The 48,621-nt window shown below is 36.4% G+C and carries 50 protein-coding genes, 2 tRNA genes and 1 rRNA gene; 52 read left to right on the forward strand and 1 reads right to left on the reverse strand.

Annotated elements, in window-relative coordinates; all coding sequences use genetic code 11:
- The first annotated feature begins 207 nt into the window (after positions 1-207).
- The 9 genes from KI369_RS01330 (at position 208) to rsmI (ending at position 6,711) form a co-directional block, all read left to right on the forward strand.
- The gene (locus tag KI369_RS01330) at positions 208-387 is read left to right on the forward strand and encodes a sigma factor G inhibitor Gin (RefSeq protein ID WP_000842028.1); all 180 of its coding nucleotides are present in this window, start codon (positions 208-210) and stop codon (positions 385-387) included.
- 72 nt (positions 388-459) lie between these two features.
- A complete protein-coding gene (locus KI369_RS01335; protein ID WP_212954833.1) occupies positions 460-1,881 on the forward strand; it encodes an aminotransferase class I/II-fold pyridoxal phosphate-dependent enzyme in 1,422 nt (473 codons plus the stop codon).
- Position 1,882: 1 nt separating this feature from the next.
- The gene (gene tmk / locus KI369_RS01340) at positions 1,883-2,509 is read left to right on the forward strand and encodes a dTMP kinase (protein WP_212954834.1); all 627 of its coding nucleotides are present in this window, start codon (positions 1,883-1,885) and stop codon (positions 2,507-2,509) included.
- 35 nt (positions 2,510-2,544) lie between these two features.
- Positions 2,545-3,528: a DNA polymerase III subunit delta' gene (gene holB / locus KI369_RS01345; RefSeq protein WP_212954835.1), complete on the forward strand. Its 984-nt coding sequence runs from the start codon at positions 2,545-2,547 to the stop codon at positions 3,526-3,528.
- Positions 3,529-3,533: 5 nt separating this feature from the next.
- Entirely contained in the window at positions 3,534-4,361 is an 828-nt protein-coding gene (locus KI369_RS01350; protein ID WP_000272429.1) for a PSP1 domain-containing protein, read from the forward strand.
- Positions 4,362-4,375: 14 nt separating this feature from the next.
- Positions 4,376-4,729, forward strand: coding sequence for a DNA replication initiation control protein YabA (gene yabA / locus KI369_RS01355; protein ID WP_000412057.1), 354 nt, complete (start codon positions 4,376-4,378; stop codon positions 4,727-4,729).
- A gap of 120 nt (positions 4,730-4,849) precedes the next feature.
- On the forward strand, positions 4,850-5,590 hold the full coding sequence (locus KI369_RS01360) for a tRNA1(Val) (adenine(37)-N6)-methyltransferase (RefSeq protein ID WP_061678923.1): 741 nt from the start codon (positions 4,850-4,852) through the stop codon (positions 5,588-5,590).
- Positions 5,577-5,867, forward strand: coding sequence for a GIY-YIG nuclease family protein (locus KI369_RS01365; protein ID WP_144616335.1), 291 nt, complete (start codon positions 5,577-5,579; stop codon positions 5,865-5,867). The genes KI369_RS01360 and KI369_RS01365 overlap by 14 nt, the downstream gene beginning before the upstream one ends.
- Entirely contained in the window at positions 5,836-6,711 is an 876-nt protein-coding gene (rsmI, locus tag KI369_RS01370; protein ID WP_212954836.1) for a 16S rRNA (cytidine(1402)-2'-O)-methyltransferase, read from the forward strand. The genes KI369_RS01365 and rsmI overlap by 32 nt, the downstream gene beginning before the upstream one ends.
- 20 nt (positions 6,712-6,731) lie before the next feature.
- On the opposite strand, the gene abrB is transcribed toward rsmI, so the two are convergent.
- Positions 6,732-7,016 carry a transition state genes transcriptional regulator AbrB gene (gene abrB / locus KI369_RS01375; RefSeq protein WP_000843036.1) on the reverse strand — a complete coding sequence of 95 codons (285 nt, stop codon included), beginning with the start codon at positions 7,014-7,016 and terminating at the stop codon, positions 6,732-6,734.
- A 520-nt stretch (positions 7,017-7,536) separates the two neighbouring features.
- Between abrB and metG the strand changes: the two genes are divergently transcribed.
- From metG to KI369_RS01590, 43 genes are all read left to right on the forward strand, one after another.
- Entirely contained in the window at positions 7,537-9,519 is a 1,983-nt protein-coding gene (metG, locus tag KI369_RS01380) for a methionine--tRNA ligase (protein WP_212954837.1), read from the forward strand.
- A 166-nt stretch (positions 9,520-9,685) separates the two neighbouring features.
- The gene (locus KI369_RS01385; RefSeq protein WP_212954838.1) at positions 9,686-10,453 is read left to right on the forward strand and encodes a TatD family hydrolase; all 768 of its coding nucleotides are present in this window, start codon (positions 9,686-9,688) and stop codon (positions 10,451-10,453) included.
- Between the two features lie 215 nt (positions 10,454-10,668).
- Positions 10,669-11,226, forward strand: a complete 558-nt coding sequence (rnmV, locus tag KI369_RS01390) for a ribonuclease M5 (protein WP_000692830.1) — start codon at positions 10,669-10,671, stop codon at positions 11,224-11,226.
- A complete protein-coding gene (rsmA, locus tag KI369_RS01395) occupies positions 11,223-12,101 on the forward strand; it encodes a 16S rRNA (adenine(1518)-N(6)/adenine(1519)-N(6))-dimethyltransferase RsmA (protein WP_212954839.1) in 879 nt (292 codons plus the stop codon). Before rnmV ends, rsmA begins: the two co-directional genes overlap by 4 nt.
- 110 nt (positions 12,102-12,211) lie before the next feature.
- Positions 12,212-13,075 carry a sporulation peptidase YabG gene (gene yabG / locus KI369_RS01400; protein ID WP_000242870.1) on the forward strand — a complete coding sequence of 288 codons (864 nt, stop codon included), beginning with the start codon at positions 12,212-12,214 and terminating at the stop codon, positions 13,073-13,075.
- Between the two features lie 238 nt (positions 13,076-13,313).
- Positions 13,314-13,574 carry a biofilm formation stimulator Veg gene (gene veg, locus KI369_RS01405; protein WP_000044349.1) on the forward strand — a complete coding sequence of 87 codons (261 nt, stop codon included), beginning with the start codon at positions 13,314-13,316 and terminating at the stop codon, positions 13,572-13,574.
- Between the two features lie 91 nt (positions 13,575-13,665).
- Positions 13,666-13,845: an acid-soluble spore protein SspF gene (gene sspF / locus KI369_RS01410; protein WP_001985066.1), complete on the forward strand. Its 180-nt coding sequence runs from the start codon at positions 13,666-13,668 to the stop codon at positions 13,843-13,845.
- A gap of 196 nt (positions 13,846-14,041) precedes the next feature.
- Complete coding sequence (gene ispE, locus KI369_RS01415) at positions 14,042-14,911, forward strand: 4-(cytidine 5'-diphospho)-2-C-methyl-D-erythritol kinase (RefSeq protein WP_000772099.1); 870 nt, start codon at positions 14,042-14,044, stop codon at positions 14,909-14,911.
- Between the two features lie 54 nt (positions 14,912-14,965).
- Complete coding sequence (gene purR, locus KI369_RS01420) at positions 14,966-15,814, forward strand: pur operon repressor (protein WP_061678916.1); 849 nt, start codon at positions 14,966-14,968, stop codon at positions 15,812-15,814.
- 124 nt (positions 15,815-15,938) lie between these two features.
- On the forward strand, positions 15,939-16,313 hold the full coding sequence (locus KI369_RS01425; protein WP_212954840.1) for a RidA family protein: 375 nt from the start codon (positions 15,939-15,941) through the stop codon (positions 16,311-16,313).
- 152 nt (positions 16,314-16,465) lie between these two features.
- A complete protein-coding gene (spoVG, locus tag KI369_RS01430) occupies positions 16,466-16,759 on the forward strand; it encodes a septation regulator SpoVG (protein WP_000454041.1) in 294 nt (97 codons plus the stop codon).
- Between the two features lie 325 nt (positions 16,760-17,084).
- A complete protein-coding gene (gene glmU, locus KI369_RS01435; RefSeq protein WP_061678915.1) occupies positions 17,085-18,464 on the forward strand; it encodes a bifunctional UDP-N-acetylglucosamine diphosphorylase/glucosamine-1-phosphate N-acetyltransferase GlmU in 1,380 nt (459 codons plus the stop codon).
- 18 nt (positions 18,465-18,482) lie between these two features.
- Complete coding sequence (locus KI369_RS01440; protein ID WP_000107420.1) at positions 18,483-19,436, forward strand: ribose-phosphate diphosphokinase; 954 nt, start codon at positions 18,483-18,485, stop codon at positions 19,434-19,436.
- A gap of 72 nt (positions 19,437-19,508) precedes the next feature.
- Positions 19,509-20,069, forward strand: coding sequence for an aminoacyl-tRNA hydrolase (pth, locus tag KI369_RS01445; RefSeq protein WP_306467498.1), 561 nt, complete (start codon positions 19,509-19,511; stop codon positions 20,067-20,069).
- 70 nt (positions 20,070-20,139) lie between these two features.
- On the forward strand, positions 20,140-20,364 hold the full coding sequence (locus KI369_RS01450; protein WP_000399441.1) for an anti-sigma-F factor Fin family protein: 225 nt from the start codon (positions 20,140-20,142) through the stop codon (positions 20,362-20,364).
- A gap of 105 nt (positions 20,365-20,469) precedes the next feature.
- Positions 20,470-24,000: a transcription-repair coupling factor gene (mfd, locus tag KI369_RS01455; RefSeq protein ID WP_212954842.1), complete on the forward strand. Its 3,531-nt coding sequence runs from the start codon at positions 20,470-20,472 to the stop codon at positions 23,998-24,000.
- Between the two features lie 136 nt (positions 24,001-24,136).
- The gene (gene spoVT, locus KI369_RS01460) at positions 24,137-24,673 is read left to right on the forward strand and encodes a stage V sporulation protein T (protein ID WP_000648302.1); all 537 of its coding nucleotides are present in this window, start codon (positions 24,137-24,139) and stop codon (positions 24,671-24,673) included.
- Positions 24,674-24,903: 230 nt separating this feature from the next.
- Positions 24,904-26,505 (forward strand): putative polysaccharide biosynthesis protein, encoded by a 1,602-nt coding sequence (locus tag KI369_RS01465; protein ID WP_212954843.1) that lies wholly within the window; start codon positions 24,904-24,906, stop codon positions 26,503-26,505.
- Between the two features lie 12 nt (positions 26,506-26,517).
- Entirely contained in the window at positions 26,518-27,978 is a 1,461-nt protein-coding gene (gene yabN, locus KI369_RS01470) for a bifunctional methyltransferase/pyrophosphohydrolase YabN (protein ID WP_212954844.1), read from the forward strand.
- A gap of 14 nt (positions 27,979-27,992) precedes the next feature.
- A complete protein-coding gene (locus KI369_RS01475) occupies positions 27,993-28,268 on the forward strand; it encodes an RNA-binding S4 domain-containing protein (protein WP_001234876.1) in 276 nt (91 codons plus the stop codon).
- A 58-nt stretch (positions 28,269-28,326) separates the two neighbouring features.
- Positions 28,327-28,635: a sporulation protein YabP gene (gene yabP, locus KI369_RS01480; RefSeq protein WP_001059101.1), complete on the forward strand. Its 309-nt coding sequence runs from the start codon at positions 28,327-28,329 to the stop codon at positions 28,633-28,635.
- Complete coding sequence (gene yabQ, locus KI369_RS01485; protein ID WP_076542792.1) at positions 28,632-29,285, forward strand: spore cortex biosynthesis protein YabQ; 654 nt, start codon at positions 28,632-28,634, stop codon at positions 29,283-29,285. The genes yabP and yabQ overlap by 4 nt, the downstream gene beginning before the upstream one ends.
- Positions 29,282-29,641, forward strand: a complete 360-nt coding sequence (gene divIC / locus KI369_RS01490) for a cell division protein DivIC (protein ID WP_212954845.1) — start codon at positions 29,282-29,284, stop codon at positions 29,639-29,641. The genes yabQ and divIC overlap by 4 nt, the downstream gene beginning before the upstream one ends.
- Positions 29,642-29,728: 87 nt before the next feature.
- A complete protein-coding gene (locus KI369_RS01495; RefSeq protein ID WP_016085299.1) occupies positions 29,729-30,211 on the forward strand; it encodes a S1 domain-containing RNA-binding protein in 483 nt (160 codons plus the stop codon).
- Positions 30,212-30,372: 161 nt separating this feature from the next.
- Positions 30,373-30,446 (forward strand) — tRNA-Met (locus KI369_RS01500).
- Between the two features lie 13 nt (positions 30,447-30,459).
- Positions 30,460-30,531 (forward strand) — tRNA-Glu (locus KI369_RS01505).
- A gap of 260 nt (positions 30,532-30,791) precedes the next feature.
- Complete coding sequence (gene spoIIE, locus KI369_RS01510; RefSeq protein ID WP_212954846.1) at positions 30,792-33,263, forward strand: stage II sporulation protein E; 2,472 nt, start codon at positions 30,792-30,794, stop codon at positions 33,261-33,263.
- A gap of 219 nt (positions 33,264-33,482) precedes the next feature.
- Entirely contained in the window at positions 33,483-34,913 is a 1,431-nt protein-coding gene (tilS, locus tag KI369_RS01515) for a tRNA lysidine(34) synthetase TilS (RefSeq protein ID WP_212954847.1), read from the forward strand.
- The gene (gene hpt, locus KI369_RS01520; protein ID WP_000981838.1) at positions 34,910-35,452 is read left to right on the forward strand and encodes a hypoxanthine phosphoribosyltransferase; all 543 of its coding nucleotides are present in this window, start codon (positions 34,910-34,912) and stop codon (positions 35,450-35,452) included. Before tilS ends, hpt begins: the two co-directional genes overlap by 4 nt.
- A gap of 85 nt (positions 35,453-35,537) precedes the next feature.
- Positions 35,538-37,439 (forward strand): ATP-dependent zinc metalloprotease FtsH, encoded by a 1,902-nt coding sequence (gene ftsH, locus KI369_RS01525; RefSeq protein WP_212954848.1) that lies wholly within the window; start codon positions 35,538-35,540, stop codon positions 37,437-37,439.
- A gap of 224 nt (positions 37,440-37,663) precedes the next feature.
- Entirely contained in the window at positions 37,664-38,452 is a 789-nt protein-coding gene (locus KI369_RS01530) for a type III pantothenate kinase (RefSeq protein WP_000578367.1), read from the forward strand.
- A 6-nt stretch (positions 38,453-38,458) separates the two neighbouring features.
- The gene (hslO, locus tag KI369_RS01535) at positions 38,459-39,334 is read left to right on the forward strand and encodes a redox-regulated molecular chaperone HslO (protein WP_087931145.1); all 876 of its coding nucleotides are present in this window, start codon (positions 38,459-38,461) and stop codon (positions 39,332-39,334) included.
- Between the two features lie 113 nt (positions 39,335-39,447).
- Positions 39,448-40,371 carry a cysteine synthase A gene (gene cysK / locus KI369_RS01540; RefSeq protein ID WP_212954849.1) on the forward strand — a complete coding sequence of 308 codons (924 nt, stop codon included), beginning with the start codon at positions 39,448-39,450 and terminating at the stop codon, positions 40,369-40,371.
- A 220-nt stretch (positions 40,372-40,591) separates the two neighbouring features.
- Positions 40,592-41,989, forward strand: a complete 1,398-nt coding sequence (gene pabB / locus KI369_RS01545; protein ID WP_212954850.1) for an anthranilate synthase component I — start codon at positions 40,592-40,594, stop codon at positions 41,987-41,989.
- 5 nt (positions 41,990-41,994) lie between these two features.
- Complete coding sequence (gene pabA, locus KI369_RS01550; protein ID WP_212954851.1) at positions 41,995-42,582, forward strand: aminodeoxychorismate/anthranilate synthase component II; 588 nt, start codon at positions 41,995-41,997, stop codon at positions 42,580-42,582.
- Positions 42,576-43,448, forward strand: a complete 873-nt coding sequence (pabC, locus tag KI369_RS01555) for an aminodeoxychorismate lyase (protein ID WP_212954852.1) — start codon at positions 42,576-42,578, stop codon at positions 43,446-43,448. Before pabA ends, pabC begins: the two co-directional genes overlap by 7 nt.
- A complete protein-coding gene (folP, locus tag KI369_RS01560) occupies positions 43,423-44,283 on the forward strand; it encodes a dihydropteroate synthase (RefSeq protein WP_073518188.1) in 861 nt (286 codons plus the stop codon). Before pabC ends, folP begins: the two co-directional genes overlap by 26 nt.
- Positions 44,284-44,646, forward strand: coding sequence for a dihydroneopterin aldolase (gene folB, locus KI369_RS01565; protein ID WP_000358076.1), 363 nt, complete (start codon positions 44,284-44,286; stop codon positions 44,644-44,646).
- Entirely contained in the window at positions 44,643-45,158 is a 516-nt protein-coding gene (folK, locus tag KI369_RS01570) for a 2-amino-4-hydroxy-6-hydroxymethyldihydropteridine diphosphokinase (RefSeq protein WP_212954853.1), read from the forward strand. The genes folB and folK overlap by 4 nt, the downstream gene beginning before the upstream one ends.
- Positions 45,110-45,313, forward strand: a complete 204-nt coding sequence (locus tag KI369_RS01575) for a helix-turn-helix domain-containing protein (RefSeq protein ID WP_000387027.1) — start codon at positions 45,110-45,112, stop codon at positions 45,311-45,313. Before folK ends, KI369_RS01575 begins: the two co-directional genes overlap by 49 nt.
- A 23-nt stretch (positions 45,314-45,336) precedes the next feature.
- The gene (gene dusB / locus KI369_RS01580) at positions 45,337-46,335 is read left to right on the forward strand and encodes a tRNA dihydrouridine synthase DusB (RefSeq protein WP_212954854.1); all 999 of its coding nucleotides are present in this window, start codon (positions 45,337-45,339) and stop codon (positions 46,333-46,335) included.
- A gap of 159 nt (positions 46,336-46,494) precedes the next feature.
- The gene (lysS, locus tag KI369_RS01585) at positions 46,495-47,994 is read left to right on the forward strand and encodes a lysine--tRNA ligase (RefSeq protein WP_212954855.1); all 1,500 of its coding nucleotides are present in this window, start codon (positions 46,495-46,497) and stop codon (positions 47,992-47,994) included.
- Between the two features lie 373 nt (positions 47,995-48,367).
- Positions 48,368-48,621, forward strand: a 16S ribosomal RNA gene (locus tag KI369_RS01590); the annotation flags it as partial.

The raw sequence follows: 48,621 nt of genomic DNA on the forward strand, positions 1-48,621 counted from the left end.
GTAGGACGTCGCCAAGCAAGCTAAAACACGAATCATTTGATTCGTGTTTTTTTGTGTTTTCAAACAGTACGCGAAAAGAAGTAATGATAATACAAACACGTTGCCCAAGGATGAATCATATTATATAAGAAATTGATGTATATTTTTCTGTAAATTGTTAAGGAATAGAAGTATGAAATATATCCATTTAAATAGGGAGGGAAGGATATGAAATCACAAAACGAAGTTTGTATTGTTTGTGAGACAGAAAGAAAAGAAGGAATATATGTTTATAATAATTTAATATGTTATGAATGTGAAAAGGACATGGTGAATACGGAGACAAATGATCCGAAGTATATATATTATTTAAAACAGCTTCGGAAATTAGAAGTATCATATTTTTAAATAGGCATATGCCTATTATTTTTTTTGTTCTGTATAATAGAGAAAGAATGAAATAATAAGGAAGAGATATAGATGAATCAAAATCGCATACCTTTATATGAGGCATTAATAGAGTTTAAAGAAAGAGGGCCATTGTCCTTTCATGTTCCAGGTCATAAAAATGGTTTAAACTTCCCTCAGGAGGCAGTAGAGGAGTTTAAAGATATATTATCTATCGATGTGACTGAGTTGTCAGGGTTAGATGATTTACATAGTCCGTTTGAATGTATAGATGAGGCGCAACAATTATTAGCTGATGTATATGGAGTGGAAAAAAGTTATTTTTTAATTAATGGTTCAACAGTCGGGAACTTAGCAATGATTTTGTCTTGCTGCGGGGAACATGATATTGTTCTTGTACAAAGAAATTGTCATAAATCAATTATTAATGGTTTAAAACTAGCGGGAGCAAATCCAATTTTTTTAGATCCATGGATTGATGAAGCTTATAACGTACCAGTGGGAATTCATGATGAAATTATTAAGAAAGCAATTGAAGAATATCCAAATGCGAAAGCACTCATTTTAACACATCCTAATTATTATGGTATGGGGATAGATTTAGAAGCAGGCATCGCTTATGCGCATGCACATAAAATCCCTGTTTTAGTAGATGAAGCACATGGAGCTCATTTTTGTTTAGGGGGAGCATTCCCAAAGTCAGCGTTAGCATACGGTGCAGATATTGTAGTTCATTCTGCACATAAAACATTACCCGCGATGACGATGGGATCCTATTTACATATAAATAGTCACCTGGTGAAAGAAGAAAAAATTTCTACTTATTTAAGTATGCTACAATCTAGTAGTCCGTCGTATCCAATTATGGCTTCTCTTGATATTGCACGTTTTACAATAGCGCACATAAAAGAAAAGGGCCATGATGAAATTGCCGGGTTTTTACGGGAATTTAAAGAAGAATTGTGTTCTATTCCACAAATAGCTATTTTACAATATCCATTACAAGACGAATTAAAGGTAACCGTACAGACACGTTGCCAGTTATCAGGATACGAATTACAGTCAGTATTTGAAAAGGTTGGCATATATACAGAAATGGCGGATCCATATAATGTCCTATTTATTTTGCCCTTGCAAGTAAATAAGGAATATATGAAGGCTATAGAGACGATCCGAGGGGCATTGCAATATTATGAGGTGAAAGACAAGAAGGAATCTATTCGTTATACTTATAAAGGGGAAATTTCCCCTTTACCGTATACATATAAACAACTGGAAGGATATGAAACTAAAGTAGTATCTGTAGAGGAAGCAGTTGGGATGATAGCGGCAGAAATGGTAATTCCGTATCCACCTGGAGTTCCATTGATTATGTATGGGGAAAGAATTACTTCAGAACATAAAGAGCAAATTATGTATTTAGAGAAAGCAGGCGCTCGTTTTCAAGGCAGTACGAAATATATGAAAGTGTATGATATAGAAAGTGGGTTTTAGGATGAAGGGATTATTTGTAACAATTGAAGGTCCAGAAGGTTCTGGTAAAACAACGTTAATTCAAAGTTTATTGCCATACTTTGAACAAAAAGAACAGAAGGTAATGGCGACGAGAGAACCAGGTGGTATTGCAATTTCTGAGGATATTAGAACGATTTTACATAAACAAGAATATACGATGATGGAAGCACGTACAGAGGCACTTCTGTATGCTGCTGCCCGTAGACAACATTTGGTGGAAAAAGTTATGCCAGCACTTAACGAGGATTGCCTTGTATTATGTGATCGTTTTATAGATAGCTCTTTAGCGTATCAAGGATATGCAAGAGGATTAGGTATGGATAAAGTATTTGAAATCAATCGTTTCGCAACAGAGGACTGTATGCCTAGTTTAACGATTTACTTAGACATTGAACCAGAGATTGGTTTAGCTCGAATTGAAAAAGATGCAGGACGTGAAGTGAATCGATTAGATATGGAAGATATCTCTTTCCATAAACGTGTGCGTGAAGGGTATTTACAAGTTGTAGAACGCTTCTCAGATCGTATTGTATTAGTAAATGCTGATCAACCAATGGAAAAACTTATAGAAGAAGTTGTTCAGATTATAGAAGATAAATTGTTATAATAGAAGGAAAGAATGAAATAAGTGAGGTATGCATTATGATGAAGACGTGGGAGCAGCTTTCTGCTATACAACCCATCGGTGTAAAAATGTTGATGAATAGCATTGCAAAAGAGCGTATATCCCACGCTTACTTGTTAGAGGGAGGGAAAGGGACAGGAAAGTTTGCGACGGCAATTCAAATGGCAAAGAGTTTCCTCTGTTCTCAGCGTAATGGGGTAGAGCCTTGTCATGTATGTACAAATTGTAAGCGAATTGATTCAGGTAACCACCCGAACTTACATATTGTAAAACCAGACGGATTATCTATTAAAAAGCAACAAATTCATGATTTACAAGAAGAGTTTTCAAAAACAGGATTAGAAGCAAATAAAAAAGTATATATTATTGAGCACGCAGACCGTATGACAGCAAATGCAGCAAATACACTCTTGAAATTTTTAGAGGAACCAAGTAGTGATACAACAGCTATTTTACTTACTGAACAAAGTCATCAAATTTTAAATACGATTTTATCTCGTTGTCAAGTTGTTACATTTAGACCATTACCTACGGAATCTTTAATTAGAAGATTACAGGATGAAGGTATTACGACGTCTTTATCGACACTTGCTGCACAACTCACGAATAGTTTTGATGAAGCTTTAGCTTTATGTGGTGATGAATGGTTTGCACAAGCACGAGCTTTAGTGATAAAATTATGTGAAGCGCTCGAAAAGGATAAAGCCTCTATTTTTTTTGTACAAGAAAAATGGGGAAAACACTTTGGAGAGAAAGAACAATTACAGCAAGGTTTAGATATGTTACTCCTTATTTATAAGGATTTATTATATGTTCAACTTGGAGAAGAAGATCGTCTTGTTTTTCATGAGCAGAAAGAGATGTTTGAATCTTTCTCCTATGCTCAGAAGCGCATTGTATCAGCTCTCTTTAATATATTAGAGGCAAAAAATAGAATCAACGCTAATGTAAATGCGCAGCTTGTGTTCGAACAGTTAGTGTTGCGGTTGCAGGAGGGATGACCGTTTTGTATGATGTAGTAGGTGTTCGCTTTAAGAAGGCCGGAAAGGTATATTACTTTGATCCGAATCAGTTCGATATCTCTGAAAATGAGTTCGTAATTGTAGAAACAGTAAGGGGTATTGAGTACGGAAAAGTAGTTATTACCAAAAAGCAAGTTGATGAGAACGACGTTGTATTACCGCTAAAAAAGGTTATTCGTATTGCAAATGAAAATGATCGTACCATTGTTGAAGAGAACAAACATGCTGCGAAAGAAGCATATCAAGTTTGTCAGCAAAAGGTAGTAGAGCATAATCTTGATATGAAACTTGTAGATGTAGAGTATACGTTCGATCGCAATAAGATTATTTTCTACTTTACTGCGGATGGTCGGATTGATTTCCGCGAACTGGTGAAGGACTTAGCAGCAATTTTTAGGACAAGAATTGAACTAAGACAAATTGGTGTTCGTGATGAAGCGAAGATGCTTGGTGGTATTGGTCCATGTGGTCGTATGCTTTGTTGTTCTACTTTTTTAGGTGATTTTGAACCTGTATCTATTAAGATGGCAAAGGATCAAAATTTATCATTAAATCCTGCGAAAATCTCTGGTTTATGTGGTCGTTTAATGTGTTGCTTAAAATATGAGAATGACGAATATGAGGCAGCAAAGGAACAACTTCCTGATTTAGATCAACGTATACAAACCCCGCATGGTACTGGCCGTGTTATCGGATTAAATATTTTAGAAAGATTAATTCAAGTGGAACTAGTAGACAAGGAACGGATAGTAGAATATACGTTAGATGAGTTAGTGAATAAAGGGGTCGTTTCGAGTCAAACCACAGATTAATGAGGTGGGTGCTTGTGGAGAAAAAAGATATTTTTGCATCGGTTTCTAGTATGGAAGAGCAAATTGGACATTTATACAAACAGTTGGGAGAATTAAAACAACATCTTGCAGAGTTGTTGGAAGAAAACCAACATATAAAAATGGAAAATGAAAATTTGCGACACCGCTTTGAAGAAGTGCAGATTAAAGAAAAACAAAAAACTCAAAAACGTAAAGAAGTGAAACCAAAGACAACTGATATTGGTGAAGGCTACGATAACTTGGCAAGACTATATCAAGAAGGTTTTCATATTTGTAATCTGCATTATGGAAGTGTACGTAAAGAGGGAGATTGTTTATTCTGCCTGTCATTTTTAAATAAAAAGTGAAATTACCTTTCCAATGATAATTGGAAAGGTAATTTTTTATACATGAGAGTAGAATGAAATATGTTTTTTATTAGTGGAAGATGAAATAGGGTAGGTTAAGTGTAAGAAAAGGAGTAACACATGAATTTATATGAAGATGAACGTTTAGATTACTTATTAGCGCAAGATATGAAGATCGTACAAAGCCCATCAGTATTTAATTTTTCTTTAGATGCTGTTTTACTTGCAGATTTTGCTTGGGTGCCAATTCAAAAAGGTAATTTACTTGATTTGTGTACAGGTAACGCAGTTGTGCCCCTTCTATTAAGTACAAGAACGAAAGGGAATATTACAGGTGTGGAAATTCAAGAACGTTTATATGATATGGGAATAAGAAGCGTTCAATACAATAAGTTAGAAGAAAGAATTCACTTAATACACGGGGATTTGAAAGATATGCCGGAGAAACTCGGACGTCATCAATATGATGTTGTCACATGTAATCCACCTTATTTTCAAACACCGGCAACGTCTGAGAAAAATATGAATGAACATTTAGCGATAGCTCGTCATGAAATTATGTGTACATTAGAGGATGTTGTATCTGCAAGTAGTCAGCTAGTAAAGCAAGGCGGAAAAGTAGCATTTGTACATCGTCCAGGTCGTTTACTAGATATTGTTACATTAATGCGTAAATACAAGATTGAACCAAAGCGTGTACGATTCGTTTATCCTAAGGCAGGGAAAGAAGCGAATACATTGTTAATTGAAGGAATTAAGGACGGAAACGCAGATTTGAAAATATTGCCACCTCTTTTTGTATATGAAGAAAATAATGAATATACAAAGGAGATTCGTTCAATTTTATATGGAGAAGAATAAGCATTGTTTTTATGTGGTAGAGTGCTCTGATGGCAGTTATTATGCTGGATATACAAATCATATAGAGAAGCGGATTCAGACCCATAATAGTGGAAAAGGAGCTAGGTATACGCGTGCTAGACTTCCTGTTGTTTTAAAATACGTAGAATTTCATGAAGATAAGCGTACAGCTATGCAAGCAGAGTATTATTTTAAGCAATTAAGTAGAAAACAAAAAGAAGAATATATGCAAAAAGGAGAACGCTATGTGGCAACAAAAAAGCTTTCAACAAAATGAAAAGGGAGTTTTATATTTAGTACCAACTCCTATTGGAAATTTAGAAGATATGACATTTCGTGCAATTCGAATTTTAAAAGAAGCTGATTTAATTGCTGCTGAAGATACGAGACAAACGAAAAAACTTTGTAATTATTTCGAAATCGAAACCCCTGTTATGAGTTACCATGAGCATAATAAGGAAGTAAGTGGAAAGAAAATATTAGAGAAGTTAGATGAAGGAAAGACCGTGGCACTTGTTAGTGATGCTGGTATGCCGTGTATTTCCGATCCAGGTTACGATATTGTTGTAGAGGCTGTAGCGGAACAATATCATGTTATCCCGCTTCCTGGGGCAAATGCGGCCCTTACAGCATTAATTGCGTCAGGTCTTGAAACAAAACAATTTTATTTCTATGGATTTCTACAAAGAAATAAGAAAGAAAGAAAAATGGAGTTAGAGAAGCTTCGTTATGTACAAACTACAATGATGTTTTATGAAGCGCCTCATCGTTTAGATGATACTTTAATCTCGATGCAAGAAGTGTTGGGAAATAGAGAAATTGTATTATGTCGAGAGTTAACGAAAAAATTCGAGGAATTTATTCGAGGAACAATCGAAGAAGCAATTGAGTGGACGAAACAAAATGAAGTTCGTGGCGAGTTTTGTATTTTAGTAGCTGGTTCAACGGAAGAGCCTGCCCCAGAAGAACAATGGTGGGAATCTATCTCAGTATATGATCATATTGAACATTATATAAACGAAAAAGGTATGAATTCAAAAGAGGCAATAAAAACAGTCGCTAAAGATCGAGATTTGTCGAAACGCGATGTATATCAAATCTATCATGTCGATAAAAAATAAGCTTCTCATAATTGAGAAGCTTATTTTGCTGTTTCGATATAATCTTGAAGTTCGTTTAAGATTTGCTCAGCGCCTTCTTTGCTTAAGATAATTTTACCTTCAGCTAAAGATAGGTTACCATCAGATACTTCGCCAGTTACTTGGCAAGTCATGTTTGGCTTATATTTTTTTAAGATGATTTTCTCGTCATCAACGTAGATTTCAAGAGCATCCTTTTCTGCAATACCTAAAGTACGGCGTAATTCGATTGGAATTACCACACGACCTAATTCATCAACTTTACGAACGATACCAGTAGATTTCATAATTCTTTTCCTCCTAAAGAAATAGTTTATAAGTTTCGAGTCTATTTTCTAGATTCGTCATTTTTCGACAAAATACCCTATGGACATATGATACCAATCATTTACATTTCCGTCAATTCTTTAATTCTATATTTTTTAAAAAGATTTATAGATTTCTTACTTCTTATATATAATAGAATGCGAGTAATTTCTACTATTATTTTACTTTATTTTCTGAAAAATTTATAAATTATAAGTGAGGACTGTATATTTTCTTGAAATATGAGTAATAGATGATAAAGGTATCAAGTATTAACTCGTTTTTATCCCGCATTAACAAGCGGTAAGATTTTAAATTCAAAATTCGGCTGGAGGAAAGAGGTTAAGTAAGAGCCGGATTGCGCGTAAAAGCTCGATTGGTGCAGGCTAATAATCTGCGGGAATGAACAAAACCCCTCACAGATTAAAGTTTCACTTTATATATAAGTTTTTGATATACTGTTTATAAATACATATGAGGTTATCCGGGAGGTCCAAAACAATGACAGAGGAAAACAAGTCCTTTTATATTACTACCCCAATTTATTATCCAAGTGGAAAATTACACATTGGACATGCTTATACAACAGTAGCGGGAGATGCGATGGCACGATATAAGCGTATGCAAGGATATAATGTTCATTACTTAACAGGAACTGATGAGCATGGACAGAAGATCCAAAAGAAAGCAGAAGAATTAAACGTTACACCACAAGCATATGTGGATAACATCGTTGCAGGAATTAAAGAACTTTGGGAGAAGATGGATATCTCTTATGATGATTTTATTCGTACAACGGAAGATCGTCATAAAGATGTAGTTGAAAAAATCTTCAAACAACTAGTAGATCAAGGTGATATTTATCTTGATGAATATGAAGGTTGGTATTCTGTACAAGATGAGACATTCTATACAGAGCATCAATTAGTAGATCCAATTATGGAAGGTGACAAAGTAGTTGGAGGAAAAAGTCCAGATAGTGGTCATGATGTAGAACTTGTTCGTGAAGAATCGTATTTCTTTAGAATGGGTAAATATGTCGACAGACTATTAAAATTCTATGAAGATAATCCACATTTCATTCAGCCAGAATCTCGCAAGAATGAAATGATTAATAACTTTATTAAACCAGGCTTAGAAGATTTAGCTGTTTCTCGTACTTCATTTGACTGGGGAGTTCGTGTTCCAGGTAACCCAAAACACGTTATTTACGTATGGGTTGACGCGTTATCTAACTACATTACAGCATTAGGTTATGGAACAGAAAATGAAGAGATGTATAAACAGTTCTGGCCGGCTGATGTGCACTTAGTTGGAAAAGAAATCGTTCGTTTCCATACAATTTATTGGCCAATCATTTTAATGGCATTAGATTTACCTCTTCCGAAAAAAGTCTTTGCTCATGGTTGGATTTTAATGAAGGATGGAAAGATGAGTAAGTCAAAAGGAAACGTAGTAGATCCAGTTACATTAATCGATCGTTATGGATTAGATGCATTACGTTATTACTTACTTCGTGAAGTTCCATTCGGATCTGATGGGGTATTCACACCAGAAGGATTCGTGGAGCGTATTAATTTCGACTTAGCGAATGACTTAGGTAACTTATTAAATCGTACAGTAGCTATGATTGATAAATACTTTAACGGAGAAATCCCTGCATTTAAAGCAAATGTAACGGAATTTGATGAAACGTTAGTAGCTTTCGCACAGGATACATTGAAAAAAGTAGAAGAAGCAATGGAGAATATGGAATTTTCTGTAGCTCTAAGCTCAATTTGGCAATTGGTTAGCCGTACGAATAAATATATTGATGAAACACAACCGTGGGTATTAGCAAAAGATGAGAATGATCGTGAAAAGCTAGCTTCTGTAATGGCCCATTTAGCAGAAGTACTTCGTCAAACAGGTATTATGCTTATGCCATTTTTAACAGTAGCACCAAGCAAGATGTTTGCTCAGCTTGGCCTTACTGATGAAGCACATAAGTCTTGGGAAAGTCTATCTACGGTTGGCTGCATTCCGGCTGGAACAAAAGTAGAAAAAGGAAATCCAATTTTCCCTCGTTTAGAAATGGAGGTAGAGGTAGAGTACATTAAAGAACAAATGAAAGCCTCTGCTCCTAAAGTAGAAGAGAAAAAAGAAGAAGAACCGAAGGCAGAAGAAATTACAATTGATGATTTCTTTAAAGTAGAATTACGCGTAGCTGAAGTATTATCTGCTGAGCCTGTGAAAAAAGCAGACAAGTTGTTAAAAATCCAACTAGACCTAGGCACAGAAAAGCGTCAAGTTGTTTCTGGAATTGCAAAATTCTATTCGCCAGAAGACCTAAAAGGTAAAAAGGTTATTTGTGTAACAAACTTAAAACCTGTAAAATTACGCGGTGAATTATCGCAAGGTATGATTTTAGCGGGTGAAGAGAATGGTGTATTGTCATTAGCATCAATTGATCAAAATCTACCAAATGGTACAAAAATCAAGTAATTCAGACAAGAAAAGAGATGTTTCACGTGTAACATGTGTGAAGCGTCTTTTTTCTTTTTACACTCTCAATTTTTGCATTAAAATTGTAGTATTGTTATCGTTAAGTTATGAAAGAGCTTGTTTTTGTGGAATAAACTTGATTTCAATATAAAAGGAGTTATGTATTATGCTGTTTGATACACATTCACATTTGAATGCAGAGCAATTTGAAGAAGATTTACAAGAAGTTATTGCCCGAATGAAAGAAGCAGGAGTTACTTATACAGTTGTTGTTGGTTTTGATGAGGTAACGATAAAAAAGGCGATTGAATTAGCTGAAGCCTATGATTTTATTTACGCTGCGGTTGGATGGCATCCAGTTGATGCAATCGACATGACAGGAGAACATTTAGCATGGTTAGAAGAACTTGCTTCTCATCCTAAAGTTGTTGCACTTGGAGAAATGGGCTTAGATTATCACTGGGATAAGTCCCCAAAAGAAATACAGAAAGAAGTATTCCGTAAACAAATTGCATTAGCGAAAAAGGTGAAATTGCCGATTATTATACATAACCGTGATGCAACTCAAGATATTGTTGATATTCTAGAAGAAGAGAATGCAGCTGAAGTAGGAGGTATTATGCATTGCTTTAGTGGCAGCGTAGAAGTGGCAGAGCGATGTGTTGATATGAACTTTTTAATTTCGTTAGGCGGACCAGTTACATTTAAAAACGCTAAGAAACCGAAAGAAGTTGCTGCGGAGATTCCATTAGAGAAATTGTTAATAGAGACGGATTGTCCGTATTTAACACCGCATCCATTTCGAGGGAAACGAAATGAACCAAGTTATGTAAAACTCGTAGCAGAAGAAATTGCGAACTTAAAAGGGATTTCTTATGAGGAAGTAGCAGAAGTAACAACAAAAAATGCAAAAGCTTTATTTGGTGTTGAATAAAAAGGAGTGGGAGAACCCATTCTTTTTTATTTTTGTGGAAAAATAGCAGGAGTGATAGAGAAAATAAAGGCGAATGAGGAAGCGTTACAATAAGGAGAGAGAACAAAGCTTTGGACATTCTATTTTTTAAAATGTAAGAATGGGGAAAATAATAATGGAAAAGTCGTCATTTTTTTGTTTTACTAAGTAGAGACGAAACGAGTGTGGAGGCAAGCATGAAAATTAAAGAGATTATCGTTGTAGAAGGTAAAGATGATACAGTTGCGATTAAGCGTGCTGTTGATGCGGATACAATTGAAACGAACGGTTCAGCAATCGGTGATCATGTTATTGAGCAAGTTAAATTAGCGCTGCAAAAACGAGGCGTTATTATTTTCACAGATCCGGATTATCCTGGAGAGCGTATTCGAAAAATTATTTCTGATAAGGTACCTGGATGTAAACATGCCTTTTTACCGAAGGAAGAAGCACTTGCTAAAAGGAAAAAGGGTGTCGGAATTGAACATGCTTCTAATGAATCAATTCGCCGTGCTTTAGAGAATATACATGAAGAAATGGAAGCTTACACAAGTGAAATTAGTTGGAGCGATCTAGTCGATGCAGGTTTAGTGGGCGGAGAAATGGCAAAGAGTCGCAGAGAAAGAATGGGTAAGCTATTAAAGATTGGTTATACAAACGCAAAACAGTTACATAAACGTTTACAAATGTTTCAAGTTTCAAAAGAATCATTTGCAGAAGCTTATAAGCAAGTCATACAGGAGGAAAGAAAATGAAGGATATCGCAACGCCAAATCGTACGAAAGACATTGTTGAAAAGTACGGATTTTCATTCAAAAAAAGTTTAGGGCAAAATTTTTTAATTGATACGAATGTATTAAATCGTATTGTCGATCACGCTGAAATTGGATCAGAAAGTGGTGCAATTGAAATTGGACCAGGTATCGGTGCATTAACAGAACAATTAGCGAAGCGTGCTAAAAAAGTTGTGGCTTTTGAAATTGATCAAAGATTATTACCGATCTTAGATGAGACGTTAGCTCCATATGGCAACGTTACAGTTATTAATAAAGATGTACTAAAGGCAGATGTACACGAAGTGTTTAGCGAGCAATTTGAAGAAGGGCAAGATGTAATGGTAGTAGCTAACTTACCGTACTATATTACAACGCCAATTTTATTTAAATTGCTGGAAGAGAAATTACCGGTTCGTGGATTTGTTGTTATGATGCAAAAAGAAGTTGGGGATCGTTTAGCTGCTAAACCTGGAACGAAAGAGTATGGTTCTTTATCCATTGCTATTCAGTATTATACAGAGGTAGAAACAGTTATGACTGTACCGCGTACAGTGTTTGTACCACAACCAAATGTTGATTCTGCAATTATCCGTCTCCTAAAGCGTCCGAAACCAGTTGTAGAAGTAACAGATGAGACATTCTTCTTTGAAGTAGTACGAGCAAGTTTTGCACAGCGTCGTAAAACGTTAATGAATAATTTATCGAATAATTTAAATGGTTTCCCGAAAGATAAAGAGCTTTTGGATCAAATTTTAACAGAAGTAGGAATTGATCCAAAACGAAGAGGAGAAACGCTATCTATCGAGGAGTTTGCAACATTAAGTAATGCATTAGTTCTTCATAAATTGTCATAAGAATAGAAAAGGGACAGTTCAACTTGAACTGTCCCTTTTGTCACCTTTCCTCGCCTACATTCATACTTTAAAAACAGGTAAGATGGCCTAACGAGTTTGGAGGTAGGAGAATGGTTTTACATGTTGGAGAATTAGTGGAACGATATTCTCATAATAGGGATATTCTTTTTCGTATTATAGAAATAAAAGGCGAGATAGCTATATTGTTTGGAGAGGAAATTAGACTGGTGGCGGATGCACCACTTGAAGATTTAATTAGTATAGATCAACGAGAACATAAAAAAAGAGCGAAGCGCGAGAAAGAAACGATGGAGCGTACGTATCGATTGTTTCAACAAGATTATGTATTAATGAAACAAAGGCATGAACACACTTCAACGGGTGGATATACAAGTGAGGTGAATTATTTTCAAATGCCGGGACGTGTATTGCATATAGATGGAGACCCGTTATATTTGCGCAAGTGCTTAGACTTATATAATAAAATTGGTGTTCCTGTACAAGGTATTCATTGTAAGGAAACAGAGATGCATGAAAAGGTAGTAGATTTAATAGATCATTTTCGTCCGGATATTTTAGTAATCACAGGGCACGATGCATATACAAAGTCAAAAGGGGTAAAGGGAGATTTAGCAGCATATAGACATTCAAGGCATTTTGTACAGGCTGTTCGAGAAGTGAGAAAAAAATATCCATCATTGGATCAACTCGTTATTTTCGCAGGTGCATGCCAATCACACTTTGAAGCATTAATTCGAGCAGGCGCTAATTTTGCTAGTTCACCATCTAGAATTAATATTCACGCACTAGATCCTGTATATGTGGTGGGTAAAATTAGCTTTACGTCATTTATGGAGAGAGTCAATGTATGGGATGTTGTACGTAATACGATTACCGGTGAAAAGGGACTTGGCGGGATTGAGACAAGGGGGATTTTACGAACTGGATTACCCTTTCAACACTATGAAGAATAAGCAAGGTACATATGTATCTTGCTTTTTTGTGTGGAAAGGATTTAAATCAGCTTGGATAAAAAGAGATAAGAACGCACAGACTACATAATGATACTTTTACAATATAGTATTTCTTCTATCTATTCGAACGCATAATGCTTTTATAATGATATTGTCTGTGAGTTGCGGTTAATAATTGGGATAGATATATCGTGTTTTAAGTGTTCAATCTAAATTACAGCGAGGTGTAACGAAGTATATGTCAAAACGTTTAGATGAAATTAAAAGCGAACTAGATCACCATCTTGGACAGAGACTGATGTTAAAGGCAAATAGTGGGAGAAGGAAAACAGTAGAACAATCAGGTGTACTTGCAGAAACGTACCGTTCTGTTTTTGTTGTGCAATTGGATCAGCAAGAAGATGCATTGCAACGTGTATCGTATAGCTATGCGGATGTTTTAACAGAGACAGTAGAGTTAACATTTTATGGTGAACCTCATAACGAAGTGATTTTATAATTGATGTACCGTTACATATATTCCCACAAATGAAAAGCTATATTATTTTGCATACTAATTATACCGTAGCAAAATAAGGAGGGACTCTGCATTGAGTAGACGAAGAGGTGTCATGTCAAATCAATTTAAAGAAGAGCTTGCAAAAGAGCTAGGCTTTTATGATGTTGTTCAGAAAGAAGGCTGGGGCGGAATTCGTGCGAAAGATGCTGGTAACATGGTGAAACGTGCTATAGAAATTGCAGAACAGCAATTAATGAAACAAAACCAGTAGTTGTAAGATACTTTCTATGCTACGGTAGCCGAGGAGTGATTCCTCGGCTTTTTGTACTCTAAAAGGTGCCATCATTTTACATAAGTAGTTTCATTCTGAATGCTTTTCGTTATAATTAGGGAAGTGTCATCGTCTTACTATAAATTTATGGTAAAATAAACGATAAAAGATTGAGTACATAGAGTGGGTGAATAGATTGAAGCTACTAGTGAAAGCACCAGCAAAGATTAATCTGTCGTTAGATGTACTGGGAAAAAGACAAGACGGATATCATGAAGTGAAAATGATTATGACAACAATTGATTTAGCGGATCGTTTAGAACTAATGGAATTAGCAGAAGACCGTATTGAAATTTTATCCCATAATCGGTATGTCCCAGACGACCAAAGAAATTTAGCTTATCAAGCAGCGAGATTATTAAAAGAGAAGTTTAATGTGAAAAAAGGCGTATCTATTACTATTGAAAAAACGATTCCAGTAGCAGCTGGATTAGCAGGTGGAAGTAGTGATGCAGCAGCGACATTACGTGGCCTTAATAAATTATGGAATTTAGGGCTTACGATTGACCAATTAGCAGAGCTTGGCGCAGAAATTGGGTCAGATGTATCGTTTTGCGTATATGGTGGGACAGCAATTGCTACTGGAAGAGGAGAACAAATTGAGCACATCAAAACTCCGCCTTCTTGTTGGGTTATTTTAGCAAAACCCCATATTGGTGTATCTACTGCTGATGTGTATGGAAATTTAAAGTTAAATCGAGTTACACATCCAAATGTAGATAAAATGGTTGATGTCATAAATGCCGGGGATTACAAAGGGATTTGTGATACTGTTGGTAACGTTTTAGAAGATGTAACGTTTGCGATGCATCCTGAAGTTGCACGTATTAAGGCACAGATGAAGCGATTTGGGGCGGATGCTGTATTAATGAGTGGAAGTGGCCCAACCGTATTTGGCCTTGTGCACCATGATTCGCGAATGCATCGTATATATAACGGATTAAAAGGATTTTGTGAACAAGTATACGCAGTACGTTTATTGGGAGAGCGAGAAACGCTTGAATAAAGACGTATAATACGGTATGATTTGTTTAGAATATTCGTGATTTGAGGTGAGAGTATGAAAATTAGACGAAGTACAAGATTAGTCGATATGACGTATTACTTGTTACAAAATCCTCGTCAGCTAGTTTCTCTCACTTTTTTTGCTGAAAGGTATCAATCAGCTAAGTCTTCCATTAGTGAAGATTTAGTTATTATTAAGCAAACGTTTGAACAACAAGGGGTCGGCACATTGCAAACGATACCAGGAGCAGCAGGAGGAGTGAAATATATACCATATATAAGTGCGGAAGAGGCAGATCTCATTATTGGAGAGCTTTGTAGCCTATTTGAAAATCCAGGTCGTATTTTACCCGGTGGTTACTTATATATGACAGATCTTTTAAGTAATCCTCGTCATATTAATGGCGCAGGTCGTTTGTTTGCTTCTGTTTTTGCTAGGCAACCAATTGATGCGGTTATGACGGTAGCAACGAAGGGGATTCCACTTGCTTATGCGGTGGCAAATTACTTAGATGTACCGGTAGTAATTGCAAGAAAAGATAATAAGGTAACAGAAGGCCCAACTGTTAGTATTAACTATGTATCAGGTTCTTCTAAGCGAATTCAAACAATGACGTTAGCAAAGCGTAGCCTTCCAGAAGGGTCAAATGTTTTAATTATTGATGACTTCATGAAAGCTGGCGGGACAATTCAAGGTATGATGAGTATGTTAGAAGAGTTCAAGGCTAATGTTGTTGGTATTGGTGTATTAGTAGAATCCACGGATATTGAAGAAAGACTAATTAATAATTTTGTATCATTAATTCGTCTATCAGAAGTTGATGTGAAAGAAAAAGCGATTCAAGTGGAAAAGGGGAATTATTCACTGGCGCCATTTGATGAAGGGCTTGTAGAGGCTGAGTAAAAAGGTAAAGCAGATCGCTTTATCTTTTTTTTATTCTATTTATAAATTATAAAATAGATGGACAAACAGCTTTTCCTGCACTATTTTTAAAGAGTAAAAATAAATAATAAAAGGGTGAAAAAATATGAAAGTTGTTCAAACAAACAATGCACCACAAGCAATTGGACCATATTCACAAGGGATTATTGTAAATAATATGTTTTACAGTTCAGGACAAATTCCATTAACTGCAAGTGGAGAGCTTGTAGCAGGAGACGTGATAGTACAAACAGAGCAAGTATTTCAAAATTTACAAGCGGTATTAGAAGAAGCAGGTGCTTCATTTGATTCAGTAGTAAAAACAACAGTATTCTTAAAAGATATGGATGATTTTAATGCTGTTAATGAAGTATACGGCTCTTATTTCTCTACTCATAAGCCAGCTCGTTCTTGTGTACAAGTAGCAAAATTACCGAAAGATGTTTCAGTTGAAATCGAAGTAATTGCCCTTGTTAAGTAGTTCTTTGTAAGCGATAACCTCCACTAATCTCTATATTCAATTACATTAAAAATTTTTATCTTAAAAATTTTTAAAAAATTAAAGGGAAAATAGAAATTTTGTGGAATTTATACAAATATATCGCTTATTTAGAAAAGGGTGGTGAACACAAGATGGAAGTGACTGACGTAAGATTACGCCGCGTAAACACAGAAGGCCGCATGAGAGCAATTGCCTCTATTACTCTAGACCATGAATTTGTTGTTCATGATATTCGTGTAATTGATGGTAATAATGGATTATTTGTAGCAATGCCAAGTAAACGTACTCCAGATGGAGAATTCCGTGACATTGCACATCCAATTAATTCTGGCACACGCTCTAAAATTCAAGATGCGGTTTTAACAGAGTATCATCGTTTAGGCGAGTTAGAAGAGGTTGAGTTTGAAGAAGCGGGTGCTTCGTAAAATTCGAATGAAAAGGGTTTTTTTAAGAAAGCCCTATAATTTTGCAACAAACTCCTGTAAGCATTTACAGGAGTTTGTTTTTTTTTTGTAGTTTTATACATTTAACGTGCGGAAAATTCAGAATTTATCAAAATGAAGAGGGGAACTTCTAATTTTTTCAAAATCAATTTAAATAGTATAGCTTATTTCTTAAAAAAGATACTAAAGAGTAAAACATCGTATGAGAATTATGGTAAAATTTAATAGTTAAAATGTGTTTCTTGAAATATATGATGATTTAGGATAATATCGTTAATGGATAAATAGGTTGCGATGGAGGGTCTATATGTCAAACAGATTTGCAGTGATTCTAGCTGCAGGTAAAGGCACACGTATGAAGTCTAAGCTATACAAAGTGCTTCATCCTGTATGTGGAAAACCTATGGTACAACATGTTGTCGATCAAGTATCTCAATTAGGATTGCAGAAACTTGTAACAGTCGTAGGACATGGTGCTGAAATGGTACAAGAACAGCTAGGAAACGTAAGTGAGTTTGCATTACAAGCAGAACAACTTGGTACAGCGCATGCTGTAGATCAAGCTGCAAGTGTACTTGCAAATGAAGAAGGAACAACTTTAGTTATTTGTGGTGATACGCCGCTAATAACTGCTGAAACGATGGAATCATTGCTTCAGCAACATAAAGAAGCAGGGGCAATGGCAACGGTGCTAACAGCTTACATAGAAGAGCCTGCTGGATATGGTCGTATCGTTCGTAATGAGAATGGTCATGTTGAAAAGATTGTTGAGCATAAGGATGCAAATGAGAAAGAATTAGCTATTAAAGAAATCAATACAGGTACGTATTGTTTTGATAATAAAGCTTTATTCGCTTCACTTTCTAAAGTTTCAAATGATAACGTACAAGGTGAATATTACCTGCCAGATGTTATTGAGATTTTAAAAAATGAAGGTCATATTGTATCGGCTTATCAAACAGAGCACTTCGATGAAACGTTAGGTGTTAACGACAGAGTCGCTCTATCGCAAGCGGAAATTATTATGAAAAACCGTATCAACCGAAAGAACATGGTAAATGGTGTTACGATTATTGATCCAAGTAACACGTATATTTCTGCTGATGCAATTATCGGTAGTGATACAGTTCTTCATCCAGGAACAATTATTGAGGGAAACACTGTAATTGGCTCTGATTGTGAAATTGGACCGCATACAGTAATTCGCGATAGTGAAATTGGAGATCGTACGACAATTCGTCAATCTACTGTACATGATAGTAAACTTGGTACAGAAGTATCGGTTGGTCCATTTGCACATATTCGCCCAGATTCGGTTATTGGAGATGAAGTACGCGTTGGAAACTTCGTGGAAATCAAAAAAACTGTTTTTGGTAATAGAAGTAAAGCTTCACACTTAAGTTATATCGGGGATGCACAAGTTGGAGAAGACGTGAATCTTGGTTGTGGTTCAATTACGGTGAACTATGACGGTAAGAATAAATTCAAAACTGTGATTGGTAACGGGGTATTTATTGGATGTAATTCAAACCTTGTTGCTCCTGTAACAGTTGAAGATGGTGCTTATGTGGCAGCAGGCTCTACAATTACAGAGAATGTTCCATCAAAAGCATTATCTGTAGCACGTGCACGTCAAGTTAACAAAGAAGACTATGTTGATCAATTGCTGAATAAGAAAAAATCATAATGTGGAGGGTTAATCTAGATGTCGACTCAATATCTAAATTCTAATTTGAAAGTATTCTCTTTAAACTCTAATAAGGAACTTGCTGAGCAAATTGCAAAGCACATTGGAGTAGGACTAGGAAAATGTTCTGTTGATCGTTTTAGTGATGGAGAAGTTCAAATTAACATTGAAGAAAGTATCCGTGGTTGCGATGTATTCATTATTCAATCTACAAGCTTCCCAGTAAACGAACATATCATGGAATTACTTATTATGATCGATGCATTAAAGCGTGCATCTGCAAAAACAATTAATATTGTTATTCCTTACTATGGTTATGCGCGTCAAGACCGTAAAGCGCGTTCTCGTGAACCAATTACATCGAAACTTGTAGCAAACTTGCTTGAAACAGCAGGTGCAACTCGTGTAATCACTCTAGATTTACATGCTCCACAAATTCAAGGGTTCTTTGATATCCCAATCGACCACCTAATGGGTGTACCGATTCTTTCAGATTACTTTGAAACAAAAGGTCTTAAAGATATCGTAATCGTGTCACCTGACCACGGTGGGGTAACTCGTGCTAGAAAAATGGCAGATCGCCTAAAAGCACCAATCGCTATTATTGATAAGCGTCGTCCTCGTCCGAACGTATCAGAGGTAATGAACATTATCGGTAATATTGAAGGTAAAACAGCAATTTTAATTGATGACATCATTGATACAGCTGGTACAATTACATTAGCAGCAAACGCTCTTGTTGAGAACGGTGCTTCTGAAGTATATGCTTGCTGTACACACCCAGTATTATCTGGTCCAGCAATTGAGCGTATCCAAAACTCAAATATTAAAGAGTTAGTTGTAACGAACTCTATCGTATTACCAGAAGAGAAGAAAATCGACAAAGTACATGAACTTTCAGTTGCTCCACTAATCGGAGAAGCAATTATTCGTGTATACGAAGAAGAATCTGTAAGTGTATTATTCAATTAATTGGATAGAATGAGACGTAACCAAGATTGGTTACGTCTTTTCGTATCGAAAAAAGAAAGTAGTGGTACAAGAATGAAATTGATAGTAGGACTTGGGAACCCGGGTAGAGAATATGAATTAACAAGGCATAATATTGGATTTATGGCGATTGATGAACTTGCAAGACGTTGGAATATTTCTTTGAATGAACAAAAATTTAAAGGAGTATTTGGTGCAGGATTTGTTAATGGAGAAAAAGTAATCTTATTAAAGCCACTTACATATATGAATTTATCTGGGGAAAGTATTCGTCCACTCATGGATTACTATAAAATTGATGTAGAGGACTTCGTTGTTCTGTACGATGATTTAGACATCCCTGTAGGTAAATTACGCCTTCGTATGAAAGGTAGTGCTGGTGGACATAATGGTGTGAAATCAACAATTTCACATTTAGGAACACAAGAGTTCCAACGCATCCGCATGGGAATTGATCGTCCGAAAAATGGCATGAAGGTAGTAGATTACGTATTAGGACGTTTTACATCAGAAGAAATTCCTGATGTGAATCATTCTATTGAAAAAGCAGCGGATGCATGTGAAGAATGGTTAAATAAACCTTTTCTTCAAATTATGAATACCTTCAATAGTTAAGGATATAATTGGGGATATTTTGTCTTATTTTTACCCATACTAGCAGTAATTGGACTTTTAGGAGGCTAGTATGGAAGGATATTATTATTGCAGACATTGCGGGAGTAATGTAGGCTCCGTTACTGCAGAAAAAGTGTATAGCGACGTTTTATTTCAACTAACAGAGCAAGAAGTAGTAGAGATGATTCATTTTCATGAGAATGGAAATATATACATAAAAACGATTTGTGAATCGTGTCAAGAAACGCTTGCATCTTATCCTGAGTATTATGAATATGAAAAATTTCTGCAATAAAATGTTGTCGCTTTGGCATGTCCAAAGCATTTTTCTGTTTTCTTTTTCCGAAATATTTGCATAAAATGTAGTGGCTTGCTCTTTATGTTGAGAGGGGTTTTGAAAATGATAGGTTTATTAGAGCAATTTTATAAAAATGAAGAGATCCAATCGGTTATTAATGGACTAGAAGATGGTTTAAAAGAACAACTTGTATCAGGTATGGCAACCTCTTCTCGTTCATTATTAATGGCGGCCTTATATAAAAAAACAAAAAAATCACAACTTATTGTGACGCATAATTTATATCAAGCACAAAAGGTGCATGAAGATTTAGTGGCGTTACTTGGTGAAAAAGATGTGTGGCTATACCCAGTAAATGAATTGATAGCATCAGAAATTGGTGTTGCAAGCCCAGAATTGAAGGCGCAACGTATTGAAGTATTGAATCGTTTAGCTGCAGGAGAGAATGGGATTATTGTAGCCCCAGTTGCAGGACTACGTAGGTTTTTACCAATGAAAGAGTTGTGGAAACAAAGGCAAATCGAAATCAATCTAGGGCAAGAGATTGATTTAGATACATTCTTGCATACTTTACATCATATTGGTTATGAGCGTAAGTCAATGGTAGAAGCTCCTGGAGAGTTCAGTTTGCGCGGGGGAATATTAGATATTTATCCATTAACTGAAGAGTTACCATTTCGTATTGAATTTTTCGACACAGAAGTTGATTCTATTCGATTATTCGATGTGGATGAGCAGCGCTCTCAAGATAAAAAAGAAAGTGTTAGATTTGGTCCAGCAACAGAGTTTTTATTCTCACAGGAAGAATTGAAGTCGGGAATTAAGCGTCTTGAGGAAGGCTTGACTAAGACGATGCAAAAACTTTCCGATGATAAATTGAAGACTACAGTGCTTGAGACGGTAAGTCATGAAATTGAGATGTTAAAAAACGGGCAAAGTATAGAACAGATGTTTAAATACTTATCTATTTTCTATAACGAACCTGCTAGTCTGATAGATTATTTACCAGAAGATGGTGTTGTAATTTTAGATGAGATTTCCCGTATTCAAGAAACAGCATCACATCTTGAAACGGAAGAGGCGGAATGGTATATATCACTTCTTGGTGAGGGAACAATTATTCAAGATTTATCTTTCTCACACTCATTTGAGGAATTTCTGCATCATAAAAAAAGAAGTTTTGTATATTTAACGTTATTCTTACGTCATATAGCACATACACATCCGCAAAACATTGTGAATGTGACATGTAAAACAATGCAAGATTTCCATGGGCAGATGCAGTTGTTGAAAACTGAAATTGATAGATGGAACGAAGGACATTTTACGACTGTTGTGCTCGGGACTGATGATGAACGTGTAAAAAAACTACAACATATTTTAAGTGATTATGATATTGAGGCAGATATCGTAGAGGGCACAGATATATTATTGCCTGGAAGGTTACAAATTGCTGTAGGTGATTTACATGCAGGATTTGAAATGCCGATGCAAAAGCTTGTTGTTATTACTGAAAAAGAACTTTTTCATAAGAAAGTTAAAAAATCACAACGTAAGCAAAAATTATCTAATGCCGAACGTATTAAAAGTTATTCGGAATTAAAAGTTGGAGATTATGTAGTTCATGTAAATCATGGTATAGGTAAATTCTTAGGTATCGAGACATTAGAGATTAATGGTGTTCATAAAGATTACTTGAATATTAAATATCAAGGTAATGATAAGTTATACGTTCCAATTGAACAAATTGACCAAGTGCAAAAATATGTAGGATCTGAAGGTAAGGATCCGAAAGTTTATAAATTAGGCGGAAATGACTGGAAAAAGGTCAAAACGAAAGTTGAAAAATCTGTACAAGACATTGCGGATGACCTAATTAAGCTATACGCTGAACGCGAAGCTTCAAAGGGTTATGCATATACACCAGATACGGCAGAACAACAAGAATTTGAATCTTCTTTCCCGTATCAAGAGACCGAGGATCAATTGCGTTCTATTGAAGAGATTAAGAAAGATATGGAACGTGGACGTCCGATGGATAGGCTTCTTTGTGGTGATGTAGGATATGGAAAGACGGAAGTAGCTATCCGTGCGGCATTTAAGGCGATTATGGATGAAAAACAAGTTGCAATTTTAGTGCCGACAACGATCCTTGCACAACAACACTATGAAACAATTCGGGAGCGTTTTCAAGATTATCCAATCAATATAGGATTATTAAGTAGGTTCCGTACGAGAAAACAGCAAAATGAAACAATTAAAGGCTTAAGAGATGGTACGGTAGATATTGTAATTGGAACGCATCGTATTTTATCTAAAGATGTTACTTATAAAGATTTAGGTCTTCTTATTATTGATGAAGAACAAAGATTTGGTGTAACGCATAAAGAAAAAATTAAACAATTAAAAGCAAATGTTGACGTATTAACATTAACGGCAACCCCGATTCCGCGTACACTCCATATGTCTATGCTTGGTGTACGTGACTTATCTGTTATTGAGACACCACCAGAAAATCGTTTCCCAGTCCAAACGTATGTAGTAGAGTATAATCCAGCTTTAATACGAGAAGCGATAGAACGAGAGCTTGCAAGAGGTGGGCAAATTTACTTCCTATATAATCGCGTGGAGGATATTGAAAGAAAAGCAGATGAAATTTCGATGTTAGTTCCAGACGCGCGTGTAACGTATGCGCATGGGAAAATGAACGAAAGTGAATTAGAGTCTGTTATGCTATCGTTTTTAGAAGGGCAGCATGATGTTCTTGTAAGTACAACAATTATTGAGACGGGTGTAGATATTCCGAATGTAAATACGTTAATTGTATTTGATGCAGATCGTATGGGATTATCGCAGTTGTATCAGCTTCGTGGGCGCGTTGGCCGTTCTAATCGTGTTGCATATGCATACTTTGCATACAAACGAGATAAAGTGTTATCTGAAGTGGCAGAGAAGCGTCTGCAAGCTATTAAAGAGTTCACAGAACTTGGATCAGGTTTCAAAATTGCGATGAGAGATTTATCCATTCGTGGTGCAGGTAACTTGTTAGGAGCCGAACAGCACGGATTTATTGATTCCGTCGGATTTGATCTATATTCTCAAATGTTAAAAGATGCAATTGAACAGCGTAGAGGAACAGACGGGGTTGAAAATACAGTTAATGTTGAAATTGATTTAGAAGTAGATGCATATTTACCGGATGCTTATATTTCAGATAGTAAACAAAAAATTATGATGTATAAACAATTTAGAGGTGTTTCTGCAATTGAAGATATTGAAGAATTGCAGGAAGAGATGATAGATCGATTTGGTGATTACCCGCAAGAAGTTGGTTACTTATTACAAATTGCAAATATTAAAGTATTGGCAATGAAAGAACAAATTGAGTTAATTAAGCAAAATAAATTTGAAGTAACGATTCTGTTCTCGGAACAAGCAAGTCAAAATATTGATGGCGGAAAATTATTCATGCTTGGAAATAGTTTTGGACGTATGATTGGTTTAGGAATGGAAGGGTCACAATTGAAAATCGTTATGAAAACCAATGGCTTAGAGACATCGAAGTGGTTAACAATTGCTGAAAATTTATTAAAAGGCCTACCAGATGTAAAAAAAGAAGTCATAAATGCCTAATATAAGATAAAAAAATACAATTCGGCGTGCATAGAAGAACTAATGTGTAAAATACTATGTCTAACAGTTGGTGATTTTTACATGAACAGGTAAATTCACCACTTTGATCATCAGTAGAAAGTGAGGCAGCATTAGAATGAAAGCAACTGGAATCGTACGTCGAATTGATGATTTAGGTAGGGTAGTAATCCCGAAGGAAATTCGTAGAACTTTACGTATTCGAGAAGGAGACCCACTAGAAATATTTGTTGATCGCGATGGAGAAGTAATTTTAAAGAAATACTCTCCAATTAGCGAATTAGGTGATTTTGCAAAAGAATATGCAGACGCTTTATATGATAGCTTAGGACATAATGTGCTTGTATGCGATCGAGATTCTATTATCGCGGTATCAGGCGTATCCAAAAAAGAATACTTAAACAAAAGTGTTGGCGATCTAATTGAAAAAACGATGGAAGAAAGAAAGTCTGTTATTATGACGGACGAAAGCGATATTTCCATTATTGATGGTGTAACAGAAAAGGTTCATTCTTATACAGTTGGGCCGATTGTTGCAAATGGTGATCCAATTGGAGCTGTCATTATTTTTTCAAAAGAAGCAATTATAAGCGAAATTGAGCATAAAGCGGTCAATACTGCTGCAAGTTTCTTAGCGAAACAAATGGAACAGTAAGGGTGCATAATTTTAGAAGTAGCAATTTTTCCTAATTATGATATTTCTTCTTGAGAAATCAATTATTTGGAGATATATGTATATTGAATGAAGGTAGCGCTTTGCTACCTTTTTTCGTTGAACATTTCTAGCATGGCACGAACGTATGATTACTCGTGTAGGTAAGGGAGTTTGTTCTTTTCTTTATGATATAATACGAGGGGTGAGAATAGAAAAAGGAGTTTTCTTGTATGGAATCGAAGAAGTATCAAGCCTTTTGGCGTGGGGCTATTATATTAACAATCGCAAGTTTTGTTACAAAGGTATTAAGCGCTTTTTACCGTATTCCATATCAAAATATAGCGGGTGATATTGGTTTTTATATTTACCAACAAATTTATCCCTTTTATGGATTTTGTTTAATTTTAGCTACTTATGGGTTCCCCATTATAATTTCAAAAATGGTTGCGGAACGATTAGAGCGAGGGAAACAAAAAGAAGCGGAAGAAATTATTTGTGTATCGTTTTGGTTTTTATTAGGGATTGGCTTCATAGGCTTTTTTGCATTGTTCTTTGGTGCCGAAGCAATTGCAACAGCCATGGGCGATATACATTTAGATAAGCTATTACGTGTTATTTCCTTTTCGTTCATATTGATGCCGTTTTTATCTGTAGCAAGAGGGTATTTTCAAGGGTTCAATAATATGATGCCAACAGCTGTTTCGCAAGTGATAGAACAAACGATTCGTGTTTCGATTATTGTATTTTTATCTCTATTCCTAATTGCTCATGAATTTGATTTATATACAGTCGGTGCAGGTGCTATGTTAGGTTCAATCGCAGGCGGACTGATTGGGATTATCGTACTTGTACTTTATATGCGTCATGACTTTCGTTCTATATTCTTCAAAAGTGTAAAGAGAATTAAGGGGAAAAAGAGGATCATTAAAATTCTGTTTTGGCAGGGTTTGGCGATTTGTATTAGTAACTTAGTTCTTATTTTTATACAAATGGCTGATTCTGTTTCCTTCTATTCTTTACTTATTGGGGCGGGAGAGCCAGCTGAAAGTGCAAAGGTATTAAAAGGTGTGTATGACAGAAGTATCCCTCTTATGCAATTAGGGACTGTCGTGACAACTTCTTTCTCGTTGTCGCTTATTCCGATCATTACAGCGGCTAAGGAAAGAGGAGATCTTTCCTTTATTCGAGAAAAGGTAAAGTTAGCGATGAAAATAACATTTGTTATTGGATTTGCAGCGGCCATTGGATTAACTTGTATTATTCAGCCTACGAATATTATGCTGTTTGAAAATAGTAATGGGTCAGATGTTTTATCCATTTTATCTTTATCTATTTTATTTAGTTCATTGTCGATTACAACTGCTTCTATTTTGCAAGGGTTAGGACAAACATTAAAACCAGCAATATTCGTTATATTTGGGGGTTGTTTAAAGTTAGCTTTAAATTATATATTAATGCCGTATTTTGGTGTGAAGGGAGCTGCAATCGCAACACTCGTTGCGTTAATTGTAATTTCTGTGTTAAATAGTACATTACTTATGCAAGCCGTATCTGAATCGCTCATCGATAAACGTAATATGTTAGGTGTAGTTATTAGTGGTATCGGTATGGGATTTGTATTAATAATGTTTATGCGTGTGATGCAAATGTCTGGATTAGTAATTGATACGGAAGATAGAGGAATCGCGACAATTGAGGCGTTGTTAGGTGTAGCTATCGGCGGATTGGCATATGTGTTTTTAATTTTAAAATTACGTGTATTTACAAAAGCGGAAATAGGAACCGTTATGAAAAAAGAGAAAAAAGAAGGTTCTTTGAAGAAGAGTGGATAGAGGTGGCAGGTTGTGAGTGGAATCATTACTATTTTAGGATTAGGTGCTGGTGAGTTAGATCAGTTAACGATGGGTGTATATCGAAAAATAAAAGAAGCAGATCACATGTTTGTTAGAACGAAGGAACATCCCGTTATAGAAGAATTGGAGAAAGAAGGTATACAATATACAGCTTTTGACAGTGTGTATGAAGCGCATGATACGTTTGAAATTGTATATGAAACAATTGCGAATACATTACTAGAACAAGCTGAAGGCGCAGAAATCATCTATGCCGTTCCGGGGCATCCGCTTGTAGCGGAAAGAACGGTTCAGTTATTGTTGGAAAAAGGCGAAGTAGCGAATGTTGAAGTACGTATTGAAGGTGGACAAAGTTTCCTTGATCCGATGTTTGCAAGTCTAAAGATTGATCCGATTGAAGGATTCCAATTAATTGACGCCACATCATTTGAAAGAGGACAATTAGAATTACGTCAACATTTAATCTTTTGCCAAGTATATGACGCATTCGTTGCATCTGATGTGAAATTAACATTAATGGAGATGCTGCCAGATGATTATGAAGTATATATCGTAACAGCTGCAGGGACTTCATTTGAACAAGTTAAAAAGGTACCGTTGTACATGTTAGATCATGAAACGGAGTTGAATAATTTAACGAGTGTATATGTACCACCAGTTCAGGAACGTGCGTCCTTGTATCAACAATTTGATGTGCTTAGAGAAATTATTGCAGACCTTCGTGGACCGAATGGTTGTCCGTGGGATAAAAAGCAAACACATCAATCTTTAAAGAAGTATTTAATTGAGGAAGCTTATGAAGTGTTGGAAGCGATTGATGAAGAGGATGATGATCACTTAGTAGAAGAACTGGGTGATGTATTATTACAAGTTATGCTGCATGCCCAAATCGGGGAAGATGAAGGTTGGTTCTCTATAGATGATATTATTCGAACTTTATCTGAGAAAATGGTTCGTCGCCATCCGCATGTATTCGGGAATACAGATGTAAATAACGCCGATGAAGTACTTGCTAATTGGGAAGAAATTAAAAAACAAGAAAAAGGATTCGTAAAAGAGTCTGTTTTAAATGGAGTTCCAAAAAGTTTGCCACAGTTACTACGCGCTTATGAAATCCAGAAAAAAGCTGGCAAGGTTGGTTTCGATTGGGTTGATGTACAACCGATGATAGAGAAAGCCTTAGAAGAATGGCAAGAGTTCCAACAAGAAGTCACAAACATGGATGAAGCGAAGATGTTAGGTGAATTTGGCGATTTACTATTTGCGTTTGTTAATATAGCTCGTCATTATAAAATAGATCCAGAAGAGGCGTTACATTCAACGAATGAGAAATTCGTCGGTCGTTTCTTATACATGGAAGCAAAGGTAGCTGAAATGAATAAAGAGATGCAAGATTTATCATTAGAGCAGTTAGATGTTTTATGGGAAGAGGCAAAACAAACAGAGCGTTAATAGGGGGATTTAATATGCGTCTAGATAAGTTTTTAAAAGTATCACGTTTAATTAAAAGAAGAACGTTAGCGAAAGAAGTAGCTGATCAAGGAAGAATATCAATTAATGGCCAAGTGGCAAAAGCAAGTTCAGATGTGAAAGTAGCTGATGAATTAACAATTCGTTTTGGTCAAAAAATAGTAACTGTAAAAATAAATGAATTGAAAGAAACGACTAAAAAAGAAGATGCAGCAAATATGTATAGCTTAGTTCGTGAAGAAAAAGTAAAGGCTGAAGAAGGCTTGTTCTAAAATCCATTACCCCTTCATACATTACTATTAGCTAGTATAAATGTATGGGGGGATTTACGTGAATAATGGTTACTCACCTATGTCTTCTAATCAACAAAATGTTTCTGTAGAACATGATATTATTATGCGTGGCAGGCGTGTAATTGATATTACCGGTGTAAAGCAGGTAGAGAGTTTTGATAGCGAAGAGTTTTTACTTGAGACCGTAATGGGCTTTTTAACAATTCGTGGTCAAAATTTGCAAATGAAAAATTTAGATGTAGAAAAAGGTGTTGTATCGATTAAAGGTAAAGTTCATGAGATGTTGTATATTGATGAGAATCAAGGGGAGAAAACTAAAGGTTTCTTTAGTAAGTTGTTTAAATGAGTCTAACAATTCAGTTGTATACGATGCTCTCAATGATTGGAATGGGTGCTTGGATTGGAGCGTCTTTAGATACATACCAGCGATTTTTAAATCGTCAGGAACGTAAACGTTGGCTTGTATTTATACATGATATACTATTTTGGATTGTCCAAGCATTATTCGTCTTTTACGTATTGCTTCTTGTAAATGAAGCTGAACTACGTATATATGTATTTTTGGCATTATTATGTGGTTTTGCGGCGTATCAAAGCTTATTGAAAGCACTATACATGAAACTGTTAAATTTTCTCATCTATATTTTTATGCAAACAACACATTTTTTTGTTCAAATTATAAAGCTACTCATGATAAAACCTGTTATTATTATAGCGCAGCTATTTATTGCATTTATATTATTCTTATTTCGTATACTGCTTTCAATTGGACATGTGTTATGGAAAATGGTGATTTGGATATTACTTTTCATATGGAAAGTTTTTTTCTGGCCTGTTCGATTTATTGCTTCGCTCATATGGAAACTTCTCCCTAATCGTGTTAAACTTTTTATAATGAAGCATGTAGGGTTCCTGCAATATATAGCAAAATTGAAGGGACACATCTTCCAATTATGGGAGCGTATAAAAAAGAAGTTAGGGGGACCTCGGAAATGAGGGAACTGAGACAAAGAACAATCGAAAAACAGAGTCCAAATCCTGTTAAAGAGCATATAATACAAACGGATGAGAACAGGAAGCGACTTTATCGCCGTTTAGCGGTTTTTCTTGTCTTTGCTTTTACAATTATTGCGAGTATTAGTGTAACGTTTTATCAACAAAACAGTTCCATTAGAGCAAAAGAAGCAAAAGTTAAGGACATGAAAAAAGAACTGGATTCATTAACGAATAAAGAAAAGAGTCTGAAAGACGAAGTTCAAAAGTTAAGTGATGAAGAGTACGTATTAAAGATTGCTAGAAGGGATTATTTCTTCTCTGGAAAAGGGGAGATAATTTTTCCTGTTTCTAAGTAGAGTATGTCTTATTGACACTATATTTTAGGATTATATATAATAAAGTAAAATTTGACTTTTTAACCACTAAGGAGGAGCATTTTTTTTATGTCAATCGAGGTAGGCAGCAAGTTACAGGGTAAAGTAACAGGTATTACAAATTTTGGGGCTTTTGTGGAGCTGCCAGAAGGCTTAACGGGTCTTGTTCATATTAGTGAAGTTGCTGATAATTATGTGAAAGATATTAACGATCACTTAAAAGTGGGCGACCAAGTAGAAGTAAAAGTTATTAACGTTGAAAAAGATGGTAAGATCGGTCTATCTATTAAAAAAGCGAAAGAGCGTGAAAAAACAGAAGGAGATCGTCCACGTGGTGAATACCAACGCGGTGGCGATCAACAACGTTCTGGACGTCCACAACGTAATCGCTCTTTCAACAGAGATAACCGTGGCGGCGGTAACGAACGAGCTCCAAAAGAAACATTCGAGCAAAAGATGGCACGTTTCTTAAAGGATAGCGAAGATCGTTTAACTTCTTTAAAGCGTAACACAGAATCTAAACGTGGTGGCCGTGGCGCACGTCGCGGATAATAAGAACGTTTAATTCTTAGCATATAGAGAGGTGCCCAGGGCGATTGCTCGGGGTGCTTTTTTATATGTAAAAATATATTTTTTTAAAATTTTTTCAAGATGTGTTGACTTTAAAATGTATCTGAGGTAAGATACTAATTGTCCGTTAAATAAGACGACATGGCGGTGTAGCTCAGCTGGCTAGAGCGTACGGTTCATACCCGTGAGGTCGGGGGTTCGATCCCCTCCGCCGCTATATTTAATTTAACGGCCCGTTGGTCAAGTGGTTAAGACACCGCCCTTTCACGGCGGTAACACGGGTTCGAATCCCGTACGGGTCATCCTAAAAAGATCATGCAAATTTGCATGATCTTTTTTTATTAAATAAATTAAGACATACAACACTTCTACAAAATCACCCTATATTTTCTGAATCTTCAATTAAAATATTGAGAATAAATTACATACCGTGTATATATGTAGAGTTATTTCGAATAAAAAGTCGAACGATTATAAAAGTGAAAACTGTTGTTTTGACAAAAATCCCAATAATCATCTTTTATAATGACAGTAATTAAACTATGCAGGTGGTGTTAAAAATATGCCTAAAGCAGGAAGGAATACTATGAATACAAGTGCATTGGCAATGAATGAGAGTCAGCTTGGAGCAGTAAAGTGGACGAGTAAGTTGCGAATGAAGTTTGAACAAGTTTTCTTTAGATGGGGATTTATTATTGTTGTTATTGGTTTTCTTTTGGGACGAGCATATATATTAACAAACATTTTACCGTTTGCACTGCCATTTTTTGCTGCTGTTTATGTTATGAAGCGGGATAAAATGCCGCTCGCGTTCTTGGCTCTAATGGGGGGAGCACTTTCAGTTTCGATAGATAATTTATTCTTTACCTTTGCATCTATTTTTACTTTCTTCATTTATAATATCTTCTTTAGTCGGTTTACACGTAAAACTGTCGGACTTGTGCCATTCCAAGTATTTATCTCCGCATTAACTGCACATTTAGTTGTCGTATATTTTGCGCAACAAACTGTTACCATGTACGATTTACTCGTTAGTACGATCGAGGCAGGGCTTAGCTTCGTATTAACTATGATATTTTTACAAAGTGTTCCGCTTTTAGTTGAACGAAAAGGTAAACAACAAGCGCTAGAGACAGAAGAAATTGTTTGTTTAATTATATTACTAGCATCTGTTTTAACAGGTACAACAGATTGGTTTGTATATGACGCTTCTATTCAACATATTTTTACTAGGTATTTAGTGCTTGTGTTTGCATTTATCGCGGGGGCTGCTACAGGATCTACAGTGGGGGTCGTCACTGGACTAATATTAAGTTTAGCCAATGTCTCCAGTTTGTCTCAACTTAGTCTGCTTGCTTTTTCCGGGTTGCTTGGTGGTTTGTTAAAAGAAGGGAAGCGTTTAGGTGTTAGTTTAGGTTTATTAATTGGGACAAGCTTGATTACGCTGTATGTAGACAAGCAAACAAACATTGTGACAACTTTAATTGAATCCGGTGTGGCGATTACTTTCTTCTTATTAACGCCGAAACTTGTTATGGATCGTATTGCTAAATTCATGCCGGGCACACAGGAACATTCGCAAGATCAACAACAGTATTTAAGAAGGATGCGTGATGTTACAGCGAATAAAATTAATCAATTTGCTAATGTATTTGCTGCTTTATCTAATAGCTTTTCTGTATATGGGTATGTGGAGGAGGAAGATAAAGAGACAGAGGCAGATTTGTTCTTAAGTACAATTACTGCAAAAACATGTCAAACATGCTTTAAAAAGGACCAATGCTGGGTAGTTAATTTCGACAAAACGTATGATTATATGAAACAAATAATGAGCGAAACGGAAGAGGGGACGTTGCAGCATAATCGGAAGTTAGTCCGTGAATGGGACAAGCATTGTGTGAGAGGGAAGAAAGTGACGGATTTAGTAGCAGGTGAATTAGATCATTTCTATGAGGGGCAAAAATTGCGAAAACAAATGAAAGAAAACCGTAGAATAGTAGCGGAGCAACTATTAGGTGTATCAAAAGTTATGGAGGATTTTGCTAAGGAGATACAAAGGGAAAGAGAAAATCATCAAGTACAGGAAGAACAGATTCTGCAAGCGTTTCGTGATTTTGGTGTAGAAGTAGAGCATGTTGATATATATTGTTTAGATAGAGGAAGTATTGATATTGAAATGCTGATTCCAGTTGCATCTAATGAACATGGAGAATGTGAAAAGTTAGTTGCGCCGATGCTTTCTGATATTCTAAAGGAAAATATAGTTGTTAAACATGAAGAAAAATCTTCTTATCCAAACGGACACAGTTTAATATCATTTGGTTCAGCAAAAACGTATTCTCTTGATACGGGCTTGGCTACAGCTGCAAAAGGCGGTGGGTTTGTTTCGGGTGATTCCTATGCGATGATGGATTTAAGTGTCGGTAAATATGCCCTTGCAATTAGTGATGGTATGGGAAATGGGCAAAGGGCTCATATGGAGAGTAAAGAAACGGTAAAATTATTACAAAAAATACTTCAATCAGGCATCGATGAAGAAATAGCGATTAAATCTATCAATTCTATTCTTTCTTTAAGAACAACAGAAGAGATGTTTACGACGTTAGATTTAGCTATGGTAGATTTGCGGGATGCGAGTGCGAAATTTTTAAAGATTGGATCGACGCCAAGTTTCGTTAAACGCGCAAATAATATTTTGAAAATTGAGGCAAGTAATTTGCCGATGGGGATTATTGAGGATGTTGAAGTTGATGTAGTGGGTGAACAATTAAAAACGGGCGATATTCTTATTATGATGAGCGATGGGATTTTTGAGGGAGCGCAACATGTGGAGAATCATGAACTATGGATGAAACGAAAAATTAAAGAATTACAAACCGAAGATCCACAAGAAATTGCTGATATCATTATGGAAGAGGTGATTCGCTCGAGTGATGGTTATATAAATGACGATATGACTATTGTTGTAGCGAAAGTGAAGAAAAATATGCCGAAGTGGGCTACGATTCCAATTGTAGGAATGCAGGCGCAATAAACTTTAAGTTTGATGTTTCTTTCTAAAAACCTAGGTGTATGCCTAGGTTTTTTTGCTTTAAAAGGGAATGTTATTATTTTTGTGAATATGTACGGATGATGTAAGATAAAAATGTGATTTTTGTATATCTTTTTTTTGCACAATGTTTGTAAAAGTTGTACCATTATAAACAAGGTAACTAACGTTGCTGTTCTTGTTTAATGAAAGGTGATTACGAAGTTGAAAGATACATTTGTTGAAAAGGTAGATGACTTTGTAAAGCAGCATGATGTATTAAAGGAACATTCAACAATTGTTGTAGGGGTTTCTGGTGGTCCTGACTCTTTGGCTCTTCTATATTATTTGTTAGAAAAAAGAGCAGCAAAACAGTTTGAAATTGTAGTGGCACATGTGGATCATATGTTTAGAGGTGATGAATCTCATGAGGACCTACAGTTTGTGCAGGACCTTTGTAAGGGACTGGGAGTTATTTGCGAAACGATAAGGATTAATGTGTCGCAATATCAACAGCAATACGGGATGAATGCACAAGTTGCTGCTAGAGAATGCAGATATGCATTTTTGGAAAGAATAATGAAGAAATATGATGCGAGATATGTAGCTCTTGGACATCATGGTGATGACCAAGTAGAAACGATTTTAATGCGCCTTGTGCGAGGGAGTACTCCGAAAGGATATGCAGGCATTGCAGTGAAGCGTCCTTTTCATAATGGATATTTAATTAGGCCGTTACTTGGAGTAACGAAGGAAGAAATTGTTGATTACTGTAATGCGCTAAAAATAATTCCTCGTATAGATCCAAGTAATAAAAAGGAAGTATATACAAGGAATCGATTACGTAAATATGTCCTTCCGCATTTGAAAGAAGAAAATTCACAAGTGCATGAGAAATTCCAAAAATTTAGCATGCAGTTGCAAGAGGATGAGGCGTATTTGCAGGAATTAGCTTTTGAGAAAATGAATAAAGTAATTACAAAAAAAAGTGATAAACAAATTAGCATATCAATTCCTGCCTTTGAATCCATGTCTATGCCTTTACAAAGAAGAGGGATTCAACTAATATTAAACTATCTTTATGAATATAAGATTCCATCTTCTCTTTCCTCTATACATATTGACAAAGTGATTGAATTTTTTAAACGGACACAACCTTCGGGTTCACTTGATTTCCCAGGTGATTTAAAAATTGTCCGCACATACGAGGAGTGTAGCTTTGGATTTAAACAAGAAATTGTTTCTCCTTTTTTGCAAGATTTATCAGTACCCGGGGCAATTACGCTATCGAACGGGGATAAGCTTGTAACAGAGGTGAGCGAAGATATACCAAGTAACATGAATGAAACAGTATTTGTTGCTAAGTATAATGATATATCATATCCACTTCGTATTCGGTCTAGAGAAAATGGAGATCGCATGTCAATACAAGGTATGAATGGCACCAAAAAGATAAAAGCTATTTTTATCGAGGCAAAAGTACCAAGAGAAAAAAGAGAAGAATGGCCGGTCGTTTGTGATGCAAGTGGGAATATTATTTGGATACCCTTGTTGAAGCGATCTGCATTTGCTATCTCGAAAGAGACGGCAAAGAAGGATAAATATATGATTATTCACTACAAAAGCAAGGAGTCTTCCGGGAGGATAATGAAATGATGAATCAAGATATCGAAAAAGTATTAATTTCTGAAGAACAAATACAAGAAAAGGTGCTCGAATTAGGTGCAATTATTGCAGAGGATTATAAAAATACAGTACCTCTTGCAATCGGTGTATTAAAGGGTGCAATGCCATTCATGGCAGATTTATTAAAGAGAACAGATACATATCTTGAAATGGACTTTATGGCTGTATCTAGTTACGGTCACTCTACTGTTTCAACAGGCGAAGTGAAAATTTTAAAAGACCTTGATACTTCTGTAGAAGGTCGCGATATTTTAATCGTTGAAGATATTATTGATAGTGGTCTTACGCTAAGCTACTTAGTAGACCTATTTAAATATCGTAAAGCGAAATCTGTAAAAATTGTTACGTTATTAGATAAGCCAACAGGTCGTAAAGTAGATTTGAAAGCGGATTATGTTGGATTTACTGTACCGCATGAATTTGTTGTAGGGTATGGATTAGATTATAAAGAGCAGTACCGTAATCTTCCTTATGTAGGAGTATTAAAACCAAGCGTTTACTCAAATTAATTAAATACAGGCGTCACAATTGTATAGGAAAGTTTTTCTATGTTACGATTTACTATAGTGTTTATGCCGTGAGAGGAGGTTAGGAATGAATCGTATCTTCCGTAATACCATCTTTTATTTACTGATATTCCTAGTAGTAATTGGAATCGTGAGCTATTTTAATGGTTCGACACAAAAAACGACATCAGTTAGCTACGATAAATTCATTACTAAACTAGAAAAAGGTGAAGTGCGTAATGTGCAACTTCAACCGAAAAATGGTGTATTTGAGGTAAAAGGACAATTTAACAACTCTAGCCAAGGAGAACAATTTGTTACTTATGCACCAAATACTGAGGAATTACAAAAGAAAATTAATGACAAAGCGCAAGGTGCTGAAGTTAAGTATCAACCAGCAGAAGAAACAAGTGCTTGGGTAACATTCTTCACTTCTATCATTCCGTTTGTTATTATCTTCATTTTATTCTTCTTCTTATTAAACCAAGCTCAAGGCGGCGGTAGCCGTGTTATGAACTTCGGGAAAAGTAAGGCGAAGTTATATAATGACGAAAAGAAAAAAGTTCGTTTTAGAGATGTTGCTGGAGCGGATGAAGAGAAACAAGAGCTTGTTGAGGTAGTTGAATTCTTGAAAGACCCTCGTAAGTTCGCTGAAGTTGGTGCCCGTATTCCGAAGGGTGTTCTATTAGTAGGACCTCCAGGTACAGGTAAAACTTTATTAGCACGTGCTGTTGCAGGTGAGGCGGGCGTTCCGTTCTTCTCTATCAGTGGTTCTGACTTCGTAGAGATGTTTGTCGGTGTCGGTGCATCACGTGTACGTGATTTATTCGAAAATGCAAAGAAAAATGCTCCTTGTATCATTTTCATTGATGAAATTGATGCGGTAGGTCGTCAACGTGGCGCAGGTCTTGGTGGTGGCCATGATGAGCGTGAGCAAACGTTGAACCAATTACTTGTTGAAATGGATGGATTCGGTGCAAACGAAGGTATTATTATCATCGCTGCGACAAACCGTCCTGATATTCTTGATCCAGCATTATTACGTCCAGGTCGTTTTGACCGTCAGATTACAGTAGATCGTCCAGATGTAAATGGTCGTGAAGCTGTACTGAAAGTACATGCTCGTAATAAACCGCTTGATGAGAATATCAACTTAAGAGCAATCGCAACTCGTACACCAGGATTCTCTGGTGCCGATCTTGAAAACTTATTAAACGAAGCCGCTTTAGTGGCTGCGCGTCAAGATAAGAAGAAAATTGATATGAGTGACATTGATGAAGCGACGGATCGCGTTATTGCAGGTCCTGCTAAGAAAAGTCGTGTTATCTCTGAAAAAGAACGTAATATCGTTGCTTTCCATGAAGCGGGCCACACTGTAATTGGTGTTGTTCTTGATGAAGCTGATGTCGTTCATAAAGTAACAATTGTCCCTCGTGGTCAAGCTGGTGGATATGCAGTAATGCTTCCGAAAGAAGATCGTTACTTCATGACAAAACCAGAGTTACTGGATAAAATCACTGGTTTACTTGGTGGGCGAGTGGCTGAGGAGATTGTATTTGGTGAAGTGAGTACAGGTGCTCACAACGACTTCCAACGTGCGACTGGCATTGCAAGACGTATGGTTACGGAATTCGGTATGAGTGATAAGCTTGGACCGATGCAATTTGGTAGTTCACAAGGTGGTCAAGTGTTCTTAGGAAGAGACTTCCATTCAGAACAAAACTACAGTGATGCAATTGCACATGAAATCGATGTGGAAATGCAAACGATTATGAAAGATTGTTATGCTCGTGCGAAAGAAATTCTTACTGAAAATCGTGATAAACTAGATCTTATTGCGAAAACGCTACTTGAAGTGGAAACGTTAGATGCAGAGCAAATCAATCATTTATGTGATTACGGCAGATTGCCAGAACGTCCAACGTCTTCAGCTGATGTGAAAGTAAACATCAACATGAAGAAGGACGATGAAGAATCAGAAGAGAAGTAAGAGATGAAGGAGTGACGATGGTCACTCCTTTTTTTATTTGTGGAACGAAATGAAGTGGAAAAGAATTTAAATAAATCGGGTATTAAAAATTGAAATAGGGCGTAATCTTTTTGTAAAATGATGAGGATAGAAAAGCTGATTATATAAGTATGTGTGATATGATGTTTTTATAAGTTTTATACATACTACACAAATATAGATTAAATAAGATAAGTGGTGAGAATATGATTTTTGTATTGGATGTAGGGAACACAAATGCTGTACTAGGCGTGTTTGAAGAGGGGGAACTTCGTCAACATTGGCGCATGGAAACAGATCGTCATAAGACAGAAGATGAATATGGAATGCTTGTAAAGCAGTTGCTTGAGCATGAAGGTCTTTCGTTTGAAGATGTAAAAGGTATTATCGTGTCTTCAGTCGTACCACCAATTATGTTTGCTTTAGAGCGCATGTGTGAAAAGTATTTTAAAATTAAACCGCTTGTAGTAGGTCCTGGAATAAAAACAGGGCTAAATATTAAATATGAAAATCCACGTGAAGTAGGCGCGGACCGAATTGTAAATGCAGTAGCAGGAATCCATTTATATGGAAGTCCGCTTATTATTGTCGATTTCGGTACGGCTACTACATATTGTTATATTAACGAAGAAAAGCATTATATGGGTGGGGTTATTACGCCGGGAATTATGATTTCAGCAGAAGCTTTATATAGTAGAGCGGCAAAACTTCCTCGTATTGAAATTACAAAACCAAGCAGTGTCGTTGGAAAGAATACAGTAAGTGCGATGCAATCTGGTATTCTTTATGGATATGTTGGACAAGTGGAAGGTATTGTTAAGCGTATGAAAGAGGAAGCTAAACAAGAACCGAAAGTTATTGCAACAGGTGGATTGGCGAAATTAATTTCAGAAGAATCGAATGTAATTGATGTTGTAGATCCATTCTTAACATTAAAAGGTTTGTATATGTTATACGAGCGTAATGCAAATTTACAGCATGAGAAAGGTGAATAAATAAGTATGAAAGATTATTTAGTAAAAGCGTTAGCGTTTGATGGAGAAGTGCGTGCATATAGTGTACGTACTACAAATACAGTAAGTGAGGCGCAAAGACGTCATGATACATGGAGAACAGCTTCAGCGGCACTTGGTCGTTCTTTAACTGCAGGTACAATGATGGGTGCAATGTTAAAAGGCGACCAAAAGCTGACGATTAAGGTAGAAGGTAATGGCCCGATTGGTCCTATCTTAGTAGATGCTCATGCAAATGGGGATGTGCGTGGTTATGTAACAAATCCACATGTTGACTTTGAAGGAACGGAACAAGGGAAATTACGTGTATATCAAGCGGTAGGTACAGAAGGTTTTGTAACAGTAATTAAAGATATTGGTATGCGTGAGCCATTTATCGGTCAATCCCCAATCGTTTCCGGAGAATTAGGGGAAGACTTTACGTATTATTTCGCAGTCTCTGAACAGACGCCTTCTTCTGTAGGTGTTGGTGTTCTTGTAAATGGAGATGACAGTATATTAGCTGCAGGTGGATTTATTCTTCAAATTATGCCAGGTGCACAGGAAGAAACAATTTCATTTATTGAAGATCGTTTGCAGAAGATTCCTCCTGTATCAACGTTGATCGAACAAGGGCTTTCTCCAGAAGAGTTACTGTATGCAGTTCTTGGAGAAGATAAAGTAAAAGTATTAGAAACGATGGATGTTCAATTTAATTGCACATGTTCACGCGAACGTATTGAAAGTGTGTTAATTAGTTTAGGTAAAACGGAGTTAGAGCAAGTTCGTGAAGAAGAAGAAGAAACAGAAGTTCATTGTCATTTCTGTAATGAGCGATACAAGTTCTCTAAAGAAGATATTACAAATTTAATTGAGAATTTGTAATAAGGAAATTAAGGGGATTCCCCCTCTAAATAGATTGACAAACAGGGAATTTTCTGACAAAATCTAAATATAGATAAAACCAATAAAAATACTCGGTGTTAGGAGTGACAGGAATGCGAGTGGCACAATCAGTTTCAGAATTAATCGGGAAAACGCCGATCGTTAAGTTGAACCGCATCGTAGAATCAGACAGCGCAGATATATACTTAAAATTAGAATTTATGAATCCAGGGAGCAGCGTTAAAGATCGTATTGCATTAGCTATGATTGAAGATGCTGAAAAAAAAGGATTATTAAAAGAAGGCGATACAATCATTGAGCCAACAAGTGGTAACACAGGAATTGGTTTAGCGATGGTAGCGGCTGCTAAAGGATATAAGGCAATTTTAGTAATGCCAGAAACAATGAGTATTGAGCGTCGTAACTTATTACGTGCTTACGGTGCGGAATTAGTATTGACTCCAGGGCCCGAAGGAATGGGTGGGGCGATTCGTCAAGCGACTGAATTAGCAAAAGAGCATGGTTACTTTATACCACAACAGTTCAAAAATCAATCGAATCCGGAAATTCATCGTTTAACTACGGGGCCAGAAATTGTTGAACAAATGGGTGACCAATTAGATGCGTTTATTGCAGGTATTGGTACAGGGGGAACGATTACTGGTGCTGGTGAAGTACTGAAGGAAGCGTATAAAGATATTAAAATTTATGCAGTAGAACCTGCGGATTCACCAGTATTATCTGGTGGAAAACCGGGTCCACATAAAATCCAAGGAATTGGGGCTGGGTTTGTTCCAGAAACATTGGATGTAGAAGTATATGATGAAATCATTCAAGTGAAAACAGAGCAAGCATTTGAATATGCAAGAAGAGTGGCGAAAGAGGAAGGGATTTTAGTTGGTATCTCTTCTGGAGCGGTTATTTATGCGGCAACAGAAATTGCGAAAAAGTTAGGTAAAGGGAAGAAGGTACTTGTTGTTATCCCAAGTAACGGTGAACGTTATTTAAGTACACCACTTTATCAATTTGAATCTTAATTATATGTGATTGAAAAAGCATCCTTGAAAAAGGATGCTTTTTCTTTTTGGATTGGAAATAGGAAAAGAGTGAATGACTAGAAAACTTCATGTAAAATAAGAGGTAGTATAATTAATTTATTTTCACTAGCCTTCTAGTGTAACCACTCTATATACATAACGAATGTAGTTTGAAGTGGTTAATCTAAGAGGGTGGGATAAAAGAAGACGGGGTGTTGATATGCAACGAAGAAAATCTTTAGCGCTTTCTATTCCATATCAGTTAGATTTCTTTAAGCAATATAAATTTCTTTCTAAGGATAAACCGCAACATATTTTATTAGAAAGTGGACGTGGCGGTCGTTATAACATTGTGGGATTAAACCCAGTAGCGGTAATCCGAGGGAAGGGTGAGACGTTACATATAAGCGAAAGTGATAAGGAAACAATAAAGCAAGGAAACCCATTAGATTTAATGCAGGAATATATGGAGCGATGGAAAACAGACTATAATCCAGAGTATCCGCCTTTTCAAGGGGGGGCAATTGGTTACTTTAGTTATGACTGCATCCGTTATATTGAAAAACTTCCTTCTCTTGCAGAGGATGATATTAATATACCAGATATATTCTTTTTATTATTTGATGATGTGTTTGTGTATGATCAAGAAGAGAGAGTATTATGGATTATTACACATTATGTAGATAAGCATGAAGAGGCAAAAGAGCGATTAAATGAGGGGAAGGTTCTTTGGACGACAGAAGTGCCAGAAGTGACTATACCATTTGCATGCCCTGAAAAGAAAAGTGAAGCAGTTGCTTTTACAGAGGAAAGCTTTATGAAGGCGGTTGAATGTATTCAAGAATATATTGGTGCTGGTGATGTGTTCCAAGTAAACTTGTCGACGAGACAAGAAAGAACGTTACAAACACACCCGCTAGAAATTTATACAAGTCTTCGTGAAATTAATCCATCTCCATATATGGGTTACTTGGAGCTTGGGGATTTTCAAATTGTTAGTGCTTCGCCGGAATTGCTAATTAAAAAACAAGGGCAAGAAGTAAGTACAAGACCAATTGCTGGTACAAGATCCCGCGGTGCGAATGAACAAGAGGATGAAGAACTAGCAAGGGAATTAATTGAGAACGAAAAGGAACGAGCAGAGCACGTCATGCTTGTGGATTTAGAACGAAATGATTTAGGGCGTGTTTGTAAATATGGCACTGTAGAAGTAGATGAATTTATGGTAATCGAGAAATACTCACATGTAATGCACATTGTTTCTAATGTGCGTGGTGAGGTGGATGAAGATAAAGATGCTTTTGATTTAGTGAAGGCTGTATTCCCTGGGGGAACAATTACTGGTGCCCCGAAAATACGTACGATGGAAATTATTGAAGAATTAGAACCTGTTCGCAGAGGGATTTATACAGGTTCAATCGGTTGGATCGGTTATTCTGGAGATACAGAATTGAATATTGTAATTAGAACACTTCTTGCTAAAGATGGAAAGGCTCATGTACAAGCAGGAGCGGGAATTGTAATTGATTCAAATCCGGAAAATGAATATAAAGAGTCGTTAAAAAAGGCGATTGCTTTATGGCGTGCAAAAGAACGTAGTGAAGAAACGGTTAGGTGAGAGAAATGATATTAATGATTGATAATTATGATTCTTTTACATTTAATTTAGTGCAGTTTCTTGGAGAACTTGGACAAGAGCTTGTTGTTAAACGTAACGATGAAGTGACTATTTCAGATGTTGAGAATATGAAACCAGACTTTTTAATGATTTCGCCAGGTCCGTGTAGTCCGAATGAAGCGGGTATTAGTATGGAAGTTATTCGGTACTTCGCTGGAAAGATTCCGATCTTTGGGGTTTGTCTTGGGCATCAATCCATTGCACAAGTATTTGGCGGAGAGGTTATTCGTGCCGAGCGATTAATGCATGGAAAAACGTCATCTATGCATCATGACGGAAAGACGATTTTTTCGGATATTCCTAATCCGTTTACTGCGACGCGCTATCATTCCCTTATCGTTAAGAAAGAGACGTTACCTGATTGCTTAGAGGTAACATCGTGGACAGAGGAAGGGGAAATTATGGCGCTCCGTCATAAAACATTACCAATTGAAGGTGTACAGTTCCATCCGGAATCTATTATGACTTCTCATGGGAAAGAGTTATTGCAAAACTTCATTCTTAAATACAGTCCAAGTGTGACATTATGTTAATTTACGTAAATGGTGAGTATGTAGAAGCAAATGAAGCGAGAATTTCTCCCTATGACCATGGTTATTTATATGGCCTTGGAGTTTTTGAGACATTTCGTATTTATAATGGTCATCCTTTCTTATTGGATGACCATTATGATCGTTTAATAGATGCGCTGAATACATTGCAAATTAAATGGACAATGACGAAAGATGAAGTATTGCTTATTTTGAAGAACCTACTCGTGAAGAATGAATTAGAGCATGCGTATGTCCGTTTTAATGTATCAGCAGGTATAGATGAAATTGGATTGCAAACAGAAATGTATGAAGAGCCGTCTGTTATTGTTTTTATAAAACCTTTAGTAGCCCCAGGAGATGTAGTGGAAAAAGAAGGGGTTGTTTTAAAGCAAGTGCGAAATACACCAGAGGGTGCGTCTCGTTTGAAGTCTCATCATTATTTAAATAACATTTTAGGGAAACGTGAAATTGGAAATGTTGTGAATGAGGAAGGTATTTTCCTTACTGAAACAGGTTATGTTGCAGAGGGGATTGTTTCGAATCTCTTTTTCGTAAAAGGTGGTATTTTATATACACCTTCGTTAAAAACGGGGATTTTAAATGGTATCACTCGTGCGTTTATTATAAAGGTTGCTGAAGAATTAGGTATAGAAGTAAAGGAAGGTTTCTTTACAAAAGATGAATTGCTTTCAGCTGATGAAGTCTTTGTAACAAATTCGATTCAAGAAATTGTTCCACTTTATCGTATAGAGGGACGAGATTTCCCGGGTAAAGTGGGTATGGTTACAAAGAGATTTATGAGTCTTTATGACATGCAGAGAGAGAAATTGTGGAGCAGAAATGAATTGCGAAGAGGAGATGTGTAGTTTGAAGTGGGATTATGATTTGCGCTGCGGCGAATATACATTGAACTTAAATGAAAAAACCTTAATTATGGGGATTTTAAATGTAACACCAGATTCGTTTTCTGATGGTGGGAGTTACAACGAGGTAGAGGCTGCGGTGCGCCATGCGAAAGAAATGCGAGATGAAGGTGCTCATATTATTGATATCGGTGGTGAATCTACTCGTCCGGGTTTTGCTAAAGTATCAGTAGAAGAAGAAATCAAGCGAGTTGTTCCGATGATTCAGGCAGTTTCAAAAGAAGTAAAATTGCCTATTTCTATCGACACGTATAAAGCTGAAGTTGCAAAACAAGCAATTGAAGCGGGTGCTCATATTATTAATGATGTTTGGGGAGCGAAGGCGGAACCAAAAATCGCTGAAGTTGCAGCTCATTACGATGTACCTATTATTTTAATGCATAATCGCGATAACATGAATTACCGTAATTTAATGGCGGATATGGTTGCTGATTTATATGACAGTATTAAAATTGCTAAAGATGCTGGTGTAAGAGATGAGAATATCATTTTAGACCCAGGCATCGGTTTTGCTAAAACACCTGAACAAAATTTAGAAGCGATGCGTAATTTAGAACAATTAAACGTACTAGGTTACCCGGTGCTGTTAGGTACTTCGAGAAAGTCCTTTATTGGGCATGTGCTAGATTTACCGGTAGAGGAACGTCTTGAGGGAACGGGAGCTACTGTTTGTCTCGGTATTGAAAAGGGCTGTGAGTTTGTTCGTGTTCATGACGTGAAGGAAATGGCACGTATGGCTAAGATGATGGACGCGATGATTGGTAAGGGGGTAAAGTAATTGGATAAAATCTATGTTCATGATATGGAGTTTTACGGTTATCATGGTGTATTCCCAGAGGAAAATAAATTGGGTCAGAGATTTAAAGTGGACTTAACGGTGGAATTGGATTTGAAGCAGGCGGGAGAAAGTGATGACTTAGAGCATTCTGTCAATTATGGAGAGCTTTTCGAATTGTGTAGAAAAGTTGTTGAAGATAGAACGTATAAGCTTGTAGAGAGTATCGCTGAAAATATTGCTGCAGATATATTGAAACAATATGAGAGTATTTTCCGTTGTACAATTAAAGTAATTAAACCAGATCCGCCAATCCCGGGACATTATCGTGCTGTAGCGGTAGAAATTACGAGAGAACGTCCATGAATAATATAGCTTACATTGCATTAGGTTCAAATATTGGAGAACGCTATACGTATTTAACTGAAGCGATTCAGTTTTTAAGCAAAAATCCGTATATCCAAGTTAATGATATCTCATCTGTATATGAAACAGAACCAGTTGGTTATACTGACCAAAGTTGCTTTTTGAATTTAGTTATAAAAATTTCTACCAATTTATCACCGCAAGAATTATTGAAGGTTACACAAAGAGTAGAGAATGATTTAGGAAGAAAAAGGGAAATTAGGTGGGGTCCAAGGACTATAGACCTTGACATTTTACTATATAATCAAGAAAATATTGAAGCAGAGAATCTTATTGTTCCGCATCCGCGGATGTTCGAAAGAGCTTTTGTTATCGTTCCGTTGTTAGAGATTAATCAAGATATAAAACAAAACATTTCACGTTCACAAGTAGAAGAAATGAAAAGGCGAGAGGGAGTAACGATATGGAAGCAGAAAAATGGGGAAGACGCATTCGTGCTTTTCGAAAGCTAAAAGGTTATACGCAAGAAGGTTTTGCGAAAGAATTAGGGGTATCTGTATCTGTTTTAGGTGAAGTTGAGCGAGGGAATCGATCGCCTTCCCAAGATTTTGTAGTGGAAGTTGCTAAAGCATTAAAGGTCTCGATAGATGAGTTAATGCCAAAGTGACTATGAAGGAAGGAGTAAATCGAGTGTTAAAGATCGCAAATATTGAGATGAAGAATCCAGTTGTATTAGCACCGATGGCGGGAGTGTGTAACTCTGCATTCCGTTTGACAGTAAAAGAATTCGGTGCAGGTCTAGTTTGTGCAGAAATGGTAAGTGATAAGGCAATACTACTAAACAATAAAAGAACATTAGATATGTTATATATCGATGAGAGAGAAAAGCCATTAAGCTTACAAATTTTTGGTGGGGAGAAAGAAACTCTTGTAGATGCTGCGAAATACGTAGATAAATATACGACAGCAGACATTATTGATATTAATATGGGTTGTCCAGTACCCAAAATCGTTAAGTGTGATGCGGGAGCGAAGTGGCTTTTAGACCCAAATAAAATATATGAAATGGTAGCGGCAGTTGTAGATGCTGTAGAAAAGCCGGTTACAGTTAAAATGCGTATTGGTTGGGATGAGGATCATATTTTCGCAATCGAGAATGCAAAAGCTGTTGAGCGTGCTGGTGGACAAGCGGTAGCAGTTCATGGACGTACGCGAGTACAAATGTATGAAGGAACAGCGGATTGGGATATTATTAAACAAGTAAAACAAGCTGTAAATATCCCGGTTATCGGAAATGGTGATATCGCAACGCCACAAGATGCAAAGCGTATGCTTGATGAAATTGGTGTAGATGGTGTCATGATTGGTCGCGCTGCCCTTGGAGATCCGTGGATGATTTATCGTACGGTAAAGTACTTAGAGACAGGTGAATTAATGCCGGAACCGACAGTGCGTGAGAAAATTGACGTATGTATGTTGCATCTAGATCGTCTTATTGATTTAAAGAATGAAAGTGTCGCTGTAAGAGAGATGAGAAAGCATGCGGCTTGGTATTTAAAAGGTATTCGTGGTAATGCAACTGTACGTAATGGTATCAATGCTTGTAATACGCGTGAAGACCTTGCAAGTGTATTAGGTACATTTGTAGAAGAAGTAGAAGCAAAACAACAAACAATTCACATTGGGTAATAATAGATAGGGAAGATTGACATTCTTTTATACACTTCCTATAATTACGTGAAAGAAAGAAGAACTGCCAGTTAGTTGCTGGCAGTTTTTCTAGTTGAGTAGAAAATGCTATACTGTATATATTGTAAAAATTAATAGAGCTGGAGTGATATCAATACCATGGATAACATGAACCACGAAGAATTAAACGACCAATTGCTTGTTCGTCGTGAAAAGCTACATAACTTACGTGAGCAAGGGATCGATCCGTTCGGTAAACGATTTGAACGTACAAATGCAACAAATGACTTATTAAGCTTATATGGAGAGTTCTCTAAAGAAGAATTAGAAGAGAAAGAAATCTCTGTTTCTATCGCTGGTCGTATTATGACAAAGCGCGGTAAAGGAAAAGCTGGATTTGCACATATTCAAGATTTACATGGACAAGTTCAAATCTATGTTCGTAAAGATGCTGTTGGAGATGAAGAGTACGAATTATTTAAAACAGCAGATTTAGGTGACTTGGTAGGTATTGAAGGTAAAGTGTTCAAAACGAACGTTGGAGAACTTTCAGTAAAAGCAACGGGCTTTACACTATTAACGAAATCTCTTCGTCCACTACCGGATAAATACCACGGATTAAAAGATGTTGAACAACGCTACCGTCAACGTTATTTAGACTTAATTACAAGTATGGAAAGCCGTGAAACATTCGTTACTCGCAGTAAGATCATTCGTGAAATGAGAAGATACTTAGATGACAATGGTTATCTTGAAGTGGAAACACCTATGATGCATGCAATTGCAGGTGGAGCTTCTGCTCGTCCTTTCATTACGCACCATAATGCGTTAGATATGGAATTATATATGCGTATCGCAATTGAACTTCATTTAAAACGCCTTATCGTGGGTGGATTAGAAAAAGTTTATGAAATCGGTCGTGTATTCCGTAATGAGGGTGTGTCAACTCGTCATAACCCTGAGTTTACGATGATTGAATTGTATGAAGCGTATGCTGATTATAAAGATATTATGAAACTAACAGAAAATATGGTTGCTCATATTGCGAAACAAGTATTAGGTACAACAACAATCCAATATGGTGATTATGAAATTAATCTAGAACCAGAATGGACACGTCTTCATATGGTAGATGCAATTAAAGAACATTCTGGAGCAGATTTCTGGAATCCAATGAGTGTGGAAGAAGCGCGTGGACTTGCAAAAGAACATAATGTAGATATTAAGGATACAATGGAAGTTGGTCATATTATAAATGAATTCTTCGAACAAAAAGTAGAAGATAAATTAATCCAACCAACATTTATTTACGGTCATCCGGTAGAAATTTCGCCACTTGCGAAAAAGAATGATGAAGATCCACGATTCACAGATCGTTTCGAATTATTTATCGTTGCACGTGAACATGCAAATGCATTCACTGAGTTAAATGATCCAATCGATCAAAAAGAACGTTTTGAAGCGCAATTAAAAGAACGCGAACAAGGTAATGACGAAGCTCACATGATGGATGATGATTATATCGAAGCTCTTGAGTATGGTATGCCTCCTACAGGTGGACTAGGAATTGGTATCGATCGTCTTGTTATGTTATTAACGAATGCACCATCTATTCGTGATGTACTATTATTCCCTGCTATGCGTCATAAACAAGATTAAGCTTTGGAGATTTCTCCAAAGCTTTTTTTATTTGAGTATGAGTTACCTGGAGATAGTAAATCTTGATAGTGTGAGAAATTATATTTATATAGAAGAAATATGCTGCTTTTATACTTTTTTACTAAGTTAAAAATTTTATTAGAAAAACTATTGCATTTTAATAATCAAACTGGTATATTTATATTCGTTGCCACGAAAGGTAACAAGCAAAACAAACGAAAAACAACTTATTAAAAAAAGTTGTTGACGAAAATATAACGAAATGTTATATTAAAAAAGTCGCTTCTGAGCGATGAAGTAGTTCTTTGAAAACTGAACGAAACAAACAACGTGAAACGTCAATTTTTATTTTTTGATGCTAGACAAACTAACTTTATTGGAGAGTTTGATCCTGGCTCAGGATGAACGCTGGCGGCGTGCCTAATACATGCAAGTCGAGCGAATGGATTAAGAGCTTGCTCTTATGAAGTTAGCGGCGGACGGGTGAGTAACACGTGGGTAACCTGCCCATAAGACTGGGATAACTCCGGGAAACCGGGGCTAATACCGGATAACATTTTGAACCGCATGGTTCGAAATTGAAAGGCGGCTTCGGCTGTCACTTATGGATGGCCCCGCGTCGCATTA

It is taken from the genome of Bacillus sanguinis (assembly GCF_018332475.1).
GTDB lineage: Bacteria > Bacillota > Bacilli > Bacillales > Bacillaceae_G > Bacillus_A > Bacillus_A sanguinis.

Coding starts and splice junctions, on each gene's coding strand:
- KI369_RS01335 (WP_212954833.1), top strand. CDS start 460: ATGAATCAAAATCGCATACCTTTATATGAGGCATTAATAGAGTTTAAA.
- pth (WP_306467498.1), top strand. CDS start 19,509: ATGAAATTGATAGTAGGACTTGGGAACCCGGGTAGAGAATATGAATTA.
- tmk (WP_212954834.1), top strand. CDS start 1,883: ATGAAGGGATTATTTGTAACAATTGAAGGTCCAGAAGGTTCTGGTAAA.
- hslO (WP_087931145.1), top strand. CDS start 38,459: ATGAAAGATTATTTAGTAAAAGCGTTAGCGTTTGATGGAGAAGTGCGT.
- rsmA (WP_212954839.1), top strand. CDS start 11,223: ATGAAGGATATCGCAACGCCAAATCGTACGAAAGACATTGTTGAAAAG.
- spoIIE (WP_212954846.1), top strand. CDS start 30,792: ATGCCTAAAGCAGGAAGGAATACTATGAATACAAGTGCATTGGCAATG.
- cysK (WP_212954849.1), top strand. CDS start 39,448: ATGCGAGTGGCACAATCAGTTTCAGAATTAATCGGGAAAACGCCGATC.
- KI369_RS01530 (WP_000578367.1), top strand. CDS start 37,664: ATGATTTTTGTATTGGATGTAGGGAACACAAATGCTGTACTAGGCGTG.
- metG (WP_212954837.1), top strand. CDS start 7,537: ATGACAGAGGAAAACAAGTCCTTTTATATTACTACCCCAATTTATTAT.
- KI369_RS01440 (WP_000107420.1), top strand. CDS start 18,483: ATGTCGACTCAATATCTAAATTCTAATTTGAAAGTATTCTCTTTAAAC.
- KI369_RS01575 (WP_000387027.1), top strand. CDS start 45,110: ATGGAAGCAGAAAAATGGGGAAGACGCATTCGTGCTTTTCGAAAGCTA.
- KI369_RS01360 (WP_061678923.1), top strand. CDS start 4,850: ATGAATTTATATGAAGATGAACGTTTAGATTACTTATTAGCGCAAGAT.
- pabB (WP_212954850.1), top strand. CDS start 40,592: ATGCAACGAAGAAAATCTTTAGCGCTTTCTATTCCATATCAGTTAGAT.
- pabA (WP_212954851.1), top strand. CDS start 41,995: ATGATATTAATGATTGATAATTATGATTCTTTTACATTTAATTTAGTG.
- abrB (WP_000843036.1), bottom strand. CDS start 7,016: ATGAAATCTACTGGTATCGTTCGTAAAGTTGATGAATTAGGTCGTGTG.
- KI369_RS01365 (WP_144616335.1), top strand. CDS start 5,577: ATGGAGAAGAATAAGCATTGTTTTTATGTGGTAGAGTGCTCTGATGGC.
- KI369_RS01495 (WP_016085299.1), top strand. CDS start 29,729: ATGTCAATCGAGGTAGGCAGCAAGTTACAGGGTAAAGTAACAGGTATT.
- purR (WP_061678916.1), top strand. CDS start 14,966: ATGAAAATTAGACGAAGTACAAGATTAGTCGATATGACGTATTACTTG.
- hpt (WP_000981838.1), top strand. CDS start 34,910: ATGATGAATCAAGATATCGAAAAAGTATTAATTTCTGAAGAACAAATA.
- KI369_RS01450 (WP_000399441.1), top strand. CDS start 20,140: ATGGAAGGATATTATTATTGCAGACATTGCGGGAGTAATGTAGGCTCC.
- folP (WP_073518188.1), top strand. CDS start 43,423: ATGAATTGCGAAGAGGAGATGTGTAGTTTGAAGTGGGATTATGATTTG.
- KI369_RS01385 (WP_212954838.1), top strand. CDS start 9,686: ATGCTGTTTGATACACATTCACATTTGAATGCAGAGCAATTTGAAGAA.
- rnmV (WP_000692830.1), top strand. CDS start 10,669: ATGAAAATTAAAGAGATTATCGTTGTAGAAGGTAAAGATGATACAGTT.
- veg (WP_000044349.1), top strand. CDS start 13,314: ATGTCAAAACGTTTAGATGAAATTAAAAGCGAACTAGATCACCATCTT.
- yabG (WP_000242870.1), top strand. CDS start 12,212: ATGGTTTTACATGTTGGAGAATTAGTGGAACGATATTCTCATAATAGG.
- yabQ (WP_076542792.1), top strand. CDS start 28,632: ATGAGTCTAACAATTCAGTTGTATACGATGCTCTCAATGATTGGAATG.
- KI369_RS01330 (WP_000842028.1), top strand. CDS start 208: ATGAAATCACAAAACGAAGTTTGTATTGTTTGTGAGACAGAAAGAAAA.
- ftsH (WP_212954848.1), top strand. CDS start 35,538: ATGAATCGTATCTTCCGTAATACCATCTTTTATTTACTGATATTCCTA.
- lysS (WP_212954855.1), top strand. CDS start 46,495: ATGGATAACATGAACCACGAAGAATTAAACGACCAATTGCTTGTTCGT.
- glmU (WP_061678915.1), top strand. CDS start 17,085: ATGTCAAACAGATTTGCAGTGATTCTAGCTGCAGGTAAAGGCACACGT.
- mfd (WP_212954842.1), top strand. CDS start 20,470: ATGATAGGTTTATTAGAGCAATTTTATAAAAATGAAGAGATCCAATCG.
- KI369_RS01425 (WP_212954840.1), top strand. CDS start 15,939: ATGAAAGTTGTTCAAACAAACAATGCACCACAAGCAATTGGACCATAT.
- holB (WP_212954835.1), top strand. CDS start 2,545: ATGATGAAGACGTGGGAGCAGCTTTCTGCTATACAACCCATCGGTGTA.
- rsmI (WP_212954836.1), top strand. CDS start 5,836: ATGTGGCAACAAAAAAGCTTTCAACAAAATGAAAAGGGAGTTTTATAT.
- spoVG (WP_000454041.1), top strand. CDS start 16,466: ATGGAAGTGACTGACGTAAGATTACGCCGCGTAAACACAGAAGGCCGC.
- pabC (WP_212954852.1), top strand. CDS start 42,576: ATGTTAATTTACGTAAATGGTGAGTATGTAGAAGCAAATGAAGCGAGA.
- KI369_RS01475 (WP_001234876.1), top strand. CDS start 27,993: ATGCGTCTAGATAAGTTTTTAAAAGTATCACGTTTAATTAAAAGAAGA.
- divIC (WP_212954845.1), top strand. CDS start 29,282: ATGAGGGAACTGAGACAAAGAACAATCGAAAAACAGAGTCCAAATCCT.
- folK (WP_212954853.1), top strand. CDS start 44,643: ATGAATAATATAGCTTACATTGCATTAGGTTCAAATATTGGAGAACGC.
- spoVT (WP_000648302.1), top strand. CDS start 24,137: ATGAAAGCAACTGGAATCGTACGTCGAATTGATGATTTAGGTAGGGTA.
- KI369_RS01465 (WP_212954843.1), top strand. CDS start 24,904: ATGGAATCGAAGAAGTATCAAGCCTTTTGGCGTGGGGCTATTATATTA.